Here is a 46,805-nt window from a genome sequence, read left to right on the forward strand (position 1 = left end):
AATGCGCCGTCCGCCTTTCAGAGATCTTGGGGTGCCGCTATTCGAGGTCGTTGGCGACGGCTCGGAGCATTTCGGCGATCTTGGCGCCGGTCTTGCGGTCCGGGCGGCGGCCGCGGGAGAGCGGGGGCATGATCTGCTGCTCGAGCACGCCGATCATGTCCTGCAGCAAGCTGTTCAGATCCTCGGGCGAGCGCTTCGGCGTCTCGGCCGCCGGGGCCGCGCCGACCTGCGGCGTCGCCACGACGTGCAGACCCATCGCCTGGACCCCGCGGCGCGTGTCGATGATGCTGTACTCGACCTTCGTGCCCTTGGCGAGTTCTTCGACACCCTCGGGCAGCGCGTCGCGGTGCACGAACACGTCCTTGCCGCCGTCATCGCGGGAGACGAATCCGAATCCCTTCTCGGCGTCGAACCATTTCACTCGACCACTGGGCACCGCTGAACCTCGAACTTCTCGTCTGCAGGGAACTGATGAGTCCGTCAAGCCTAGCGTGGCATGAACCGGACGGAATGGAACGCTCGGGTGACCGTCCGGCTACCCGTCCGCACCTGGGTCGACGCCCTACGGCACCGCGATCGTGAGCTTCGGGACGAGCCCCAGCTCGGCCGCGCCGCCCAGCAGCCGCTCCACCGCCATGCGCCCTTCCTCGCCGAGGTCCCGCGAGAACTCGTTCACATAGAGGTCGATGTGCATGCGGCACACCTCCTCCGACATCTCCTGCGCGTGCTCGGCCACATAGCCGCGGCTCGCCTCCGGGTGCGCCCACGCGTAGTCGAGCGAGGCCCGGATCGCGGCGGTGATCGCGTCCGTGTCGAGATGGGACTTGGCGACGATCGCGCCGAGCGGGATCGGGCAGCCGGTGCTCCCCTCCCACCATTCGCCGAGGTCGACCAGCGACTGGAGTCCGTACTCGCCGTAGGTGAACCGGGCCTCGTGGATGACGAGCCCGGCGTCGAAGCGGCCGGCCTGCACCGCGGGCATGATCTGGTCGAACGGCACGACCTCCCATGTCACCTCGGGCGAGCCGAGGTCGCGCAGCCACAGGTTGAACAGCATGAACGCGGTGCTCCGGTCCGAGGGGACCGCGATCCGCTTCCCGGCGAGGTCGCCGATGCCGGTCCCCCCGCGCGTGAGCACGAGCGGCCCGCAGCCGCGGCCGAGCGCGCCGCCGGCGGGCAGCAGCCGCCACTCGTCGCCGAGGTACGGCAGGGCCGCGTACGAGACCTTCGCGACGTCGAATTCGCCTCGCGCGCAAGCGGTGTTGGTGACGTCGATGTCGGCGAACGTCAGCCGCGTCGCGGGTGCGCCGTCGATGAGGCCCGAGGTCCAAGCGTGGTAGATGAAGGTGTCGTTGGGGCACGGCGAGTGCGCGAGGTGCAGCGCGGTCGGGTCGAGATCGAACGGAATGCCCAGTGCCGCCATGCCTACAACTCCCTGATCCCGGTCGTGAGCGTCTTCAAAGCCGCGCCCCAGTCCCACTTCTCGACGTCGCGGTCCCCGATGTAGTTGGAGACGGCGCGGATCTCGGCGAACGGCAGCCCGGCCTGCTGCGCGGCCGTCGCGACCCCGAAGCCCTCCATGGCCTCGCCGATCGCGTTCGGGTAGCGGTGCGCGAGGTTCGCGGCGAGCCCGTCGGAGCCGGTGATCGACGCGAGCGTGAGGATCTCGCCGCGCACGCCCTCGACGGCGACGGTGAGCACGGTGTTGCAGCCGATCCGGTTGGTGCCGAAGCCGAGTTCGTCGATCGGCTGGAACCGCCAGGGGAAGGCGACGCCGAGTTCGGCGGCGACGGAGTCGGTAGCGATGAGGAGGTCGCCGATCCGGGCCTTGCCGCGGAACGCGCCGCAGATGCCGGCGTTCACGACGACGTCGTACGCGCGGCCCATCTGGCTGTTCTCGGCGATGGTCCGGGCGGTGGCGGCCGCGGCGGCGGCCGGTCCGACGCCGCAGATGAGGACGTCCAGCTCGTGGCGGAGTGAGCGCCCGGCCTCGACGGCCTGGGCTTCCTCGGCGACCGCGCACACGACGAGTATTCGCATGGGCTCAAAGCTACCGGGTGCCCGAACGGGACGGCCGCACCCGAGCCGTGGCGAACGCCTCGCAGACATCGTGAGGGAGGGAACGACGATCGGCTCGAACAGTGCGCAGGGTGCGGGGACGTGTGAAGGCGGGGCCTCGGTCGAGACAGGGCCGAACGAAACTGATCTGAGCAGTCCGGCGGTCGGGCCGCCGGCCGACCCGGCCGGTGGTGCGACGCGCATCCCGCGCCCGCTGCGGGAGGCTGGCGGCGCGCAGTGCGGAAGTGCGGGCCGTTCGGCCCGGACAGCACAGGGCTCGATTTGAGCGGGCCGGGCGGCGAAAGTGCGGGCCCCGGCCTCGGCGAAGCTTGCGAGCCGTCAATCGGCGCTGTAAAACCCTGACAGAGGGGCACGACGATTCCGTGCCGTCCAGCGGCGGAGTGTGTTGTATTCCGCTCCCCACCGGGGTGCACCGTCCGCCGGGTGCGGCCGCGAGCTGACCTATGCTTGAAAGCGTGCCTGACACCTCTGCCGCCGCCGCCAAGACCCGCAGCCGCAAACCGCGCCTGGACCGGGTCCTCGCCGACGCCCTCGACCTGGCCCGTGAGGCCGTAGAAGAGGCCGGCGACGGGATCGGCGAGCACCTCGGCGTCGAAGCCGAGACCGAGCGGGTCGTCACCCACTACTTCGAGTGCACCCTGCCCGGCTACCGAGGCTGGCGCTGGGCCGTCGTGCTCACCCGCGCCCCGCGCGCCCGCGTCGCGACCGTCTCCGAGTCGGCGCTCCTGCCCGGCCCGAACGCGCTCCGCTCCCCCACCTGGGTCCCGTGGGCCGACCGCCTCCAGGGCGGCGAGGTCGGCACCGGCGAAGTCCTCCCGACCGAGGACGACGACGACCGCCTCATGCCCGCCTACCAGCTCTCCGACGACGAAGCCGTCGAGGACATCACCTTCGAGCTCGGCCTCGGCCGCGAACGGGTGATGAACCGCGAGGGCCGCGCCGAGACCGCGCAGCGCTGGTACGACGGCGACCGCGGCCCGAACGCCCCGATCTCCGAGGCCGCCCCGGCCCCCGCGCGATGCGGCACCTGCGGGTTCTTCCTGCCGCTGGCCGGTTCGATGCGCCTGGCCTTCGGGGCCTGCGCGAACCTGTACTCGTCCGAGGACGCCCGCGTCGTCTCGGCCGACCACGGCTGCGGCGCGCACTCCCAGATCAGCGAGTTCGTGGACACGACCCCGCAGGGCGTCGAGAAGTCCGAGGTCATCTACGACGACGAGGGCTCCGAGCTCCTGTAACCGGGAGTCGGCGGGACGACGAGGGTTCCTCAGTCGTCCTGCTTCTTTCCGAAGTGCCTCTTGTCGGCGACCGCCATACCGGCGGTGCCGAGGAGGCCGATGATCACGCCGGTGAGGGCGCAGGCGCCCCACCATTCGCGGCCCGCGTCGGCGAGCTCGGTGCGGAAGATCTGCGTCAGCACCAGGGCGACCGCCCACAGTAGAGTCCCGATCGCGGCGATCGGGGCCATCCGCATCTTCACTGCTTCGGGGGCGGGCAGTTCCGGTGTCCGCTTGACGCGCTGGTACGCCTCGCGAGGGGACGCCGACGAGCCGGACGAGGCCGGTGGCTGGGAAGTTCCGTCGGTGGGCACGCTGCCAATGTACGCTGCGTCAGTGCCTGCGACAATCGGTCACGCCGACATGAAGCGTCGTCACGTCGACGCGAGCGGGCAGGGGGCGCCGCGGGATTCCTTGGAGCGAAGGCGATCCGTTATCGGCACCCCGCCGGTTGTGGTCCGCCGGTAGGGTTGGGCGTACGCTCGGATGAGCTGGCGATGCGGCGCTGACAGACGACACGCGAGGGGTGGAAAGGCATGAGGCCGGTACGGTTCGTAGCCCTCTCAGAGGACGGTCATGCGCTCGTGCTCGCCGACGAACTCGGCAGGCTCCTCGCCCTGCCGATCGACGAACGCGTCGCGGCCGTCGTCGACGTCCCCGAGAACGGCAACGCCCTCCGGGCCAAAGTGGAGGGTGCGCCGAGCCGGCCCGAGGCCTCGCGCCGTCCCGTGCCGCAGCGCCCCGCCGCCGTCAGTCTTTCTCCCCGCGACATCCAGACCCGCATCCGCGCAGGTGAGAGTGCCGAGGACATCGCCGCGTCCGCGCAGGTCGCGGTCGACCGGGTCCTCCGCTACGCCGGGCCGGTGCTGCAGGAGCGCGCGATGCTCGCCCAGGCCGCCCGCCGCTCGCGGCTGGCGACCTCGGAGCGCGGCGAGCGCATGTCCAATGTGGTCGATGTGAAGCTCGGGACGCACGGGGTCGACCCTGAAGCGGTCTCGTGGGACGCCTGGCGCACCGAGGACGGCTCCTGGCTCGTGCAGGCCTCGTGGTCGTCGGGCAAGACGACCGCGCGTGCGCGCTGGAAGCTCGACCGCGCCCGCCAGACGGTGACGCCGGACGACGAGATGGCCCAGTTCCTCTCGACGCCGCTCCCGCAGCAGGTGCCCGGGCACCAGGAGACGATCTCGGAGCTCGGGGTCCGCCCCGGCGATCCGGTGCGGCCTTCGCGCGACCCGATGCACGGGCTGCGCGACCGCGACGACGACTCGGCGCACCCGGACCCGCTGCGGCGCGACCGCCTGCGCGAGGTCCTGGAGCGCCCGCTCGACGATGTGGCGGGCCGCGGCAAGCGGACCTCGCAGCTCGGCCTGCCGGGCACGTCCGCGCCCGAGCAGCGCGAGACGCCGGAAGTGCCATCGCTCGCGGTGCTGCGCCCGGGCAAGCGCTCGGCCGCCGAGGACGACATGAACATGCCGCCCCTCGCCGCCGCCGGCTCGAAGCCGCGCAACCAACTCCCGGGCTGGGACGACGTCCTGTTCGGCTCCGCCGACAAGAAATAGAGCGGCTCCGCCGACAAGAAGTAGGGCGGCTCCGCCGAAGAGCGGCAACACGAACCGCAGGCCCGCGACCGGAACCGGTCGCGGGCCGCTTTCATGTCCGTTCGCTCTTTTGGGTGAAGCAAATGCGCGGCCATTGCGGCATTTGCCAGCTTTTGCCCGGCAGTGTTCGAACCGTTCCTCGGCCCTTGTGGCAATGAGGCGCAGAGGGTCGGTCGTACTCGGGTGGGAGGGTGGCCCTTTTCATCGGTAGTGGTGAAGGTGGGACTGGGTGGGTACCCGGGGCCGCCCGTACGGCTGCCGGCGGGGCGGATCGACGGCGCCGCTCTGTTCCTCGGCGTCGCCCGGATTGCGAGAACTCGATCACGGTTACTGGCTAGCCGACCGGTAAGTAGATATCCTTGCATGCAATGTCCCCGGTCATCCTCAGTCAGCTGCATCGCACCTTCCGTGCGCTCTCGTACCCCGGCTTCCGCATCTACGCCGCCGGGCAGCTGCTCGGCACCCTCGCGTTCTGGCTCCAGACCACCGCCATCAGCTGGCTCGTGCTCGAACTCTCCGGGAACTCCGGCACCGCCCTCGGCTGGACCCTCGCGCTCCAGTTCGGCCCCTACCTCCTCTTCGCCCTCCAAGGCGGCAAGATCGCCGACAGCTTCGACAAGCGCCGCGTGCTCCTCCTGTGCTCCCTCGGCTCCGGCGCGGTCACCGCCGGGCTCGCCGCGGTCGTGCTCACCGGGCACATCGAACTGTGGATGGTCTACGTCGGGATGTTCGCCTTCGGCTCGGTCGCCGTCGTCGAAGGACCCGCCCGCCAGGCGTTCTACTCCGAACTCGTCGACCGCGAAGCGCTCCCGAACGCCGTCGGCCTCGGCAGCGCCATCTTCAACATGAGCCGCATCGCCGGCCCCGCGCTCGCCGGCGTGCTCATCGCGCTCACCTCCACCGGGACCGTGATCGTCGTGTGCGCCTTCGCGTTCCTCGGCCCGGCCCTGGCCTGCGCGGTCCTGCTGCGCCGCAGCCTCTCCAACCCGGTCCGCCGCGACGCCGCCTCCGGAGGCATCCGCGACGCCCTGCGCTACGCGGCCGCCCGCCCCGACATCATCGCGGTCCTCATCGTCTCGCTGCTCGTCTCGGGCTTCACGTTCAACTTCGCGCTCACCCTCTCGATGCTCGCCCGCACCGAGTTCGAGACCGGCGCCGACTCCTACGGACTGCTGCTCACCGCTCTCGCCGTCGGCGCGCTCGCCGGATCGCTCGCCTCCGGGCGCCGCTCGACCCGCCCGAGCCTCAACACGATGCTCGCGTCCTCCGCCCTGCTCGGCGTCGGCACCCTGCTCGTGGGCTTCGCGCCCTCGCTGTGGTCGGCGATGGTGCTGCTCGCGCCCACCGGTTTCGCGATGGTCTACTACGCGCAGGCCGCCAACCAGCGCGTCCAGATGGGCGTCCGCTCCGACTTCCGCGGCCGCGTGCTGAGCCTTTATATGCTGGTGTTCCTCGGCTCCACCGCCGTGTTCGCGCCGATCGTGGGCGTGTTCATGGAGGTCTACGGGGCGCGCGCGGGCCTGTGGCTCGGCGGGCTCGTCGGGATCGCGACGCCGGCGGCGCTGGCTCTGGCGAAGCGGGCGCAGCTCAAGCGGCGTGCGGCGGCGCTCACCGGCAAGGCGATGCCGTAGACCGCATCTGCGGCGCGGAAAAGCCATGCCCGGGACGGTACGGGCCGTTCACTCTTATCCGGCGATTCCCACTTCCTGAGCGAAGCGGCCGGTTCGTCCCCCGCGAGTTGTCCGAGTGGTCCCGTCCTACCCGGAACCTCCTGCGCCTCCACTGCATCAGGCGTGCACAGGAGTGTTACTTCTACGAAATTACTGTCCCGTCCCATGGGATTTCACTGAATTAACAGCTCCCGTTGCTGCGAGGATAGGTCACATCGTGACAGCCCCGACCACGCCGCGACGACACACCTCTCGCCGCAGCGCGCGTCACTGACCCCGAGTAGAGCCCCTGGAGGGAATCCAGTGAGTGCCTCCGCCACCGCGGTCCCGCAGGCCGCGACCCAAGTGCGCACCGAGCGCCTTTTCGCCGCGCTCCCGCTGCCGGACAACGCCGTCGCCGACCTCGTCGAAGTCGTCTCGGACCTCAACATCGCCCGCCGCGGCGCCCCCAGCCGTCCTGGCGCGACCGGCCGCCGCACGCCCTCGACGCGGCTCGTCCGCTCCGGGAACTGGCACCTGACCCTTTCGTTCCTCGGCGAGGTCCCCGCCGAGCGCTGCGCCGAGACCGCCGAGGTCATCGCCGCCGCCGCTCGCGAGTCCGAGCCGATGCGCCTCTGCGTCTCCGGCGGCGGGCGGTTCGGCCGCGGCCGCTACTCGGTGGTCTACGCCGGGCTGGACGGCGACGTCGCCGCGCTCGTGGACCTCGTGCACCGCATCCGCGCCGGGCTCATCGCCGGCGGGCTGCCCGTCGACCAGAAGCAGTACCGGCCGCACGTGACCCTCGCCCGCCCCGGCGACCGCGTCACCAACCAGCAGGCCGCCCAGGACCTTCTGACCCTGCGCCGCTACTACGGTCCGAGCTGGACCGCGAACGAGGTCGTGCTCTACCGCTCCGACTTCGGCAAGGGACCGGTGGGCGCGCAGCCGCTCTACACGCCCGTCGCGGTCGCCCCGCTGGGCTGAACCCCGCTCGGCGGCAGGGACCTCGGCGCCCGCGCGCCCCGCGGCCGCCGCCCGGTGACACCGCGGACCGGCCGCGCGGATCGAAGGGAGAAACCGCCTCGCGATCTGCGCGAAAGCGCCGCTCCGGGCAACGGTGACCGGTAGAAAGAGGGCATGTCCCACAGCGCCTCCGGCACCGGCCGCCACACCCATGTCGCGTCCCGGGCGACCCAGAGCGGCAACGCGACCCGTTCCGGGCGCCCGCTGGCCCGGGTCTTCCTGCGCGCCGCGGGGATCACCGCCCTCGTCTGCTGGGCGGCGCTCCTCGTCTGGGCCTCGTTCGGCACCGGCGCGAGCTCCGGCTCCTCCGGCGTCCACATGATCGTGGGGACGGTCGGGTCGGTCCTGCTCGTCGCCGTCGTCATCGCCACTCTCGCCACCCACTCGGGCCTGCGCACGATCATCACCGCGCTTCTCACGGCGATCTTCGCGGCCGCTGCCGGGTGGGCCGTGTACTCGTCCATGCCGGACGCCGGACCGGGGCAGTTCATCACGTACCGGGCGGGCGTCGCGGCCCTCGCGTACGTGTTCGGCGTGGTGGGCGGCGGCCTGCTGGCGCTCTCCGAGTTCGTGGTCGAGGGGTACTCGGGCGGGCGCGTGCCGGCCCCGAAGCAGTTGCGCCGCAAGGTGGCCGTGCTCGCGGCCGCGATCGTGGTCATGCTCGCGGCGGCCCTGGCGCCCGCGATGCAGCGGTGGGCGGAGCTGGCCAACCAGGACGTGCTCGTCGGGGACGCATCGGCGACCGGCAGCGCCACCGACCCGGGGCTCGACGGCCTGGCCGACCTCGCCGGGGTCGGCCGCTTCACCGACACGCCGTACGGGCTGCTGCGCACCGACCACCCGGCCGATCCGACCCCGCAGGCCGTGACGATGCTCGACCCGTCCACGGGCGCCGCGATCTGGTACCACCGCCGCTGGAACTGGCTGGCGTCCCAGTCGCCGGTGCTCTCCCAGTCGCAGGACCTGGTGGCGCTCACCGGGCCGCGCGCGGACAACAACGGGGACTTCGAGACCCGGGTCCTGAGCGCCCGCGACGGCGCCGTGGTCGGCACCGCGGACTTCAACGGCTCGCCCGGTGTGCTCCTCGCGCTCGCGGAGGACCGGCTGCTGTACACCAAGGACAAGAGCGAGACGTTCAGCGTCTACGACTTCAACGGCCGCCTGCAGTGGGAGGCGGCGATGCCGAACGGCTGCGAGGGCACGGCCGCGCAGCTCTCCGGGAACCGCGCGCTGGTGCTCGCCGACTGCGTGCCGGCCCCTGAGCGGGCGATCGCACGGGACGTGATGCTCGCGTTCGACCTCGAGGACGGCGTCTCGGCCTGGCAGCAGGAGATCAACCGGATGGCCGTGGTCGTCCCCGAATCGTTCCTGGTCACCGAGGACTCGATCATCATCGACAGCCGGGTCGAGGACCGGGTGACCGACGGGCCGTTCTCGGCGCGCCGCTTCGAGCACGAGCTGATCTCGTACTCGATCGCGGACGGCACCGAGGAGTGGCGGGTGAGCGACCAGACCTTCGGCTCCACGAACTCCTCGGCGTGCGGCGGGACGCTGTACCTCTCGCAGCCGACGGCCGTGGCCGGTTCCGGGGTGGCCGCGGGCGGCGAGACGCGGGCGCAGGCCTCGGTCGCCGACCGGCGCACCGTGCAGATCATCGAGTGCTTCGCCGCGAAGGACCGCGAGGGCTCGTGGCTCGGGGTCATGGCGTACGACGCGGACTCGGGGGAGCGCCTGTACCGCAAGGCGGTGCGGCTGGGGTTCACGCCGCTGGACCCGGAGGTCGCGCGCGGCTGGGCGACGGTGCTGCCGGACAACCGCGCGATGCTCGCGGCGGACCTGTCGCTCGACCCGAACCGCCCGGACTGCCGCCTGTACGAGATCGCGAACGGCGAGTCGAGCGAGGTCGACTTCGCGACCGAGCGGGCCGACGGCTCGTCGATCCCGGGGAACTGGTGCCACGACGCCCAGCTCAGCCCGGTCGGCACGGGCGCTGCGGTCAGCTACGTGGACGAGAACGGCACCCGCGGCATCGCGGTCGTGGAGTAGTTCGGCTGGTGTGAGCGAGGCTCGCGATCCTCGCACTGCGGCGATCGCGAGCGTGATTCGCGATCCTTGCACTGCGGGTTTCGCGAGCGGCGTTCACGGTCGCCGGCCTCGGGAGCTCGGGAAACGCGCCATGTCGGGGCGGTGAACGGGGCACGAACCAGTCGAATGATCAAACAGTGTGATCAGTTCTCGGTCATCCGCGCAGGAGTGATGCGCGAAACTGCGGTAGGGTTCTTCGCATGTGTGGAATCGTTGGATACGTCGGGGCGCGCAGCGTCGTCGACGTCGTGATCGACGGCCTTCGCCGTCTCGAATACCGCGGCTACGACTCGGCCGGCGTCGCCCTCGTCTTCAATCCCGACGGGGCCGACTCCTACCTGGAGGTCGACAAGAAGGCCGGCAAGCTCGCCAATCTCGAGGCGGTCCTCGCCGAGCAGGACCGCTCGCTCGAGGCCGCCTGCGGCATCGGGCACACCCGCTGGGCCACCCACGGCGTCCCCTCCGACCGCAACGCCCACCCCCACCTCTCCGCGGACGGGCGCGTCGCGATCATCCACAACGGCATCATCGAGAACTTCGGCCAGCTCCGCGCCGAGCTCGAGGCGACCGGCGTCGAGTTCCTCTCCGACACCGACACCGAGGTCGCCGCCCACCTCCTCGGCCGCGAGTACGCCGTCGACGGGGACCTCACCGAGGCCATGACGCGCGTCTGCACGCGCCTCGAAGGGGCCTTCACGCTCCTGGCCGTGGCCGCCGACGACCCGGACACGGTGGTCGGCGCCCGCCGCAACTCCCCGCTCGTGGTCGGCCTCGGCGAGGGCGAGTACTTCCTGGCCTCCGACGTGGCGGCGTTCATCGCCTACACGACCGAGGCGATCGAGCTCGGCCAGGACCAGATCGTCACCATCAGCCGCGCGGACGGGATCACCGTGCGCGGCTTCGACGGCGAGCCCTCCGAGGGCAAGCCGTTCTCCGTCGACTGGGACATCGCCGCCGCCGAGAAGGGCGGCTACGACACGTTCATGGCCAAGGAGATCCACGAGCAGCCGCAGGCCGTCGCGGACACGCTGCGCGGGCGCATCGACGAGGCCGGGCAGATCGTGCTCGACGAGGTCCGCATGTCCGACCAGGACTTCCGGGACATCGACAAGGTCTTCATCGTCGCGTGCGGCACCTCGTACCACGCCGGGCTCGTCACCAAGTACGCCATCGAGCACTGGACGCGCATCCCGTGCGAGGTCGAGCTCGCCAGCGAGTTCCGCTACCGCGACCCGGTGCTCGACCGCTCGACGCTCGTCGTCGTCATCTCCCAGTCCGGCGAGACCATGGACACGCTGATGGCCCTGCGCCACGCGAAGGACCAGAAGGCCCGCGTCCTCGCCATCTCGAACACCGTGGGGTCGACGATCCCGCGCGAGTCCGACGCGGTGCTGTACACCCGCGCGGGCATCGAGGTCGCCGTGGCGTCCACGAAGGCGTTCCTGACCCAGCTCGCCGCCTGCTACCTGGTGGGCCTGCACCTCGCGCAGGTGCGCGGCATCAAGTACGCCGACGAGGTCTCCGCGATCCTCGACGAGCTCGTGGCCGCGCCCGGCAAGATCGCCAAGGTCATCGAGCACCTCGAGCCGGTCCGCGAGATGGCCCGCAACAGCGCCGGGAAGGACCGCGTCCTGTTCATCGGCCGCCACGTCGGCTACCCGGTCGCCCTCGAAGGCGCCCTGAAGCTCAAGGAGCTCGCGTACCTGCACGCCGAGGGCTTCGCCGCCGGCGAGCTCAAGCACGGCCCGATCTCGCTGATCGAGGAGGGCACGCCGGTCGTCGCGATCGTGCCGAGCCCGCGCGGCCGCTCGCTCCTGCACGACAAGATCATCTCCAACATCCAGGAGGTCAAGGCCCGCGGCGCGAAGGTCATCGCGATCTGCGAGGAGGGCGACGCGATCACCGCCTCCCACGCGGACTTCGTGATCGAGACGCCCGCGACGCCGACGCTCCTCGCGCCGCTGCTGACCACGGTTCCGTTGCAGGAGTTCGCGATCGAGCTCGCGACCGCCATGGGCCGCGACATCGACCAGCCGCGCAACCTCGCCAAGTCGGTCACGGTGGAGTAGCACGGTCGAATAGCACGGCCGAGTAGCACGGCCGAATAGCGCGGTTGAAAGGCACGGTCGAAGCGCCGGTCGAGTAAGACCGTCCAATAAGGTCGTTCGAGTTGCGGCGTGCGCGGTCTCCGCGCACGCCGTACGCGCGCTTGCGGCGATTCGGTTGCCCCGCATCCCTGCCAGATCGGGCACTTGCCGCCGGTATCGGAATCCGTCACGCAATTCGCCTCCCTAGACTCGTGTCGTGAGAAAACGCACCCTGATCTCGAGCGCCGTGGCGGTCACCGCCGTCGGCGCCATCACCATCGCGGGCACCGTTGTGGCCCAAGCGCAGGAGACCGGCGACGAAGCGCTCGCCGCCGCGATCGACGCGATCCTGACCGACAAGCGCCTCACCGACTCCCAGATCGGCGTCACCGTCGCCGACGCGAACACCGGTGAGGTCCTGTACGAGCACAACGGCGCCAAGCGGGGCATCCCCGGCTCCAACGACAAGCTCACCACCACCGCGGCCGCCCTCGAGAACCTCGGCGGCGACTTCGCCTACACGACCGAGGTCGCGGGCGACCGCCCCGCCGACGGCGTCGTCGCCGGCGACCTCTACCTGCGCGGCTTCGGCGATCCGACGATCCTCGAAGCCGACTACGACAAGCTGGCGCAGGACCTCGCCGACCGCGGCGTCTCCACGATCGACGGCGACCTCGTCGCCGACGACACCGCGTTCGACTCGGTCCGCTCGGGCGCCGAGTGGGGCTGGTCCGACCTCCAGTTCACCTACGCCGCAGAGGTCTCCGCCCTCACCGTCGCCTCCGGCGACGACTACAACGCCGGTTCCGTGCGCGTCTTCGTCAAACCCGGCGCGGCCGAAGGCGACCCCGCCCAGATCAGCCTGGCCCCCGCGAACGACTACGTGGAGATCGTCAACACCGCCACCACCGGCACCGCCACGAACGTCTCGGTGAACCGCGACCCGCACGACAACGTGATCCGCGTCAGCGGCACCGTCAAGGCCGGCACCGACGGCACCTTCGCGACCCGCTCGGTCATCGAGCCCACGCAGCTCGCGGCGGACGTCTTCGCGGACTCCCTCGAAGAAGCCGGCATCACCCTCAACGGCGACCTCCGCTTCGGCGAGGCCACCCCGCAGGGCCTCGAGACGCTCGCGACCCACCAGTCGATGACACTCGCCGAGCTCGAGCCCGTGATCCTCAAGCCCTCCAACGCGTCCGTCGCCGAGGCCCTGTTCAAGACCCTCGGCTACGAGGCGAGCGGCCTGGGCACCTTCAGCAGCGGCAAGGCCGCCACGTACGCCGGGATCGAGCCGCACGGGGTCGACACCGGCCCCGTCCGCCAGGTCGACGGCTCGGGCATCTCGCGCCACAACATGCTGACCACGAACACGCTCGCCGACCTCCTCGTGGGCGCCAAGAAGGCCGACTGGTTCTCCACCTGGCACGACGCCCTGCCGATCGCGTGCGAGGACGGCACCCTCGCGAGCCGCATGTGCGGCACCGCCGCCGCCGGGAACGTGCGCGCCAAGACCGGCTCGATGACCAGCGTCTCGGCCCTCTCCGGGTACGTGACCGACGCCGACGGCCGCGAACTCGTCTTCAGCGTCATCGTGAACGACTTCCTGTGGTCCACGGTCAAGGACATCGAGGACAAGATCGCGGTGGCCGTCGCCTCGCACAGCACCGAGGCGACCGAGGCCGAGATCAGCACCTTCTCCTCCGAGATCGACACGCCCGACTTCGCGGAACTCGAAGCCGAGGCCGAGGAGCTCCCGGCCGAGGGCGAGATGCCCGCGAACCTCGAGTGCACCTGGTACGAACCGGCTGTCTGCTAACGCCGCAGCCGACCCGAACCGAGGGCCCGTCCACCCGGACGGGCCCTCGCTCGTCATCTGCGGCCGTACGTGAGTCGCCGTAGGAGCGTCTCGGCGGGGCCGCGGATCCCGGCCCTGGCCATCCAGGCCGCGACCCCGCCGTCGTCCAAGCCCTCTTCGACCGCGTCTTCACCGCCCGCGGCGGCACCTTCACCCAGACCGTCTTGCGCCACTACGCCGACCACGGCCGCATCGACCCCGCCCGCCTCACCCCCGTCGTCCTCGACATCGGCGAAGCCCTCGTCACCAAGCACCTCCTCGACACCGGCGAGAGCCCGAGCGACGACTACCTCCACGCCATCGTGGACCAGGCGATCCTCCCCGCCATCGGGCACCACCCCGCCACCGCCTGACCCGCCCCGAACCCCAAGCGGCGACGGCGAAACCGTCACCCGAGGCGGTGAACCGTCCTGAAAGGGGGCGGTTCGCCCGATCCCGTGGCACTCTTGGGGGGTGATCGTCGCCGTGGGCATAGACGTAGTGGCAGTGGACCGGTTCGAGCGCGTCCTCGAACGGACCCCGCACGTCGCCGAGAAACTCTTCACCGAGGCCGAACGGCGCACCCCCGACGGGCACGCCCGCCGCACCGAATCCCTCGCCGCCCGCTTCGCCGCCAAGGAAGCCGTGGCCAAAGCACTCGGCGCGCCCGGCGGCATGCACTGGGCCGACTGCCAAGTGCTCTCCCTCCCCGACGGCCGCCCCACACTGACCATCACCGGAACGGTGGCGGCCGCGGCACAGCAGCGTGGCGTCTCGCGCTGGCACGTGTCGCTGTCGCATGATGGCGGTATCGCTACAGCGGTGGTGATCGCCGAAACGGCATGACGGCCGAACAGGCCTGAGAGGGAACACCATGGACGGTGCCTGGTCAGCAGCGGCGGTCCGCCGCGCCGAAGCCCAGTTGATGGCCCAGCTCCCGCCGGGCACCCTCATGCAGCGCGCCGCCGCCGGACTCGCCACCGAATGCGCGCGCATCCTGAAGCGCCGCAACGGAGGCGTCTACGGCACCACCGTCATCGTCCTCGCCGGCCCCGGCGACAACGGCGGCGACGCGCTCTTCGCCGCCGCCCGCCTCGCCCGCCGCGGCGTCCGCGTCTTCGCCGTCCCCGTCATGGGCGAACGCGTCCACCCCGTCGCCGCCGCCGCACTCACCAGGGCCGGAGGACGACTCGTCGCCAACCCGCCCCGCCACTGCCACCTCCTCCTCGACGGCGTCCTCGGCATCGGCGGCAGGCCCGGCCTCCCCGGCCGCGCCATCGACCGCCTCGCCGCCATCGACGCCGACACGATCGTCGCCGTCGACGTGCCCTCCGGAGTCGACGTCGACACCGGCGCCGTCCCCGCCAGCGCCGTCACCGCCGACGTCACCGTCGCCTTCGGCTCCCGCAAGCCCTGCCACGTCCTCGGCCGCGCCGCCCTGCTGGTGGGCCGACTCGTCCTGGTGGACATCGGACTCGGCCCCCACCTCGACCCGCACCCGGCCGTGCGCGTCGCCGGCGACGACGACCTCGCCGCCTGGTGGCACGCGCCCGGCCCGGACGACGACAAGTACACGCGCGGCGTCGTGGGCGTCGCCGCCGGCTCCGAGCGGTACCCGGGCGCGGCCGTGCTCTCGACCTCGGGCGCGCTGGCCGGGCCCTCGGGGTACGTGCGGTACGCCGGGACGGCCGCGGAGCAGGTGCGGCGGCGGCACCCGGAAGTGGTGTGCACGCAGGAGGTCAAGGAGGCCGGGCGCGTGCAGGCCTGGCTCGCCGGGCCCGGTTTCGGGACCGATGAGGCCGCGCTCGCGGAGCTGCGGCACGTGCTCGAATCGCCTGCGCCCGTGGTGCTCGACGCGGACGCGCTGACGCTCATCGGCGAGTACCCGTCGGTGCTCTCGCAGCGGGAGGCGCCGGTGGTGCTCACGCCGCACGACCGCGAGTACGAGCGGCTGTACGGGTCCCCGCCCGCGGAGGACCGGGGCGCGGCGGCGGCGGTGCTCGCGAAGCGGTTGAACTGCACGGTGCTGCTGAAGGGGCATCACACGGTGGTCGCCTCGAGCGACGGGGAGGTGTGGGCGAACCCGACGGGCCGCCCGCAGTTGGCGACGGCCGGTTCGGGAGACGTGCTCGCGGGGTTCATGGCCTCCCTGCTCGCCTCGGGCATGTCCGGCGTGCGCGCGGCGGTCGCCGCCGCCTACCTGCACGGCAGGGCGGGCGGCATCGCCGGTGCGGGCCACCGCACGGTCACGGCCTCGGACATCGCGAAGGCCCTCCCGCAGGCGGTGGGCCAGACCCTGTCAGCAGCCGACACGCCCGGGAAGCGCCGCTGACCGGAAACGGTGTCGTACCCCGCTGTCAGGGTTGTTGTCGGGGGACCATCGATGTCCGTTTTGTGTAGACGCTCCGTTCACGTTGTGTCGTAACGTGATCGGCGGTGTCCGTGGCGGCCCGTACGGTTGCAATGGGGGTCCCCGGGTGTCCGTTCTGCCCGGGACCCTCCGTTCGCATTCGCTCTCGGCGGTGCCGGCGAGCCGTCGATCGGCGGAGTGCTACCAGTCCTCGCCCGCGCGCATGATCTTCGACGGCGCGAGTCCGGTCTCGTCCAGCAGGTACGTCCGCATCGCCTCGAGGCCCGGCGAGTACACGTGGAGGCTCACCGCCGGGGCGTCGGAGAGGTTGCGCATGCCGTGCACCGTGCGGTCGTCGACCACCGAGACGTCGCCCGCGGCGAGGCGCTTGCGTTGCAGGCCGGGGAAGTCGCCCGGCTGGACCGTGAACTCGGCGAGCTCGCCCGACACGACCGCGACGGCCGCGGCGGCGGGGCGGTCGACGCCGCCGTGGTCGTGGAGGTCGGTGCCCTGGCCGGGGAGCCAGGCGAGCAGCCAGGCCTCGTGGCCCGGCCCGGCGAGGACGCGGCGGGCCCAGCGGCTGCCCTTGGTGAAGCGCGGGCTGAGTGTGAGGTTCCCGGCGTAGAACGCGGCGAGCGCTTCGAGGCGGTCGGCGGCGAGGGAGGCGGGCGGCAGCAGCAGGCTGGAGCTCATCTGGGTGGATCGTCTTTCGATGTGTCGGAACGGTTGTCGGCGGAGGAGCGCCGAGCGGCACGGGGCGGCTCAGCGCTGGTGACAGCGGCGACAGCGACACATCGGGAAGGTCATGCGGGCAATGGTACACATTCCCAGGCAACTCACAGCCGCGACACACCATCGGTGGAACCCCCGTTACGCTGCGAATTTGTCACGGCCGGGGTCTTCCCGCCCGAAAAGCCGCGCGCTAGGCTCATGTCTGGCCTCCCGGCGGCGCGCGTGCGCCGTGCATCCGACGGGCGGCCCCGTGCGTGTCTTGAGTGCACCCCCGTCATCCCATCCCGAAGGAGCGCCCTCCTCGTGAAGCAGTCGCCTGTTCGACGCAAGTGGTTGTCCGCAGCTCTCATCGGAGGCCTCCTGGTCTCCGGAGCCGGCACCGGCCCCGCCTGGGCCCAGCGCGGCACCGACGAGATCAACGACGAGATCGACGCGGCCGACGAGGACCTCGGCGCCGCGGTCGAGGCCTACAACCAGAAGGCCCAAGAGGTCGACGACAACCGCGAGATGATCGAGGACGCCCAGGCCGACCTGGACGTGGCCGAGGAGAACCTCGACGCCCTGCGCGACCAGCTCGCCGACTACATCGGCGAGACCTATGTGGAGCAGGGGATCGGCGACACGGCGCTGCTGCTGGAATCGGGCACGCCGGACGCGTTCGTGGAGCGCCTCGACCGCCTGAACTCGGCGAACCTCTACAACTTCGACCTCATGGAGGAGCTCCGGACCGCCTCCGACGAGTACACGGCCCAGGTCGCGCTCCTCCAGGACCTCCAGACCGACCTGGAGGCCGAGGAGGCGGAGCTCGAGAAGACCGCCGACGAGCTCACCGCGCGCATGTCCGACCTCGAAGAGGAGTGGGCGACCGCCGCGGGCGAAGAGGTCCCCGGGTTCGACGAGTACGACCTGCCGTACATGACCGAGGACCAGCTGGCCGTCGTCGACTTCGCGCTGAGCCAGCGCGGCGAGCCCTACGTGTGGGGCGCGGCGGGTCCGGGCTCCTGGGACTGCTCGGGCCTCATGCTCGGCGCGTACTCGCAGATCGGGATCGACCTGCCGCACAACGCGGCCGCGCAGTGGAACACGGTCGCGCACATCAGCCGCGACGAGCTGCAGCCGGGCGACTTCGTCTTCTACAACGACCTGGCGCACGTGGGCATGTACATCGGCAACGGCCTGATCGTGCACGCCCCCAACTCGACCACGGTCGTGAAGGTCGTGGAGCTCGACCACGGCAACGTCTACTACGGCGCGGGCACGCTCCTGCACTAGGACTTGGAGGAGGAGGCCCCGCGAGCGCGCTCGCGGGGCCTTTCCCTTTGTCCTGCTTGGCTGTCGTGCCTAGCTCGGGTCGCAGCGGACCACGAGGATGGCGATGTCGTCGCGGGGCGACTCGGGGGAGAACGCCTCGACGGATTCGAGGAGGGCCGTGGCGATCTGCCTGGCGCCCTTGCCCGCCGCGTCCCGTACGGCGCGTTCGATGCGCTCGTGGCCGTACATGGCGGCGCCGTCGCGGCGCTCGGTGACGCCGTCGGTGAAGAACACGAGGGCGTCCCCGGCGTCGAGGCGCACCTCTTCGGGGTTGACCTTGACGTCCGGGAAGAGGCCGACGGCGGTGCCTTCGCGGCCGACCCAGGCGGTCTCGCCGTCGGCGCGGAGCAGCAGCGGCTTCTCGTGGCCGGAGAGGCAGAGGGTGGCGTTGAGCGAGCCGTCGGCGCCGCGGTCGAGGAGCGCGGAGGCGATGGTGGCGTAGCGCATGTCGCCGGGCTGTTCGAGGAGCGTGGCGTTGAGGAGTTCGAGGGCGCGAGGGAGCGGGCGGCCGTCGCGGGCCATGACCCGCAGGACGTCCCGGACGACGCCGGTGACGGCCGCGGCCTGGGCGCCCTTGCCGCACACGTCGCCGATGGCGACCCACAGGCGGTGGTCGGCGAGTTCGGTCGCGTCGTAGAAGTCGCCGCCGACCTCGGTGCCGGACGCCGGGCCGGGGCCGGACCCGGGGAGGCGGCGGGCGGTGGCGGGCAGGTACTCGGCGGCGAAGGACACGCCGGCGACGTCCGGGAGCGAGCCGGGCATGAGCGCGGCCTGCAGCTCGTTGGCGACGGCCTGGCGCTCGGCGTGGATGCGGGCGTTGTCGAGGGCGAGCGCGCTGCGTTTGGCGAGGTCGGCGACGACGGCGCGCTCCTCTGAGGAGTGCTGGCGTTCGACGTGCTTGCCGACGGTGAGGACGCCGATGGTGGCGCCGCGCGCGGAGAGCGGGACGGCGATGCCGTCGAGGCCGCGGGGGACGGGCAGTTCCATGCCGGTCCAGCCGTCGGTGGCGAGCGCGGCGGCGAGGGCCGGGGCGGCTGCGTCGAGTTTGCCGCGGAGGTGCTCGAGTTCGGCTTCCTCTGCGTGCGTGAGGGACGCGAGGCGGAGGTCGCCGCCGTCGCCGGTGAGGTGGACGGCGGCCCAGCGGCCGAGCTGGGGGACGATGAGCTGCGGGATGAGCGCGACGGTGAGGTGCTCTTCGAGGGAGTGGGCGAGGAGCTCGCCGGCTTCGGCGAGGTAGGTGAGCCAGCCGGAGCGGCGCTGCTCGTCGGTGCGCATCCGGTCGATCTGGATGGCGAGCGCGATGCGCTCGGCGACGAGTTCGGCGAGGGGCCGCCAGTTCGGCTCGGCTTGGCCGGCGAGCATGAGCTTGCCGCAGGCGGGGGCGGTGAGCGGGAGCGGGACGGCGACTGCGACGGTGCCGACGTCCCCGAACTTGGCGAGGATCTGCGCGCCGGCGCCGTCCCCGGCGTCGTATTCGATGGCGCCGCCGGCGGCGGCGGTGGCGTCGTGGCAGCGGGCGAGGAGCTCGGTGACGATCTGGTCGACCGGCAGCCGCGACTGGATCGCGGGGGCGACGGTGAGGAGCGCGGCGAGCTGGCCGAGGTCGGGCAGGTGGGCCTCGACGGCGGCGTCCGGGTCGGGGCGGGTGGCCGGGCGGGCGTCGGGGTCGCGGTCGATGCGGAACCAGATCGACTTGCCGGTCTGGTCGTGCGTGGTGCCCCAGGAGGACGCGAAGCGGTCGACGAGGAGGAGGCCGCGGCCGCCTTCGGCGGTGACCTCCGGCATGGCGGTGTCCATCGGGTCGATGCCGCCGGAGCGGTAGTCGGTGACGGTGACGCGCACGCCGATCGGGTCGGCGGCGACCGTGAGGTTGATGTCGGTGCCGGCGTGGACGACGCCGTTGGTCGCGAGTTCCGTGGTGAGCAGCAGGGTCTCGTCGAGCAGCTCGGTGAGCCCGGCCTCGGTGAGCACCGCGCGGACGGCGGCGCGCGCGGCGGCGGGGGAGCGGTCGTCGGCCGGGAGCCGGAGGCGCCGGGCGAACCTCTCGGGGTACGTCACGGGCCCCAGTCTATGCCGCTGCGCCGCGTCCCCGGGGGACCGTGCCGCCGCGCCGCCGCCCTCCTCAGGAGTGCAACCGGTCGCCTTGCGGCGCAGAGGAACGCGAAGCGGCGGCCGCCCGGGTGGGCGGCCGCCGCTCAGGCGGAGTCGATCCGTGCGCTCTCGTACGTCACCGGATCCCTATGTCGCTACTCCCAGGTGCCCGCGGTCTTGCGGCGGCGGAGCATGAAGAACACGACGGCCCCGGCGAGCAGCGCGGCGGCGGCCGAGCTGATCAGGATGATCGAGGAGTTGCCGGTGGTGGGCAGCTGGCCGCCGCCGGTGCCCGGCTGGTCGGCGGTGGGGACGTCGGGGAGGGCCTGGCCGGCCTCGAAGTAGAACGTCCCGAAGCCGTACCACCAGTCGCCCTCGGTGGGCTCGATCTCGGTGAGGCCGAGCTGGTTGTCGGACTCGAGGTCGTAGACGCCTTCGGCGAGGATCTCGTCGAGGGTGGCGTCGTCGACGTCGACCGCGTAGTACGGGGCGGCGTCGTTGTCGTCGACCTCGTCGATGATGTCGAAGTACAGCGGGCCGTCAAGGCCGTAGGTCGTGTCGGACTCGCCCTCGAAGCCGGTGACCACGCAGGTCACGCCCCACTCCCAGACGTTGCAGTTGTCGTAGGGGGCGTAGGCCCAGGCGTGGTAGGTGAGCTCCCACTCCTCGCCGTTCTCGATGCTCTCGAGCGAGGTCGAGTCGTTGAAGACGAGGACCGTGGCGGCGACGTCTTCGGGGTTCTCGGGGGCTTCCTCGATGTAGAACTCGGGGTGGGCCTCGACGGTCTCGCCGTTGTCCGCGTTCTGCAGGACCTCGTCGACGTAGATGTACGAGTAGAAGGAACCGAAGTCCTCTTCGTCCTCTTCACCGAGCTCGGGGAGCTCCTCGTCGGGGACCTCGGTCTCGGGGACCTCTTCGAGGTTCGGGTCCTTGTCCTCGACGACCTCGGAGTTCTCGCCCGGGTTCTCCTCGGCGGGGGCCTCTTCGGTGGCGCCCGGGGTGGGGGTCTCGGTCGTCTCGGCCGCCGGGGTCTCGGTGGTCTCGGCCGCGGGGGTGGTGGCCTCCTCCGTCGTCTCGCCGTCGTTCTGGGCGAAGGCGGGGGCGCCGACCGCGAGCGTGAGGGCCGCCGCGGCCCCGGCCGCGGCGATGCGCAGACCGGTCTTGTTGAGGGTGGACATGCGTCTCCTATGAAGATCTTCGAATGGGGGGGTGCGGCGCCCTCGCGGCCTCCACTGATCGATCAACTCGCCGCGGGAGCGCTGCGATAGATCACACGCACCACAGGAGACGACGGTTGCGAGCTTCTGTCAGTTTTCTTTCGATAACGTGCCGTGACCGAGCACAATGCCTTGAGTAACCTGCCTTCACGTTTGACCGGTTCGTGTGACAACCTGGTACCCAAGCCTGTCTCCGCTGCTGAGGAACCATGCCATGACGGACACCGTTTCCCGTACCGCGAGCTCGACCGACGAGTCGGACCTGCTCCGCAGCCTGGCCGATGCGCTCGGCGCTGTCGAGCGGGGCGACTTCTCGGTGCGGCTGCCGCGCGGCGAGGGGCTGGCCGGGGAGGTCGTCGACCGGTTCAACGCCGTGGTCGAGCAGGCCGACCGGCAGACCCGCGACCTCGCGCTCATCGCCCGCGCCGTCGGGCAGGAGGGCTCCTGGAACCACCGGCTCGTGATCGAGCATCTGGACGGCGGCTGGTCGGAGGGCGCCGCGAGCGTCAACCGCCTGGTCGAGGAGTTGGTGCGGCCCACGATCGAACTCGGCCGCGTGCTCGAGGCCGTCGCGGCCGGCGACCTCACGCAGGAGGCCGTGCTCGAGATCGAGGGCAAGCAGCTCCGCGGCGAGTTCCGCCGCCTCGGCGAGACCGTGAACCAGATGGTCGGGCTCCTGCGTTCCTTCGCCGGCGAGGTCACGCGCGTGGCCCGCGAGGTCGGCACCGAAGGCCAGCTCGGCGGGCAGGCCGACGTGCAGGGCGTCTCCGGCACCTGGCGGTCGCTGACCGACGCCGTGAACACCATGGCCTCGAACCTGACCGAGCAGGTCCGCTCGATCTCCACCGTGACCCAGGCGATCGCCGCCGGTGACCTCAACCAGAAGATCACCGTCAAGGCCTCCGGCGAGATCGCCGAGCTCGCCGACACCATCAACTCCCTCACCGCGACGCTGCAGGTCTTCGCGGGCGAGGTCACGCGTGTCGCCCGCGAGGTCGGCACCGAGGGCCGCCTCGGCGGCCAAGCCGAGGTGCCCGCCGTCTCCGGCACCTGGAAGGACCTCACCGACTCGGTGAACGACATGGCCGCGAGCCTCACCGACCAGGTGCGCGACATCGCGAAGGTCACCAGCGCCGTCGCGCGCGGCGACCTGACGCAGAAGATCGCCGTGCCCGCGCAGGGCGAGATCCTCGAAGTGAAGACGACCGTGAACACGATGGTCGACCAGCTCTCGTCATTCGCGGACGAGGTCACGCGTGTCGCCCGCGAGGTCGGCACCGAGGGCCGCCTCGGTGGCCAGGCGCAGGTGTTCGGCGTCTCGGGCACGTGGCGCGACCTGACCCAGAACGTGAACCAGCTCGCGACGAACCTCACCGAGCAGGTGCGCTCGATCTCCACGGTGACCGCCGCCGTCGCCCGCGGCGACCTGACGCAGAAGATCGCCGTCGACGCGCAGGGCGAGATCCTCGAAGTGAAGACGACCGTGAACACGATGGTCGACCAGCTCTCGTCATTCGCGGACGAGGTCACGCGCGTCGCCCGGGAGGTCGGCAGCGAAGGCCGCCTCGGCGGCCAGGCGAACGTCCAGGGCGTCTCGGGCACCTGGAAGGACCTCACCGAGAACGTGAACCTGATGGCGTCCAACCTGACCGCCCAGGTCCGCAACATCTCGTCCGTGGCCACCGCGGTCGCCACCGGCGACCTCTCGCGTCAGATCACCGTCGATGCGCGCGGCGAGATGCTGGAGCTCAAGACGACGATGAACTCGATGGTCGCGCAGCTCTCCCAGTTCGCGGACGAGGTCACGCGTGTGGCCCGCGAAGTGGGCACGGACGGCCGCCTCGGCGGCCAGGCGAACGTCCAGGGCGTCTCCGGCATCTGGGAGGCGCTCACGGACAACGTGAACTCCATGGCGTCCAACCTGACCGCCCAGGTCCGCAACATCTCGTCCGTCGCCACGGCGGTCGCGCGAGGCGATCTCAACCGGCAGATCACCGTGGACGCGCAAGGCGAGATGCTCGAGCTGAAGACCACGATGAACACGATGGTCGCGCAGCTCTCCCAGTTCGCCGACGAGGTCACCCGTGTCGCCCGCGAGGTCGGCACGGACGGCGTCCTCGGCGGCCAGGCGAACGTGCAGGGCGTCTCGGGCACCTGGAAGGACCTCACGGAGAACGTCAACTCGATGGCCTCCAGCCTCACCAGCCAGGTCCGCGACATCGCGTCCGTCACGACCGCGGTCGCCCGAGGCGACCTGACGCAGAAGGTCACCGTCGACGTCCAAGGCGAGATGCTCGAGCTCAAGACCACCGTGAACACCATGGTCGAGCAGCTCTCCAGCTTCGCCACGGAGGTCACCCGAGTCGCCCGCGAGGTGGGCGTCGAGGGCAACCTCGGCGGCCAGGCCGAGGTCGCCGGCGTCTCCGGCACCTGGCTCGCCCTCACCCGCAACGTCAACTCGCTCGCCGCGACGCTCACACTGCAGCTGCGCGCGATCGCGAACGTCGCGCACGCGGTGGCCCGAGGCGACCTCACCCAGTCCGTCGACTTCGAGGCCGCAGGCGAGATCGCCGACCTCACCGAGTCGATCAACCAGATGATCACCGCCCTGCGCGACAAGACCCGGCAGAACACCGACGCGGACTGGCTCAACTCGAACCTCGCCCGCATCTCCTCGCTCCTCCAGGGCCGCAGGGGGGTCGAAGAGGTCACCCGCATGGTCCTCGACGAGGTCACGCCGCTCATCGACGCGCAGACCTCGACGTTCTACGTCCGCCACGAGGACGTCTCCGGGCACGTCACGTACCGGCTCAACGCCGTCTACGGGCACCCGAACCCGGGCGAGAAGAAGCTCATCGAGGACAACGAGGGCATGGTCGGCCAGGCCGCCGCGTCCAAGCGCACCATCCACCTGCACGACATCCCCGAGGGCTACCTCGAGATCTCCTCGGGTCTCGGCCAGGCCACCCCGACCGACCTGATCATCCTGCCCGTGCAATTCGGCGACAAGGTGCGCGGCGTCATCGAGTTCGCCTCGTTCAACACCTACTCCGGGCTCCACAAGCGGTTCCTCGACGCGCTCGCCCCGAACGTCGGCGTCACCCTCGCCACCATCGAGGGCAACGCCCGCACCGAGGTCCTGCTGCGCGAGTCCCAGCGCATGGCCCAGGAGCTGCGCGCCCAGTCGAACCGGCTGCAGGAGACCAACGTCGAGCTCGAGGAGAAGGCCCAGCTCCTCTCCGCCCAGAACAAGGCGATCGAGCTGAAGAACGAAGAGGTCGAGACCGCCCGCAAGGACATCGAGGAGAAGGCCGAGCAGCTCGCCCAGGCCTCCAAGTACAAGTCCGAGTTCCTCGCGAACGTCTCGCACGAGCTGCGCACGCCGCTGAACTCGCTGCTGCTGCTCGCGCGGCTCCTCTCCGAGAACTCGGACGGGAACCTCAGCGAACGACAGATCGAGTTCGCCCGCACCATCTACAACGCGGGCACCGACCTGCTCACCCTCATCGACGACATCCTCGACCTGTCGAAGATCGAGGCCGGCCGCATGGACGTCTCCGTGCACCCGGTCGACCTCGCGGAGATCCTCGGCGACATCGAGGCGGCCTTCCGGCCGCAGGCCGAGGACAAGGGCCTCGACTTCAAGGTCGACGTCGGTCCCGGTGTGCCGCAGCTGATGCAGACGGACGGCCAGAAGTTCCAGCAGGTCCTGCGGAACCTCCTGTCGAACGCCGTGAAGTTCACGCGTGTCGGGTCGGTGACCCTCGCGGTGCGGCGGGTCCCCGCCGACCTGCGGTTCGACGCCCCGCACCTGAACGCCGCCGGCGAGCGGCTCGCGTTCAGCGTCATCGACACCGGCATCGGCGTCGCGGAAGGCAAGAAGGGCATCATCTTCGAGCCGTTCCAGCAGGCCGACGGCACGACGAGGCGCACGTTCGGCGGCACGGGCCTCGGGCTCTCCATCTCGAAGTCCCTGTCGCTCATGCTCGGCGGCGACGTGTACATCGAGCACACCGGCGACGCCGGCTCGAAGTTCACCTTCGCCGTCCCGGTCGAGATCGACGCCGACGGCGATTACACGCCGATCCACGCCGAGATCCCGGCCGTGCGCGAGCCCTCCCCGGGGATCCTCACGGGCGCACCGGAGACGCCCTCGTCCTCGGCCGCGGCCCAGCACCTCGAAGGCGCGACGGTCCTCATCGTGGACGACGACATCCGCAACGTCTTCGCGCTCACGGCCGCGCTCGAGCTCCACGGGATCGACGTGCATTACGCCGAGAACGGCGCCGACGGGATCGACGCGCTCCAGCACCACCCGGGGATCGACATCGTGCTGATGGACTCGATGATGCCCGGCATGGACGGCAACGAGACCACGCGCGTGATCCGGCGGATGCCGCAGTTCCAGGACCTGCCGATCGTGTTCCTCACGGCGCAGGCGCTCGCGGAGCAGCGCGAGAAGTCAGTCGAGGCCGGCGCGAGCGCGTACCTGACGAAGCCCGTCGACCTCGACCTGCTGCTCGACACCATGTCGCAGTGGATCGTGACCGGGCCGCAGGGCAACGGGCGCCACGCTGCGCGAGGCGGCGCACACGAGACGGCCCCCGGCGGCGGCGGGACGGCGTCCGAACGGGACAATGGCGGACCGACCGTTGGAGGCACTTCATGAGCACCGCCCGCGTCCTGCTCGTTGACGACCGTTCCGAGAACCTCCTCGCCCTCGAAGCCATTCTCCAAGGGCTGCCGGTGAACACGATCGCGGTCACGTCCGGCGAGGAGGCCCTGAAGCGGCTCCTCTCGGAGGACTACGCGGCGATCCTGCTCGACGCGCAGATGCCCGGCATGGACGGGTTCGAGACCGCGCGGCACATCAAGCAGCGCGAGAAGACGCGCCACACCCCGATCATCTTCCTCACCGCGGCCGACCGCGACGCGCATCTGGCGATGCGCGGGTACTCCGTGGGCGCGGTCGACTACATCACGAAGCCGTTCGACCCGTGGATGCTGCGCACCAAGGTGAAGGTCTTCATCGACCTGTGGGCGCAGGGCCAGGCCCTGCGCCAGACGTCGGAGCGCACCCGGGACCTGCGCGAACGCGAAGGACTCCTGACCCACCGGCTCGACCAGGTCCGCGACGCGCTCGTCGCCTGGCAGGAAGGCCGCGACGCCGACCCGGAGATCGACCGCATCCTGGGCCTGCTCGAGCCGGGGCAGGCGTAGCGGCACGCTGAAGAGGTTCGACCGCCGATTGGGCCCCCAGTTCAAACCCTGACGCACAGGTGTGACAGCGCCGAGCCGCTGCGTGTTCGAAAGGCAAGCGCGACAAGGTTTCGCGTTCTATCCGCCGCGGGGGCTCCTGCTTTCGGGGGAAACCGGTTAGGGTTGGTCGCGTGGTGCACCAAAAGCTCGACATCTCGGTATACCGCGAGGCGAACGAGACGATCGTGGTGCTGACCGGCGAAATCGACCTGCACACCGCGCCTCGGCTCTCCGCGGCCGTTGACGCCGCCCTCGTGGAGGACCCCGTACGCGTCGTCCTCGACATGCGGGGCGTGACCTTCTGCGACTCGCGCGGACTGGGCACGCTCGTCATCCTCGCGCGCGCGGCCGCCCGTTCCCGGGCCGTGCTCGTCCTCGCGAACCTCGGCGACTTCCTGAAGCGGCTCCTCGCCGTCTCGGGCATCGGCGAGCACTTCGTCATCCGCGAACCCGACCCCGAACCCGCCGACGGCCCCACGCTGGGCCTCAGTGACGTCGAGGAGACCGGCACGGACAGCGGCCAGACCCTCGGGAGGCCCGACCCCGCCCAGGAGCCCCCGCGATGAGCCTCTCGACCACGACGCTGGCGATCCTCGGCGCCGCAGCGATCCTCGCGCTGGGCGGCATCGTCCTCGCCTGGATCGGCCTGGCCCGCAAGGCCAGAGGCATCCTCATCGCCGGCGTCGCCCTGCTCTTCGTCGCCGGCGCCACGGTCCTCGCCTGGGCCATCGTCGAAGGCACGGGCGCGCAGGCGTTCGCCGTCGGCCTCGCCGCCGCGATCCTGCCCGCTCCGGTGCTCGTCGGGACGTTCCTGTGGCTCGGCCGCTACCGGCGCCGCCCGTGGCTCGTGCTCGCGTTCTGCTTCGGCTGGGGCGCGTGCGTCGCCACCGCGATCGCCCTCATCGTCAACACGACCGCGTCGGTCCTCCTCGAGAAGAACGATCTCGACCCGAACCTCGCGGCCGTCGTCTCCGCCCCCGTGATCGAGGAGATCGCGAAGCTCCTCGGCCCGCTCCTCGTGTACTGGACGGCCCGCCGCCACCTCACCGGCACCCTCGACGCCCTCGTCTACTGCGGACTCGCCGGGGCCGGTTTCGCCGTCGCCGAGAACGTCCTCTACGCCTCCGGCGCGTACCTGAACGGCTCCGAGTCGCTCGACGCCGCCGCCGGGCTCGCCCAGGTGACGATCCTCGTCGCGGTGCGCGGACTCGCCACGATGTTCGCCCACCCGCTCATGACCGGCCTCTCCGCGATCGGCCTCGGCAAGGCCGCCCGCAAGCCCGGCCGCAAGGGCCTCCAGACGGTCTGGATCATCGGGATGCTGCTGTGCGGCATGAGCCTCCACGCCCTGTGGAACGGCTCCTCCGTGCTCGGCGTCAAGCTCGACATGCCCGCGCTGTGGTTCGCGCTCTACCCGGCGTTCCTCGCGCCCCTGTTCTTCACGATGGTCGGCGCCGCCCTGTGGCTGCGCGCCGCCGACGCCCGCCGCAGCCAGACCGCGCTCGCCCCCATGGTGGCCGCCGGTCAGGTGTCGCCGCCCGAGCTGGCGTCCCTCGCGACGTTCTCGCGCCGTGCCGCCGCCCGCGCCTGGGCCTTCCGATTCCGCGGGAAGCCCGGCGAGGACGCGATGAAGGACTTCCAAAGGGCCGCCTCCGATCTCGCCGAGCAGTACGACCTGGCGTCCATCGGGCGGCCGTGGGACGACCGGCGCATCGAGTACGCCGTGCACCGCATGAACGCCGCCCGCGCCGTCTACACCGGCGCCGACCCGGCCATGCCCGCCGCCCTCTGGGACGGCCGCCAGTACCACGTGACGTTCCCCGACGGCCGCGTGCGCGCCCTCGAGGCGCCCTCGCAGCCGCTGATGCCGCTTCCGGTACCGCCCCCGCCTGCGTACCCTGTCTCGTATGCATGAGGGACCCATCGGGCCCACCTCCTGGACGAGTCCCGCTGAGCCGTCCATGACAGTGCCCCCGCCGCGCTCCGGGAGGCCCCACTGGAGGGAGCCCCATCCAGTCCGCGTCGGCCCGGCGGCGGCCGGCTCGGCCCTGTCCGGGCTCTGGGTGCTGCTGTGGCTCTTGGCGTATGCCAGAAGCACCGGCGAGAGCCTGCCGACCGGGGCGGGCTTCGCCTGGGTGACTTTGGCCGCGAGTACGATCGGAGCGGTCGCCGCCGCGCTGCTGGCGCGCTACGGTGACCGCGGGGCCGCGGTCGGCGTAGCGGCGGTCGCAGGGACGGCCGCTGGCGTCACGGGGCTCTCATGCGAGCTGTATCTTTTGCTGACCGGCGACTGGATCCTGTGGTTACATCGACCGCAGGTCGCCACATCCTTCAGTAGGTCGTATCGAACAGCTGCCCAATCGGGCCGCAGGTTCCATTGAATGAGAAGACGGGGACGGATCGTGTCGTATTTCGCTGTGGCTGTGGGCCGCGAGGGCGACGAGTGGGAGGCCGCGGAGGTCGACCTCGACGCTGTTGCCGACGTCGAGGACGCGGCCGAGGTCATGCGTGAGGCATTCCCTGACGCCGACCTGACACTCCTGTTCGTCGACGCCGACGACGAGTACCTGACCGTGATGCGCCTCGACAACGGCGACGACCTGCGCACCTTCGGGTCCGACGCCGAGTACGCGTCGCAGTCGCGCCTGGGCGAGGCCCTGCTGGGCGACCTCGAGCCCGAGGACACCGAGGAGATCGACACCGAGGACGAGGAGTCGATCTCGGCCCGCCCGACCGAGCTCGACGCCGAGCCCGTCGGCGAGGCGGACGTGCTGGGCGACCTGGGCGTGCCCGGATCGACCCTGCTGGCCCTGTGCGCCAAGGAGGGCATGATGCCCTCTGACGTCGTCTCGGAGGTCGCCAAGGCCATCGGCTTCACCGAGGCCCTGGAAGACGCCACCGGCTCCTAGAGCCCGAGCCCCGATGCAGTCCCGCCGCGAGGTCCACGAGCACTGGATGCGCCGCGCCCTCGAAATCGCGCGCACCGGAGGCCTCCCGGCGGACCCGTCGCCCCGAGGACCGGGCGGCCCGGCACACCCGGCCCACACCCCTCCTACGGAGCGGACGAACGCCCCTGAGGCCCGACAGGACCTGCCCGTGGGCGCCCTCGTCATCGGCCCGGACGGACGCGAGCTCGCCGCGGCCGCCAATGCCCGTGAGGCCCTAGGCGACCCGACCGCGCACGCCGAAGTGCTCGCACTGCGGGAGGCGGCGGCCGTCCACGGCGACGGGTGGCGGCTCGAGGGCTGCACGCTCGTGGTCACCCTGGAGCCGTGCACGATGTGCGCGGGCGCGGCGGTGCTCGCCCGAGTGGGTGAAATCGTGTTCGGCGCTTGGGAACCCAAGACCGGCGCGGTCGGCTCCCTCTGGGACGTCGTGCGCGACCCCCGCCTCAACCACAACCCCGACGTCTACGCCGGAGTCCTCGAAGCCGAGTCGGCGGCGATGCTCCGGCGGCATTTCGGCCGCTAGGGCATTCCGGGCGCTAGCCTTCAAATCGGACCCCTGGGGACCCCCGATGCAACGATGCCGCAAGGGTCCGACACCGCTCTGCGCACTGGGCGTTTCCCGGCCCTAGCCTTCAAAACGGACAAACGACGGACCCCCGGCCTCGGCGACACTTGCGAGCCGTGATCTCGCACTGTCAAGGGCGGCACGGGGGTCCGACAGCGTTCGTCCGGCGGGCCGCTACTCGGCCGCTACCGCCTTCTCCGCGCGCTTCTCCTGCGTCCTCGCCAGCAGCTGCGCGATGTCGATCACCTCGACGTCCTCACGGCCAGCGTCGGCGACGCCGTCGCGGAGCATCGTGGAGCAGAACGGGCAGCCGACCGCCACGGTCTTCGCGCCCGTCGCGACCGCCTCGTCGGCGCGTTCGCGGTTGACGCGCTTGCCGAGCGGCTCCTCGAGCCACATGCGCGCGCCGCCGGCGCCGCAGCAGAACGAGCGCTCCTCCGTGCGCGGCATCTCAGTGACCTCCGCGAACGAGCCGAGCAGTTCCCTTGGCGGCGTGAAGATCCGGTTGTGCCGCCCCAGATAGCACGGGTCGTGGTAGGTCAGCTTGCCCTCGTGCTCCTCGACCGGCGTGATCTTCCCGGCGTTCACCAGGTCGTTCAGCAGCTCCGTGTGGTGCACGACCTCGTACTTCCCGCCGATGTCCTCGTACTCGTTGCCGATCGTGTTGAGGCAGTGCGGGCAGGTCGCGACGATCTTGACCGCGCCGACCTCGTTCAGCGTCTCGACGTTCTGCTCCGCGAGCATCTGGTACATGAACTCGTGCCCGATGCGCCGCGCCGAGTCGCCCGTGCACGTCTCGGCCTCGCCGAGGACCGCGAACTTCACGCCCGCGTCGTGCAGCAGCGTCGCGACCGCGCGAGACGTCTTCTGCGCCTTCGGGTCGTACGCGCCCGCGCAGCCCACCCAGTACAGGTACTCGAAGTCCCCGCCGGCCTCGGCGATCGGCACCTCGAAGTCGAGCGGCTCGGCCCACTTGAGGCGGTGGGCCGGGTTCTCGCCCCACGGGTTGCCCTTGTTCTCGAGGTTGCGCAGCATCGTCTGGGCCTCGTCGGGGAAGTCCGACTCGATCATCACCATGTTCCGGCGCAGGTCCAGGATGTGGTCGACGTGCTCGATGTCGACCGGGCACTGCTCCACGCACGCACCGCAGGTGGTGCACGACCACAGCACGTCCGGGTCGATCACGTTGCCGATGATGTTGATCTTCTCGTGCGGGTCGGCCTCGCCCCCGTTGCGCTCCTTCGCGATCGCCGCGGCCTTCAGGTACGGCGCCTGCTCGTACAGGTGGTCGCGCAGATCCGTGATGAGCTTCTTCGGCGACAGCGGCTTCCCGGTGTTCCATGCGGGGCACTGCGACTGGCAGCGGCCGCACTCGGTGCACGTGGAGAAGTCGAGCAGGCCCTTCCACGAGAAGTCGCCGATCGTCGCGACGCCGAACGGCTGCGTCTCGGGGTCGGCCGTCTCGAAGTCGGCCGGCTCGCCGTCGATGAGCATCGGCTTGGCCGGGCCCAGGCTCACCGCGCCGTCCGCGTTGCGCTTGAAGTAGATGTTGAAGAACGCCGTCACGCGGTGCCAGCCGATGCCCATCGACGGGATCAGCGCGAGCATCAGGAAGAACGTCCATGACACCAGGATGTCGAGCCCCGCGACCAGCGTGACGGCCGTGCGCAGCGAGTCCTCGGACGCGCCGCTCCACACGCCCGCGACGGCCGCCGAGACCGGGGAGGTCCATTCATGCGCGACGTCCCCGAGGGCGACCTTGAACGTGCGGATCGTCATGTGCGAGAGGACGATCGTGAAGATCGTCGCCTCGATGTAGAACGCCATCCACTGCCGGGAGTTCTCGAACCGCGACGACGAGCGGCGCTGGCCGTCGTCCGAGGCGGTGCCCTGCGGCGGCACGCGGTGCGCGCGCGGCTGGCTGAGCATGCGCACGGCGAACAGCGCGAGGATCGCGATCCCCGTGAGCACCGTGAGGATCTCCGAGGCCAGCAGCCACGGGCCCCAGTGCCCGACGAGCGGCAGCGCCCACTCGGGGTCGAGCACCTCGAAATACGACTGGGCGAGGGCGGGGAACAGCAGGAAGAACCCGAAGAACACCGCCCAGTGCGCCAGGCCCACGCCCGACCACTGCAGCATCCTGGTGTGCCCCAGGGTCTCCCGCAGCATGGTCTTGACCCGCGTCTCGCGTTCGCCCCGGCGGGTCTTGTCGGGCGCGCCGAGCTTCACGAGCTCGAGCATCCCGAGCCCGGCTCGGACGAACAGCCCGATGGCGAGCGCGGTGTACGCGAACGCGACCGTGGCCGTGACGATTTGGACGACTCCCATGGCGACCTCTCGGCAGTGCGGTGTTCCCGATCACGATACATGTTACTGATCAGTAGCAGCCCTGTCGACAGCGCCACCGGCACGTGCGGAGGAACACCGATCCCACCGGCCCGGCGCCCCGCCTGCGACTGCCAAGAACCCGTACAACACCCGTGCAACCGGTTCCATGAACAAGACGTGTACAGGGCGCTGGTCCCCGCCAGCACCCCCGATGTACCCCTCTTCCTAAGTGAACAAGGAGCCCCATGTCCCCCGATTCCCTCCGGGCCCGGCGGATCGGCACGCGCCTGATCGCCGCCGCGGTGTGGAAACGGTTGCAACCCGCCGTACAGCGGCGGCGTGTAGTCGATGCCGCACAGCGGCGAGCCATGACCCGGTACCCCTCACCCTCCCCCCAGGACATCTGAATGAACCGCATCCCCTCTCCGAGACGGACCCGCGCGAAGCGGATCGCCGCGGCGACCGCAGTGGTCGTGGGCGCCGCCCTCCTCGTTCTGCCCGGCGCCGCCGCGGGCCAGGACACCGCACCGGTGACCGAAGCCGACTGCGGCGGCCTCGGCGACGCTCCTGTGGCGGCCGGCCTGGAAGCGGCGGTCGAGACCGCCGTGACCTGCGATGTCGAAGTGCGCGTTGCGAGCCGCTCCACGCCTTACTCGACCGTGTCGGTGACCCCGGACGGTCGACTACGGCTCGTGTCCACCGCCGAACCCGTGCAGGCCGAGACCGATGCGACCCTGGTCGAAGTGGACGGCGCGCTCGTCCAGGCGGACACGCCGTGGCCGATCCGCATGAACTACGGCGACGCCGAGGCGCCGCTGCTCCAGACCGACCAGTCCGACCTGTACTGGGACGGCGAGTCCCCGGTGCCCGCATACTCCGGCACCACGGCCGCCTATGACGAGCTCGCCGCCGGCCTCGACCTCGCAGTCGACGCGGACGTCTCCTCGGCCGACCTCCGGTTCACCATCGCCGATGAGAGCGCCTGGAACGCGCTCGCCTCCGGTTTGGCCCTCCCGACACCCGCCGCCGTCGACCGAGGCGCGATCAAGGTCCGGCGCAGCGGCGGCATGTACCTCGACGAGTACTCGACCGCGTTCACCGTCCGCGAGGCCGACGGCCGCATCAGGTTCCCCGCGCTCACCCGCGCCTCCGACGGCTCGCTCGCGATCAGTCTCGACGCCGCCGTGATCGCCGGGGCCGAGTTCCCCCTGACGCTCACGACCACTTGGGGATTCGGCGGATCGCAAGGGGTGAGCTGGGGCTCAGTGGCCTCCGGTGCGCCGTCGCTCGCGATCTTCCGGGGCGAAGGCCGCCCGGGCGAACCGTACTTCCCGGCCATCGGAGAGACCGGCGACGCGATCGTCGGGACCTACTGCGCGAAGTCCGCCGACCCCGAATGCGCCGGCGTGCCTCAGGCCGCCTCTTACTGGCAGTTCGGTTCCGCCGACCTCGCCTCGCTCCTGCCGGGCGGCGAATCCTGGGTCACGTTCCCGGTCACCGAAGCCAGCTTCCAAGTCGACGCCGCCGCGGGCACGACCTGTATCGCCCCGAAGCTCACCCGGGGCTCCTACGGCTACACGCCCACGACCACCTGGAACTACCGCTCGACGCCGGTCGCCACCGCCGCGACGGGGGAGTGCCGGGACGGCAAGGCCGTCTACGACGTCACCTCGGCGCTGCAAGGCACCGGCTGGAGCACCTCCGGCTACACCTTCGGGATGACCGCAAGCGCCGAGACCGCCCGATTCGACGGCGGCTCGGCCCGGCTCGAGGTGCGCCTCGACCTCCGCAACTACAGCCTCACCCCGCCCGCCTGCGACAACACGGCGGCCGACCCGAGGTTCCAGAAGACCTCGCGGCTCACCTACGGCGACTTCACCGCCCAGACCTGGCGCACCGACCTGCTCAACGAGATCACCTGGACCGCTGCGGTCCGCGACGCCGACACCGGTGAGACGATCATCGCGACCGATCCCGCGGTCGTCGCCGACGGCGCCGGACCCGCGGCCGCCGTCGACCTGCCCGACGGCCGGTACGAGATCGCCCACGAGTTCACCTCGAGCACGGGCACTCCCCTCCGGAGCACCCTCTGCCACGTCGTGATCGACACCGCGACCCCCGACTTCCTCGACATCGAGGTCCAACCGGGTCCGAAGTTCCTCGGCGACACCGTCACCGTCGAAGTCTCCGTCTCCGACGAAGGCTTCCCGGACGGCGTCAACGCCCTGACCATCGAGTGCAGCCGGTACCCCGAGCCGGGCTGCCAGAACGAGGTCGAGGTCCTGACCGAGGACACCGCCGCCACCTTCCGGGTGCGATTGGACGCGGTGCACACCAGCATCGGGTTCCAGGTCGTCGACAAGGCCTTCAACCGCTCCGCGACCGAGTACGTCGACATCGACGCGACGCAGTCCCACAGCGACTTCAATAACGACGGCCGCCTGGACATGATGGTCGTGAGGAAGTCCGACGGCGCCCTGATGTTCTTCGCGGGCAAGGGCGACGGCACCTTCGCCGCCGGCGTCTCCAAGGGCGCCGGCTGGGGCGCCATGGACCTCGTCCTCGCCGGCGACCTCACCGGCGACCGGCAGCCCGACCTCCTGGCCCGCGACACCAGGACTGGGACTCTCTACACCTACCCAGGCATCGGCGCGGGCGGCCTCGGCACCCGCATCCAGGTCGGCACCGGCTGGAACGCGATGGGCGCCTTCACCTCCAACGGCGACTTCGACGGCGACGGCAAGAACGACATGTACGCCGTGGGCGAGTCGGACGGGAAGCTCTACTTCTACCGCGGCAAAGGCGACGGCACCTTCGCCGCCCGGACCGCCGTCGGAACCGGCTGGGGCGTCATGGACACCGTCACCGCCTTCGCCGCGTTCGACGACGACGAGGACGCCGACCTGCTGGCCAGGGACCAGCGCGACGGTGAGTACTACGTCTACTACGGACGCGGCGACGGGACCGTCGGCTCCCGCGAGCGGATCTCCGACTTCTTCGAAGCGGGCAGCCTCAACACCGCCCAGTACAACGAGATCTTCGCCGGCGGCGACTACGACGAGAACGGCACCAAGGAGGTCGTGTCGATTGACGCGCTGACCGGCAGCCTGGTCATGCACTCGTTCGACGAGCTCGGCAGTCCCGTCTACCCGACCCGCGTCGTCGCGACCGGCTGGTCCGGCTACCGCCTGCCCGGCGTTCTGGTCGACCGTACCTACGACTACAACGCGAGCGCCACGACGGACCTGGTCGCCAGGAACGCGAGCTCCGGAACGGTCTACGTCTACACCGGAAACGGCACCGGCGGTTTCGGGCCCCGGATCGCCGCGGCCAGCCTGGCGAACATGAACCTCCTCGAGGCCGCGGGCGACCTCGACGGCGACGGCATCGCCGACCTCCTCGCGCGGGTCGCCTCCACCGGCTCGCTCTACATCATGCCGGGCACCGCATACGGCGACTTCGACTACTACAGCCGCATGCGGATCGGCACCGGCTGGAACAGCATGAGCGCCATCGTCTCCGGGCACGACTTCAACGGCGACGGCAAGATCGACGTCATCGCCCGCGAGAAGTCCACGGGCTACCTGTGGCTCTACCCTGGCAAGGGCGACGGATACCTGGGCTCGCGGGTGAAGATCGGGACCGGTTGGAGCGCGATGCGCGAGATCACGGCCGCAGGCGACCTCGACCACGATGGCCACGCCGACGTCCTCGCGATCCGCGGCTCGGACAACTGCATGTACTTCTACAGCGGTCGCGGCAACGGCACGCTGCGGTCCGGCGTGAAGATGAGCTGCAACTGGGTCGGGTACGACATGGTCGCGGCGGTCGGAGACTTCAACGGCGACGGGCACGGCGACTGGACCGCTCGCAGGAAGTCCGACGGCGCGCTATTCCTCTACAAGGGCAACGCCGCCGGCGGCTACGCCTCGCGAGTCCAGATCGGCACCGGCTGGAACTCGATGAACATCATCGCCTAGACCGAAGGACGCGTCGGCCCGGCCGCCCGAGATAGGCGGGGCCGACGCCCTCCACTCTGGTCTCGACTGCAACCCGACCCACCGGGTAAGCGTCTTCAAGACAGTGCCCCCGCACGCCATGACCCGAACCCCTCGGACCTCACAGGACATCTGAATGAATCGAACCCCCAGCCGCGGCCGCTTCACAAAACGGACCGCGGCCGCGACCGCCGCGGCCGTCGGCGCCGCACTGCTCACCGCCACCGGGCCCGCCCATGCGCAGGAGACCGACATCGACTGCGCCGCCCTCGGCGAGCGACCGAGAGCCAGCGGTCTGGAGGGCGCGCTGAGCGCCGCCGACCAGTGCCAGGTCGAAGTGCGCGTGACCGGCCGGACCATGCCGTACACCACCATGTACGCCACCCCGGAGGGCCTGCTCCACCTGGTTCAGACCGTCGCACCCTCACAGGGCTACGTCGACGAGCCCGCGGTCGACACGGCCCTCGAAGTCTGGGAAGGCGGCCTCTACCCGACCTACACGCCCTTCGCCTTCTCCCTCCGCTACGACGACACCGAGATGCCCCTGCTCCGAGGCGACTACGGGTGGCTCGACTGGGAGGGAACCGTGCCAGTCCCCTCTTACTCGGGGACCACGGCCTTCTACGACGAGCTCGCCTCTGGCCTGGACTTCTCGGTCGACGCGGGCGCCTCCTCCGCCGAACTCGAGTTCACCGCCGCCGACGCGGACGCCTGGAACGCACTCGTCGCCGGACTCGACCTCGGATCGGACTTCCGCTTCAAAGTCGTCGATGGCGGGCTCGTACTCGCTGACGATGTCTACGAAGGCGTCACCGAGGCGACCTCGCGGTTCCTTCTGCGCGACGCCGACGGCGACCTCCTCCAAGTCGCACCGGCCATCGGCGCCGACGGCTCGTTCTCCCTCGAATTCTCCGCAGAGGCGCTCGCCTCGGCCGAGTTCCCGGTGTCGCTCTCGACGCAGTGGATCCAACGCAACCGGTACATCAACGAATGGCTGAGCACCACCTCCGCCGAACCTGACACCTCCGTCTACCGGGGCAACGCGGGGTTGGACGAGCCCTACTTCCAAGCCGCCGGGATGAGCGGCGACGCGGTCGTGGGCACCTACTGCGACGCGCTGGCCGACTCGACCTGCGGGACGCAGTACGAGGCGGAGACGTTCTGGCGCTTCAGCGGCCAGACGGTCGGCTCGCTCGGCGCCACCGGTTACACCTTCGACTACCCGATCGTCTCGGCCGCGTTCCAAGTCGACATCGCCGAGGGCACCGACTGCGCCGCACCGGAACTCAAGGTCTTCCGTGGTGGGACTTCGGCGTTCACCACGACCACCGCGTGGTCCTCGACCGGCTTGGAGCGAGCGAACACGACGGCCGCCGGCGTCTGCGACGGCGGCACCGCCCGCTATGACGTCACCGGGAAACTGGACCGGTACAACCGCTTTTCGAGGGGCTTCACCAGCCCCGTGTTCGGCATGACGCCCGGCGGCACGCCCGCCCAGTTCGACGGCGACTCCGCCCGTCTCGACATCTACCTCGCCGCCATCGGGTACCGGTACGTCGACCCCACCGAGGACTGCGGCCGCGGCCTCGACACTCCGGCCCATCTCGCGGACGACACACCCGCTTACGGCGGCTTCCTCTTCGATCTGTGGCGACCCGACCTCTATGACGCCGAACTGCGGTGGACCACCTCGATCGTCGACACCGATTCCAGCGACACCGAATACCGGTCGACATCGCGGGCGATCGTCGACGGAGTGAATCCGGTGTACAGCGTCGAAGCCTCGGCCGCGCTCGCGGACGACCACTATTACAGCGGCTACGGCATCACCTCGGGTGTGAGCGACTTCGGGTTCCAGGACGGCTGCTGGCAGGTCATCGACACCTCGGACCCGGAGTTCCTGAGCATCGAGTACAACGACGGGATCCCGAACCACGTCGGCGAGACCGACCAGATCTCGATCAGGGTGGACGACAGCGCGTTCCCGAGCAAGGAGGCGTACCCGACCTCGCTCACCGTGACCTGCCTGGGCGGGGATGTGTGCCCCGCGACCCGGTCCCAGACCATCACGCAGGACACCGCGGTCCGGTTCGACCTGAACCTCGCGAGCACCGCGAACCCGGTGGTGTTCACCGTGTCCGACATGGCCGGGAACACGGTCGCCTCCGAGTCGGTCACGATCCTGGCCACCCGCGACAACTACGACTTCACCGAGTCCGGCACCACCGGCCAGGGCGTCATGATGGTCGACGAGTCCACCGGGCACCTGCTGCTGCTCGAAGGCGACGGTGAAGGCGGCCTCCTGGACCGGGCCGACCTCGGGAGCGGCTGGGCCAAGATGGACGTGGTCATGTCCGGCGACCTCACCGGCGACGGCCACGCCGACCTGCTCGCCCGCGACGCGAAGACCGGCATCCTCTACACCTACCCCGGCAACGGGCAGTCGGGCCTGAAGACCCGCATCCAGGTGGGCGCAGGCTGGAACGGCATCAGCCTCTTCACCTCCGCCGACGACTTCGACCAGGACGGGAAGATCGACCTGATCGCCGTGGGCAAGTCCGACGGGAGGCTCTACCTGTACCCGGGCAAGGGCAACGGCACGTTCGGCACCCGCGTCTTCCTCGACGACGGCTGGAACGCCTTCGACGGCCTGTCCACGCTGGGCGACATGGACCAGGACGGGCGGCAGGACTTCCTCGCCCACGACGGCACGACCGGCAAGTACTACGTCTACTACGGCAGCAGCGCCGCCGCGTTCGGCTCGCGGAAGGAGATCCACCCGTCCCTCGTCGGATCGTCGGACTCCCGGCGCTACCAGCAGGCGACCGGCGTCGGCGACCTCGACGGGGACAACGTCAACGACATCATCGCCGTCGACGCGCGGTCGGGCGCGCTCGTCTTCCACTCGCTCCGCCCCGACGGCTCCTCGCTCTCCGGACCCGAGACGATCTGGGAGCAGCCCGGACCCGTCCGGCTGCCCGCGGTCGAGGCCGACCGCGCCTACGACGTCGACGCCGACGGCACCTCCGACCTCGTCGCGCGCCGCTCGTCGAACGGGACGACGTACGTGTACTCGGGGAACGGGACGGGCGGGTTCGACGGGACGGTCTCGGCGGGCACGGGCCTGTCGGGCATGAACCTCATCGAGACCGCAGGCGACCTCAACGGCGACGGGTTCGCCGACCTGATCGCCCGCAAGACCTCCGACGGCACGCTCTGGCTCGTCCCCGGGAAGTCCGGGGGCGGCCTCGGTTCGCCGGTGAAGATCGGTACCGGTTGGAACGGCATGAGCGCCATCGTCTCCGGGCACGACTTCAACGGGGACGGCAAGGTCGACGTCATCGCCCGCGAGAAGTCCACGGGCTACCTGTGGCTGTACCGGGGCAGGGGCGACGGCACCGTCGGATCGCGGGTGCGGGTCGGCTCCGGCTGGAACGGGATGCGCGAGATCACGGCCGCAGGGGATCTCGACCATGACGGGCTCGCCGACGTCGTCGCGATCCGCAGCTCCGACAACTGCATGTACTTCTACGGCGGCCGGGCCGACGGCACCCTGAAGCCCGGAGTGAAGACGAGCTGCAACTGGGTCGGGTACGACATGGTCGCCTCGGTCGGGGACTTCAACGGCGACGGGCACGGCGACTGGACCGCGCGGAGGAAGTCCGACGGGGCGCTGTTCCTCTACCGGGGCAACGCCGCCGGCGGCTACGCCTCGCGGGTGCAGATCGGCACAGGCTGGAACTCGATGAACATCATCGCCTAGCGAACAACGAGAAAGGGCCCGGCTCCACTTGGAGCCGGGCCCTTTCGCTTGCGTCTTAAGCGGATTCGCGGACGACGATTCTCGTGCCGAGGATCGTGACGAGCGGTCCGGCCTCTTCGCCGCGGATGCGGCCGCAGAGGAGGCGGGCCATTTCGCGGCCCATGGTCTCGGTGGGCTGGTGGACGGTGGTGAGGGGCGGTTCGGCGACCTCGGAGAGCGGGGAGTCGTCGAAGCCGACGAGGGCCAGGTCCTCGGGGACGCGGATGCCGCGTTCGCGGGCGACGCGGAGCGTCGCGATCGCGAGGGGGTCGGAGTGGGCGAAGACCGCGTCGAGGTCGCCGGCGGTGTCGAAGAGGTGGCGGGCGGCCTTGATGCCGCTGGCCTCGTCGAAGCCCTCGGCGACCGAGACGAGCGATTCCTCGACGGGGAGGCGGTGGCCGCGGAGGCCGTCGCGGTAGCCGGAGAGGCGGTCGACGCCGACGGCCATGTCCTGCGGGCCGGCGATGAGGCCGATCCGCTTGTGGCCCTTCTCGGCCAGGTATTCGACGGCCTGCCGGGCGCCCGAGCGGTTGTCGCAGTCGACGTACGCGATGGGGCGGAATCCGGCGGGCGTGCCGCAGAGGACGATGGGGATGCCGGCGTCCTCGAGCCGCTCCGGCAGCGGGTCGCCGGAGTGGCTCGAGACCATCATGACGCCGTCGACGTGCTGGCCGAGCAGGTACGACTCGAGGTCGGCCCGGCTGCCGTCGCGCGGGGCGAAGGTGAGCATGAGCCGCATGTTCTCCTCGGCGAGCTGCTCGGTGATGCCGCGCAGCACGCCCGCGAAGAACGGCTCCGACCACAGCCACTCCTGCGACTCGGTCACGACCAGCGCGACGGTGTCCGTCCGCTGGGTGACGAGGGTCCTGGCCGCCTGGTTGGGGACGTACCCCAGTTCCTTGATGGCGGCCAGGACCGCCGCGCGGGTGTCCTCGGCGACTTTCGGGGAGCCGTTGATGACGCGCGAGACCGTGCCTCGGCCGACGCCCGCGTGGCGGGCGACGGTGTCGAGGGTCGGCCGGCCGCCGGAGCGGCGGCGGCGTTCGCTCTTCAAGGGCTCGCCGGGCGCCTCAAGCTGGGTCTCGGTCATCGTGCATCACCTCGGGCAACGTTAGTGTGGATCTATTCTGCCTCACGGTTCGAACGGGCCCGCCGCACCAGGTCGCCGTACCAGCGCCCGGAGTCCTTGACCGTGCGCTCGCCGGTCTCGAAATCGACGTACACCAGTCCGAACCGCTTCGTGTAACCCCAGGCCCATTCGAAGTTGTCCGCGAGCGACCAGGCGAAATACCCGACGAGCGGGACGCCCGCGGCGACGGCGTCGGCGCACGCGGCCAGGTGGGCGCGCGCGTACTCGAGCCGCTCGGGGTCGTGGATCTCGCCGTCCTCGATCTTGTCGGGGAAGGCCGAGCCGTTCTCGGTGACCGCGAGTTTGACGTCCGGGTAGCCGGCGTGGAGGCGCGTGAGGGTCTCGGTGAGGCCGCCCGGGTCGATCTCCCAGCCCATGTCGGTGACGGGGAGGCCGGAGGAGACGAACCCGATGTGCTCGTTGGCCGGCCAGGCCGATCCGGCGCCCGTGGGGGCGGCGGAAGCCGAGGTCGCGCCCCCGTTACCGGTAACGGTGAAGCGGCTGTAGTAGTTCACCGAGAGGATGTCGACGGGGGCGTTGATGACCTCCATGTCGCCGTCCTCGACGAACGAGAAGTCGCTGATGGCCTTGAAGTCCTCGACGATGTCCTCGGGGTAGGCCCCGCGCAGGGCCGCCTCGGTGAACCAGCGGTTCTGGACGCCGTCGACGCGGCGCGCGGCGTCGAGGTCGACGGGCGTCTCGGTGGCGGCGTGCACGGGGTAGAAGTTCAGGCCGAGGCTGACGACGGCCTCGGGGTCGGCGGCCTTGATGGCGCGGGCGGCCAGGCCGTGGCCGAGCATGAGGTGGTGGGCGGCGGCGATGGACGCGGCCGGTTCGCGCCGCCCGGGGGCGTGCTCGCCGGAGGCGTAGCCGAGGAACGCGGCGCACCAGGGCTCGTTGACGGTGATCCAGTGCTTGACGCGGTCGCCGAGGGCCGCGTGGGCCGCCGATGCGAACTCGCCGAAGCGCTCGGCGGTGGCCCGCACGGGCCACCCGCCGGCGTCTTCGAGGGCTTGGGGGAGGTCCCAGTGGTAGAGGGTGATCCAGGGGGTGATGCCTTCGGCGAGGAGGGCGTCGACGAGGTTGGAGTAGTAGGCGAGTCCCGCGTCGTTGACGCGGCCGTCGCCGTCGGGGCAGATCCGGGGCCACGACAGCGAGAACCGGTAGGAGTTGAGCCCGAGGGCCTTGATGGTGGCGACATCCTCGGGGATGCTGCGATAGGAGTCGATGGCGGTGTCGCCGTTGGAGCCGTCGACCACGCGGCCGGGCTCGTTCACGAAGGCGTCCCAGATGGAGGGGCCGCGCCCGTCCGCGCCGGTCGACCCCTCCACTTGGTAGGAGGAGGTCGCCGCGCCCCAGGTGAACCCGGTTGGGAACCGCGCCGCGAGCGCGGCTTTCTCGTTGGTTGTCACTTGCCAGAACCTTCCATGATGCCGTGCACGATCTGCCGCCCGAACACGACGAACAGGATCGCGATGGGAATGATCGAGATCAGTGTGCCGGTGAACACCATCGAGAGGTCGGTGGACCAGGTCGAGGTGGAGATCTGCCGGATCACGAGCTGGATGGTGGGGTTGTCCTCGCTCAGGACCATGAAGGGCCACAGGAACTCGTTCCAGTTGAGCATGAAGGTGAGCAGGCCGAGGACGACCATGGCGGGGCGCAGCGCCGGGAGGACGATGCGCCACCAGATGCCGAACGTGGAGGCGCCGTCGATGCGGGCGGCCTCGATGATCTCGTCGGGCACGGACTGCTCGCAGTACTGGCGCATCAGGAAGATCCCGAAGCCGTTGATGAGGAACGGCAGGATCGCGGCCTGGAGGGTGTCCATCCACTCGAGCTCGACCATGATCATGTAGGTCGGGACGATGCCGAGCTGCTGCAGCGGCACCATCATGGAGAACAGGACCGTGCCCATGAGGAACTTCGACCCGCGGAACCTGAGCTTGGCGAACGCGAAGCCGCCGAGGGTGGAGAGCAGCACCACCGAGAGGGTGACGGTGCCGGTGATGATGAACGAGTTCCGCAGGCCCAGCAGGAGGTTCGCGTCGGGGTTGGTGAGCGCGGCCTGGACGTGCTCGCCGAGGTTGCCGCCGGGCAGGAGCGGCGGCGGGAAGCCGGAGGCGTCGGTGGTGCTCCGCGTGGCGATGATGATCATCCAGTACAGCGGGAAGATCGAGAGGATCGCGACGAAGACGAGGCCGATGCGGGTCATCACGGTCGGGGCGAAGACGCTGCCGCCCTCGAAGTGCTCGGCGTGCTTCTCCCGCTTCTTGCGGGGCCGCTTCGCCGGTGCCGCGCCTTCGGCGGCCGGGGCGGTGGGGCGCGGGGCGGTGGCGGTGCTCATTTGTTCCCCTGGATGCGGTTGACGACGAGGAAGTTGATGGCGGCGACGATCCCGATGATGATGAACAGCAGCCACCCGGCGGCGGCGGAGATGCCGTAGTTGCCGTGGTTGCGGAGGATGTCGACCAGGACCATCGCGGTGGTCTGGAACTGTCCGTCGGCGCCGCCGCCCAGCTGGCCGTTGCCGAACATCATCGGCTCGACGAGCATCGTCATGCCGCCGACGGAGGAGACGAAGACGGTGAAGATCAGGATGGGCTTGAGCTGCGGGATGGTGATCTTCCAGAACTGCTGGGCGGAGGACGCGCCGTCGACGGTGGCCGCCTCGTACAGGTTCTTGGGGATGGTCTGCATGGCGGCGAGGAAGATGAGCGCGTTGTAGCCCATCCAGCGCCAGTCCACCATGGACGAGATGGCGAGCCAGGAGCTGAACCGCCCGGTCTGCCAGTCGACCGTGTCGAGGCCGACGAGTTCGAGCGCGCCGTTGATCATGCCGTACTGGTCGCCCCAGATGCGGGCGAAGATGACGCCGACGGCGACGACGGAGGTGACGATGGGGGCGAGGATGAGCATCCGCCACAGCATCGGGCGCCGCAGCCGCTTGTTGAGGGCGTTGGCGACCATCATGGCGCAGACGATCTGCGGGACGGTGGCCATGACGAACATGCCGAGGGTGTTGACGACGGACCAGTTGAAGCGGTCGTACGTGGTCAGCAGGAACTCGTAGTTGTCGAGGCCCACGAATTCGCGGTCGGGGCCGCCGAGCTTCCAGCTGTGCAGCGACGCGTAGAGCGTGTACGCCATGGGGAAGATGCCGAGGCCGGCGAAGAGGATGAAGTACGGGGACACCAGCGCGTAGGGCGTCCACTTGGTGTCGGCTCGGGAGAGCCGTTCCTTCCAGGTGAGACGCGGTGTTACGGCGTTGCGGGTGGTCATGGTGCCTTCCTTGGGACGGTCGCGGTGGCGCCTGCCGAGCCGTCGAGCGGCTCTCACGGCGGATTCCGGTGGGGGCGCTGGTATCCGGGGGAGCCGGGGGGGCCGGGGGGGGGGGGGGGGCGGGGGGGGTCGCGGGGGCCGCCGGCCCGCGGGGGGTGGGGGCGGGGGGGCCCGACATGGTGCCGCCGGGAGGGACCGGGTCCTGGGGGTTCGCGCCGAACGGATGCTGGGAGGCGTTCGGCGCCGGTCCCTCCGGCGTGGCGGCACGGGGTCCGGCGGGCGGGAGGGCGCCGCCGGGCCCGGCCCGGCGGCGGCAGGTGCCGCCGGGCCGGACCGGGGGTCTTACAGGCCTGCGCCGGCGAGTTCGACCGCTTCCTCAGCGGCCTTCTCGATCTCGGTCCAGGCGTTGTCGGTCGTGAAGGTGCCGTCGGCGACGCCGTTCAGGACGCCTTCGACCGCGCCCTTGACCGGCGGGTGGAAGTACGAGTACTCGAGGGTGCCGAACTCCTGGACGGAGGCGGCGAGGATCTCGGCGACGGGGGCGCCGCTGAAGTACTCGCTGGTGTAGCCGGAGACCTTCGGGTCCGCCTGGGCCTCAGGCGAGGACGGGAAGTTGCCGACGGCCTCGAAGACCGCGACCTGCTGTGCGGGCTCGGTCAGCCACGAGGCGAGCTCGGCGGCTTCCTTCGGGTGGTCGCCCTGGGACGGGACGGCCAGGACGGAACCGCCCCAGTTGCCGGCCACGCCGGGGGCGGCGGCCATGTCCCACTTGCCGGAGTTGTCCGGACCGGAGGTGGGTTCGATGACGCCGCGGGCCATCCAGCCCGGGCACGGCATGACGGCGTAGCCGCCCTCGACCATGCCGGTGTTCCACTCGGGGCTCCAGGCCGCGAAGTTGCCGATCGCGCCCGCGTCCTGGAGTTCCAGGACGGTGTCGATGGACTCGGTGGCGGCGGCGGAGTCGAGGGTCAGGTTGCCGTCGTTGTCGACGTACATCTTGCCGTCGCCGTTGCCGGCGAGCTGGCTCATGAGCATGTTCTGCAGCTGGGTCGGGCCGTCGAGGAAGGCGGCGCCGGTGTCGGCGGCGACGAACGTCTCGGCGACGTCGATGAAGCCGTCCCAGGTCGACCACGCGGCGGCGAGCTCGGTGCGGTCGGTCGGGAGGCCGGCGGCGGCGAACAGGTCGGGGCGGTAGCACATGGCCATGCCGCCGATGTCGGTGCCGAAGCCGAGCAGCTTGTCGTCGGAGCCGTGGCTGAGGTTCCAGGTGCGCTCGGTGTAGTCGGCCTCGCGGTCGCTGTAGTCGGCGCCGAGGTCGTACCAGTTCTCGCTGTTGTTGAACAGCTGCGGCGTGGCCTGCTCGTCGATGGCGACGACGTCGCCCGCGCCGTCGCCGGTCTCGAGCGCGGTCTCCAGGACCGGGCGGTAGTCGGCGTCGAAGTTGAGGCCTTCGCCCTCGAAGACGACGTCGATGTTCGGGTGGGCGTCCTCGTAGGCCTTCTCGAACCCGGCTTCGACGTAGCCGAAGGTGCCGAAGAGGGAGACGGTGAGCTTGATCTTGCCGTCCTCGCCGGTCTCGTCGTCGCCGCCTCCGCCGCCAGAGCAGGCGGCGGTGACCGCGAGGGCCCCGGCTGCGACGGCCGCGAGTGCGATCCGGCCGTGTCGTTTGAGGAGATGCATCTTTGCTGGTTCCTTCCGAGCGCCTCGGCGGCGCCTTGCTTTTCCAGAGGGGTTTGAGGGACTCGTCTTGCCTTGCGGCCCAAGGCGGCCGGGGTGCGGGCCGCCGTGGGTGCACGGCGGCCCGCGACTGAAACCGCCGAGGCGATCGCCCTTGGGAGCGATACCAGGATCGTACGGGAGCGTGTTCCACAGCGCAAGCCCGGATGTGAGGGTCGTTACTCGGTTGTTACCCCTTCGACTCCAAGCGGGAGATCGAAGGTCGCAGATCCATAACTGTGGTCGCGCGCGAGCGAGCCTGTGAACTGGAATAATGCGGACGTAACGGCGGGGTATGTCCCAGTCCAAGTAGAAATTTAGAGATGTCGATGTATTGACATATGGGCCCTTGGCTTGGCAGCATGACTTGGGAGCGCTTCCGCAAAGCGGTCCGATTCGTTCCACTCGTGCGGTTCGAAGGCGGCCGTCCCGGCATGAGCGCTCC

At 70.5% G+C, this 46,805-nt stretch carries 32 protein-coding genes; 19 read left to right on the plus strand and 13 right to left on the minus strand.

What is annotated here, in order from left to right; genetic code table 11:
- Nucleotides 1-37: 37 nt before the first annotated feature.
- The 3 genes from O2L01_RS25830 to mqnB all read right to left on the minus strand — a co-directional run bounded on the left by O2L01_RS25830 (nt 38) and on the right by mqnB (nt 2,040).
- Complete coding sequence (locus tag O2L01_RS25830) at nt 38-436, minus strand: cold-shock protein (RefSeq protein ID WP_270124799.1); 399 nt, start codon at nt 434-436, stop codon at nt 38-40.
- 126 nt (nt 437-562) lie between these two features.
- The gene (locus O2L01_RS25135; protein WP_344469288.1) at nt 563-1,381 is read right to left on the minus strand and encodes a 1,4-dihydroxy-6-naphthoate synthase; all 819 of its coding nucleotides are present in this window, start codon (nt 1,379-1,381) and stop codon (nt 563-565) included.
- Nucleotides 1,382-1,425: 44 nt separating this feature from the next.
- Nucleotides 1,426-2,040: a futalosine hydrolase gene (mqnB, locus tag O2L01_RS25140; protein ID WP_270124801.1), complete on the minus strand. Its 615-nt coding sequence runs from the start codon at nt 2,038-2,040 to the stop codon at nt 1,426-1,428.
- Nucleotides 2,041-2,534: 494 nt separating this feature from the next.
- Here mqnB and O2L01_RS25145 point away from each other — a divergent pair, with 494 nt between their 5' ends.
- A complete protein-coding gene (locus tag O2L01_RS25145; RefSeq protein WP_270124802.1) occupies nt 2,535-3,314 on the plus strand; it encodes a DUF3027 domain-containing protein in 780 nt (259 codons plus the stop codon).
- Between the two features lie 29 nt (nt 3,315-3,343).
- Here O2L01_RS25145 and O2L01_RS25150 read toward each other — a convergent pair whose 3' ends face one another.
- A complete protein-coding gene (locus tag O2L01_RS25150; protein WP_270124803.1) occupies nt 3,344-3,667 on the minus strand; it encodes a DUF2530 domain-containing protein in 324 nt (107 codons plus the stop codon).
- A gap of 222 nt (nt 3,668-3,889) precedes the next feature.
- Between O2L01_RS25150 and sepH the strand changes: the two genes are divergently transcribed.
- The 9 genes from sepH (at nt 3,890) to O2L01_RS25195 (ending at nt 15,964) form a co-directional block, all read left to right on the plus strand.
- Nucleotides 3,890-4,912, plus strand: coding sequence for a septation protein SepH (gene sepH, locus O2L01_RS25155; protein ID WP_270124804.1), 1,023 nt, complete (start codon nt 3,890-3,892; stop codon nt 4,910-4,912).
- A gap of 407 nt (nt 4,913-5,319) precedes the next feature.
- Nucleotides 5,320-6,582: an MFS transporter gene (locus O2L01_RS25160; protein WP_270124805.1), complete on the plus strand. Its 1,263-nt coding sequence runs from the start codon at nt 5,320-5,322 to the stop codon at nt 6,580-6,582.
- A gap of 342 nt (nt 6,583-6,924) precedes the next feature.
- Nucleotides 6,925-7,584, plus strand: a complete 660-nt coding sequence (thpR, locus tag O2L01_RS25165) for an RNA 2',3'-cyclic phosphodiesterase (protein WP_270124806.1) — start codon at nt 6,925-6,927, stop codon at nt 7,582-7,584.
- A 153-nt stretch (nt 7,585-7,737) separates the two neighbouring features.
- Nucleotides 7,738-9,669, plus strand: a complete 1,932-nt coding sequence (locus O2L01_RS25170) for an outer membrane protein assembly factor BamB family protein (RefSeq protein WP_270124808.1) — start codon at nt 7,738-7,740, stop codon at nt 9,667-9,669.
- Nucleotides 9,670-9,908: 239 nt separating this feature from the next.
- Nucleotides 9,909-11,777, plus strand: coding sequence for a glutamine--fructose-6-phosphate transaminase (isomerizing) (gene glmS / locus O2L01_RS25175; protein ID WP_270124809.1), 1,869 nt, complete (start codon nt 9,909-9,911; stop codon nt 11,775-11,777).
- Nucleotides 11,778-12,012: 235 nt separating this feature from the next.
- Nucleotides 12,013-13,614, plus strand: a complete 1,602-nt coding sequence (dacB, locus tag O2L01_RS25180) for a D-alanyl-D-alanine carboxypeptidase/D-alanyl-D-alanine endopeptidase (RefSeq protein WP_270124810.1) — start codon at nt 12,013-12,015, stop codon at nt 13,612-13,614.
- 203 nt (nt 13,615-13,817) lie between these two features.
- Entirely contained in the window at nt 13,818-14,006 is a 189-nt protein-coding gene (locus O2L01_RS25185; protein WP_270124811.1) for a hypothetical protein, read from the plus strand.
- 100 nt (nt 14,007-14,106) lie between these two features.
- Nucleotides 14,107-14,478, plus strand: coding sequence for a holo-ACP synthase (locus O2L01_RS25190; RefSeq protein WP_270124812.1), 372 nt, complete (start codon nt 14,107-14,109; stop codon nt 14,476-14,478).
- 28 nt (nt 14,479-14,506) lie between these two features.
- Nucleotides 14,507-15,964, plus strand: a complete 1,458-nt coding sequence (locus tag O2L01_RS25195; protein WP_270124813.1) for an NAD(P)H-hydrate dehydratase — start codon at nt 14,507-14,509, stop codon at nt 15,962-15,964.
- 219 nt (nt 15,965-16,183) lie between these two features.
- Here O2L01_RS25195 and O2L01_RS25200 read toward each other — a convergent pair whose 3' ends face one another.
- Nucleotides 16,184-16,675: a cysteine dioxygenase gene (locus O2L01_RS25200; protein WP_270124814.1), complete on the minus strand. Its 492-nt coding sequence runs from the start codon at nt 16,673-16,675 to the stop codon at nt 16,184-16,186.
- Nucleotides 16,676-17,017: 342 nt separating this feature from the next.
- Between O2L01_RS25200 and O2L01_RS25205 the strand changes: the two genes are divergently transcribed.
- Complete coding sequence (locus tag O2L01_RS25205) at nt 17,018-17,986, plus strand: C40 family peptidase (RefSeq protein WP_270124815.1); 969 nt, start codon at nt 17,018-17,020, stop codon at nt 17,984-17,986.
- 69 nt (nt 17,987-18,055) lie between these two features.
- Here O2L01_RS25205 and O2L01_RS25210 read toward each other — a convergent pair whose 3' ends face one another.
- Both O2L01_RS25210 and O2L01_RS25215 read right to left on the minus strand, forming a co-directional pair.
- Nucleotides 18,056-20,083 (minus strand): SpoIIE family protein phosphatase, encoded by a 2,028-nt coding sequence (locus O2L01_RS25210; RefSeq protein WP_270124816.1) that lies wholly within the window; start codon nt 20,081-20,083, stop codon nt 18,056-18,058.
- A gap of 188 nt (nt 20,084-20,271) precedes the next feature.
- Nucleotides 20,272-21,294 (minus strand): LPXTG cell wall anchor domain-containing protein, encoded by a 1,023-nt coding sequence (locus O2L01_RS25215; RefSeq protein ID WP_270124817.1) that lies wholly within the window; start codon nt 21,292-21,294, stop codon nt 20,272-20,274.
- A 253-nt stretch (nt 21,295-21,547) separates the two neighbouring features.
- Here O2L01_RS25215 and O2L01_RS25220 point away from each other — a divergent pair, with 253 nt between their 5' ends.
- The 6 genes from O2L01_RS25220 to O2L01_RS25245 all read left to right on the plus strand — a co-directional run bounded on the left by O2L01_RS25220 (nt 21,548) and on the right by O2L01_RS25245 (nt 30,063).
- Nucleotides 21,548-26,002 carry a HAMP domain-containing protein gene (locus O2L01_RS25220; RefSeq protein WP_270124818.1) on the plus strand — a complete coding sequence of 1,485 codons (4,455 nt, stop codon included), beginning with the start codon at nt 21,548-21,550 and terminating at the stop codon, nt 26,000-26,002.
- On the plus strand, nt 25,999-26,553 hold the full coding sequence (locus O2L01_RS25225; RefSeq protein WP_270124819.1) for a response regulator: 555 nt from the start codon (nt 25,999-26,001) through the stop codon (nt 26,551-26,553). Before O2L01_RS25220 ends, O2L01_RS25225 begins: the two co-directional genes overlap by 4 nt.
- 170 nt (nt 26,554-26,723) lie before the next feature.
- A complete protein-coding gene (locus O2L01_RS25230; RefSeq protein ID WP_270124820.1) occupies nt 26,724-27,158 on the plus strand; it encodes an STAS domain-containing protein in 435 nt (144 codons plus the stop codon).
- Nucleotides 27,155-28,507: a PrsW family intramembrane metalloprotease gene (locus tag O2L01_RS25235; protein ID WP_270124821.1), complete on the plus strand. Its 1,353-nt coding sequence runs from the start codon at nt 27,155-27,157 to the stop codon at nt 28,505-28,507. Before O2L01_RS25230 ends, O2L01_RS25235 begins: the two co-directional genes overlap by 4 nt.
- A gap of 487 nt (nt 28,508-28,994) precedes the next feature.
- Nucleotides 28,995-29,501: a tRNA adenosine deaminase-associated protein gene (locus O2L01_RS25240; protein ID WP_205328125.1), complete on the plus strand. Its 507-nt coding sequence runs from the start codon at nt 28,995-28,997 to the stop codon at nt 29,499-29,501.
- A gap of 13 nt (nt 29,502-29,514) precedes the next feature.
- Nucleotides 29,515-30,063, plus strand: coding sequence for a nucleoside deaminase (locus O2L01_RS25245; RefSeq protein WP_270124822.1), 549 nt, complete (start codon nt 29,515-29,517; stop codon nt 30,061-30,063).
- 216 nt (nt 30,064-30,279) lie between these two features.
- On the opposite strand, the gene O2L01_RS25250 is transcribed toward O2L01_RS25245, so the two are convergent.
- On the minus strand, nt 30,280-32,433 hold the full coding sequence (locus tag O2L01_RS25250) for a (Fe-S)-binding protein (protein WP_270124823.1): 2,154 nt from the start codon (nt 32,431-32,433) through the stop codon (nt 30,280-30,282).
- Nucleotides 32,434-32,840: 407 nt separating this feature from the next.
- Here O2L01_RS25250 and O2L01_RS25255 point away from each other — a divergent pair, with 407 nt between their 5' ends.
- Together O2L01_RS25255 and O2L01_RS25260 are read left to right on the plus strand one after the other, a co-directional pair.
- On the plus strand, nt 32,841-36,413 hold the full coding sequence (locus tag O2L01_RS25255; RefSeq protein WP_270124824.1) for an FG-GAP-like repeat-containing protein: 3,573 nt from the start codon (nt 32,841-32,843) through the stop codon (nt 36,411-36,413).
- Nucleotides 36,414-36,567: 154 nt separating this feature from the next.
- Complete coding sequence (locus O2L01_RS25260) at nt 36,568-40,194, plus strand: FG-GAP repeat domain-containing protein (RefSeq protein ID WP_270124825.1); 3,627 nt, start codon at nt 36,568-36,570, stop codon at nt 40,192-40,194.
- A 55-nt stretch (nt 40,195-40,249) separates the two neighbouring features.
- Here the strand turns inward: O2L01_RS25260 and O2L01_RS25265 are convergent, their stop codons facing one another.
- The 5 genes from O2L01_RS25265 to O2L01_RS25285 form a co-directional block, all read right to left on the minus strand.
- On the minus strand, nt 40,250-41,323 hold the full coding sequence (locus tag O2L01_RS25265) for a LacI family DNA-binding transcriptional regulator (RefSeq protein ID WP_270124826.1): 1,074 nt from the start codon (nt 41,321-41,323) through the stop codon (nt 40,250-40,252).
- A 32-nt stretch (nt 41,324-41,355) separates the two neighbouring features.
- Nucleotides 41,356-42,774 carry a GH1 family beta-glucosidase gene (locus tag O2L01_RS25270; RefSeq protein WP_270124827.1) on the minus strand — a complete coding sequence of 473 codons (1,419 nt, stop codon included), beginning with the start codon at nt 42,772-42,774 and terminating at the stop codon, nt 41,356-41,358.
- Nucleotides 42,771-43,709: a carbohydrate ABC transporter permease gene (locus tag O2L01_RS25275; RefSeq protein WP_270124828.1), complete on the minus strand. Its 939-nt coding sequence runs from the start codon at nt 43,707-43,709 to the stop codon at nt 42,771-42,773. Before O2L01_RS25275 ends, O2L01_RS25270 begins: the two co-directional genes overlap by 4 nt.
- Nucleotides 43,706-44,644 carry a carbohydrate ABC transporter permease gene (locus O2L01_RS25280; protein ID WP_270124829.1) on the minus strand — a complete coding sequence of 313 codons (939 nt, stop codon included), beginning with the start codon at nt 44,642-44,644 and terminating at the stop codon, nt 43,706-43,708. Before O2L01_RS25280 ends, O2L01_RS25275 begins: the two co-directional genes overlap by 4 nt.
- Nucleotides 44,645-44,986: 342 nt before the next feature.
- Nucleotides 44,987-46,324: an ABC transporter substrate-binding protein gene (locus O2L01_RS25285; RefSeq protein WP_270124830.1), complete on the minus strand. Its 1,338-nt coding sequence runs from the start codon at nt 46,322-46,324 to the stop codon at nt 44,987-44,989.
- Nucleotides 46,325-46,805: the final 481 nt, after the last annotated feature.

It is taken from the genome of Glycomyces lechevalierae (assembly GCF_027622945.1).
GTDB classification, from domain to species: Bacteria; Actinomycetota; Actinomycetes; order Mycobacteriales; family Micromonosporaceae; genus Glycomyces; species Glycomyces rutgersensis.

What these genes read in the sequence shown, in the direction of transcription:
- O2L01_RS25250 (WP_270124823.1), bottom strand. Translation starts at nt 32,433, where the DNA reads ATGGGAGTCGTCCAAATCGTCACGGCCACGGTCGCGTTCGCGTACACC.
- O2L01_RS25260 (WP_270124825.1), top strand. Translation starts at nt 36,568, where the DNA reads ATGAATCGAACCCCCAGCCGCGGCCGCTTCACAAAACGGACCGCGGCC.
- sepH (WP_270124804.1), top strand. Translation starts at nt 3,890, where the DNA reads ATGAGGCCGGTACGGTTCGTAGCCCTCTCAGAGGACGGTCATGCGCTC.
- O2L01_RS25195 (WP_270124813.1), top strand. Translation starts at nt 14,507, where the DNA reads ATGGACGGTGCCTGGTCAGCAGCGGCGGTCCGCCGCGCCGAAGCCCAG.
- O2L01_RS25275 (WP_270124828.1), bottom strand. Translation starts at nt 43,709, where the DNA reads ATGAGCACCGCCACCGCCCCGCGCCCCACCGCCCCGGCCGCCGAAGGC.
- O2L01_RS25170 (WP_270124808.1), top strand. Translation starts at nt 7,738, where the DNA reads ATGTCCCACAGCGCCTCCGGCACCGGCCGCCACACCCATGTCGCGTCC.
- O2L01_RS25215 (WP_270124817.1), bottom strand. Translation starts at nt 21,294, where the DNA reads ATGTCCACCCTCAACAAGACCGGTCTGCGCATCGCCGCGGCCGGGGCC.
- O2L01_RS25200 (WP_270124814.1), bottom strand. Translation starts at nt 16,675, where the DNA reads ATGAGCTCCAGCCTGCTGCTGCCGCCCGCCTCCCTCGCCGCCGACCGC.
- mqnB (WP_270124801.1), bottom strand. Translation starts at nt 2,040, where the DNA reads ATGCGAATACTCGTCGTGTGCGCGGTCGCCGAGGAAGCCCAGGCCGTC.
- O2L01_RS25235 (WP_270124821.1), top strand. Translation starts at nt 27,155, where the DNA reads ATGAGCCTCTCGACCACGACGCTGGCGATCCTCGGCGCCGCAGCGATC.
- O2L01_RS25265 (WP_270124826.1), bottom strand. Translation starts at nt 41,323, where the DNA reads ATGACCGAGACCCAGCTTGAGGCGCCCGGCGAGCCCTTGAAGAGCGAA.
- O2L01_RS25160 (WP_270124805.1), top strand. Translation starts at nt 5,320, where the DNA reads ATGTCCCCGGTCATCCTCAGTCAGCTGCATCGCACCTTCCGTGCGCTC.
- O2L01_RS25255 (WP_270124824.1), top strand. Translation starts at nt 32,841, where the DNA reads ATGAACCGCATCCCCTCTCCGAGACGGACCCGCGCGAAGCGGATCGCC.
- glmS (WP_270124809.1), top strand. Translation starts at nt 9,909, where the DNA reads ATGTGTGGAATCGTTGGATACGTCGGGGCGCGCAGCGTCGTCGACGTC.
- O2L01_RS25245 (WP_270124822.1), top strand. Translation starts at nt 29,515, where the DNA reads ATGCAGTCCCGCCGCGAGGTCCACGAGCACTGGATGCGCCGCGCCCTC.
- O2L01_RS25285 (WP_270124830.1), bottom strand. Translation starts at nt 46,324, where the DNA reads ATGCATCTCCTCAAACGACACGGCCGGATCGCACTCGCGGCCGTCGCA.
- O2L01_RS25225 (WP_270124819.1), top strand. Translation starts at nt 25,999, where the DNA reads ATGAGCACCGCCCGCGTCCTGCTCGTTGACGACCGTTCCGAGAACCTC.
- O2L01_RS25220 (WP_270124818.1), top strand. Translation starts at nt 21,548, where the DNA reads ATGACGGACACCGTTTCCCGTACCGCGAGCTCGACCGACGAGTCGGAC.
- O2L01_RS25280 (WP_270124829.1), bottom strand. Translation starts at nt 44,644, where the DNA reads ATGACCACCCGCAACGCCGTAACACCGCGTCTCACCTGGAAGGAACGG.